This window comes from Bacillus sp. FSL L8-0358 (assembly GCF_038593095.1).
GTDB lineage: Bacteria > Bacillota > Bacilli > Bacillales > Bacillaceae > Bacillus > Bacillus subtilis.
The window spans coordinates 2,872,267-2,928,751 of sequence record NZ_CP151962.1; the positions used below are offsets into that span (position 1 = coordinate 2,872,267).

Below are 56,485 nucleotides of genomic sequence, written 5' to 3' on the forward strand. Positions count from 1 at the left end.
CAGTCGTTACGACTTCCGCTAAATGGACAGAAGCCGAAGCCACAGCAGGTGTGATGCCAAACGCCAATAACAAAGAAGTTGAGGTAACCCCATAAGCCATACCTAAAGAACCGTCTATTAACTGCGACAATAGACCAATAAATGCAAAAACGATTAATTTCTTCATCAGAACACCCCATCTATATCAATCAGATATTTTTGATTCTTCATTCGAATCTAACAATCTCTTGGCGCTTTCATATAAAAAATAAGAGGCTTTGATAATGGCAGTTTCATCAATTGTAAATGCAGGGTGGTGCCAATCATGATCACCGTCTGTTCCAAAAAACGCAAAGGATCCCGGAATATGCTCAAGATAATAAGCAAAATCTTCCCCCGCGGTTGATGGGGCGGGATCAATGACTTGAAGTTTCGCTTTATGCGCAGCGTCTCGCACCAGCCCCGTAATTTCCTCATCATTACAAAGCGGCGGCGGTCCGGAATGCCACTTCACATTTGCCTTTAACGAGAAAGCGGCAGAAATCTGCTCTGTGACTGCCAAAAAACGCTGTTTCACTTGATCACGAACCTCTGAATCAAATGTACGAACAGTGCCCTCAATGACAACTGTATCCGGAATGACATTCCAAGTGCTGCCACCGTTGATTTTCCCTATGGTTAAAATCGCGCTTTGCAGCGGGTTTACATTTCTGCTTACAATCGTTTGCAGGGCGACAATAAGCTGAGAGGCGCCGACAATTGGATCAAAACCATTATGCGGCAATGCTGCATGAGCGCCTTTCCCTTCTATCTCTACTTTAAATCGGTCAACAGCAGCCATAAGCGGGCCTGTTTTTAACCCTACAGTCCCAACCGCGATATCCGGTTTATTGTGAAGTCCAATAACCGCACCAATGCCATCCAGTTGGCCGTCCTCTATCACTTTTGCAGCGCCGGCACCCGCTTCCTCTGCCGGCTGAAATAATAAACGAATCTTCCCTTTCAGACTGTCTTGATTTTCCTTCAATAAAAAGGCCGCACCAAGAAGCGCTGCCGTATGAAAATCATGACCGCACGCATGCATGATTCCTTTATGTTTAGACGCATAAGGCAATCCTGTTTTTTCTTCAATTGGCAAGGCGTCAATATCAGCCCTCAAAGCAATCGCCGGACCTTCTGACTCCCCTGCTATGTCTGCGAACACACCCGTTTTTAGAGCAGTAGGGCGAATCTGTATCCCCTTTTCTTTAAGGCATTTTTTTATAAAAGCAGTTGTTTCAAATTCTTCTTTTGACAGTTCAGGATATTGGTGCAAGTGCCGGCGAATGCCGATGAGCTGCTTTTCTAGCGTTGAGAAATTTACGGGATTATACTCCTCTTTCAACTTCAGGATGTCATTTCCTGTAGTCTGATATGGATAGGAGCCTTCTATATTTCTCCAATAATCCAAAGACATATGTTCCGCTCCTTTCCCTATCCCAATATATTTTCTTCAGACTCTTCAACATAAGATGAAATAAATCGGTTCAATTTATCAGCAAGACCGCCCGCCCCAAATCTTATATACTTGCTGGAAACTTTCGGATTATCTTCTTTCAAAAAGCTTAAAAAAGATAAAATATAAATGCGCCTGTAAGCTACTTGTGTAATTCCGTACTCAAAAAACCAGTTATCAATAACATTGTATACGCCTCGGTTGATGCCATATAGGTTGTTACACTTCTTGTAAAAGCAGAGATCCGGAAGATTTAACTCCTGATGGGAAAGCAGGCTTTCTTTTTTGTTCGGTGCCATAATCCCAATCAGCTCAAAGCGTTTTGCAACGCACGAAATATCCTTTTTAATTTGCTTTGTTAAAGACTCCAAAGAATCAAACCTTCTTTCTTCTCTAATTTTAAAGAGAATGCTGCATTCGATTTTTTCTCCATAGATGTCTCTATGAAAGTCAAACAAAAAAATCTCCAATGTCCTTTTAAGGTTAGAGCCCACCGTCGGTTTCACACCGATATTCATAACCCCTAAATGAAATTGATGATTGACTGTCGCCAGAACTCCATAAACTCCATTACGCAGCCCATGCATTTTTGCATCTACATTTGCCGTGGGGAATCCAAGCGTTCTGCCTAATTGTTTTCCTTTCACAACCGTACCGGCAATGATCGTCAAAAAAGTCAGCCTCCCCTCTCAGCTTCCGCATTCGATCAGACGAAACCTATTGATGTGATGAATGTAAAACGGATTGATGCTGCGGAATGCCAAGACCGAGATTTTCCCGCAATGTCCCGCCGCGATAATCTTGACGATAAAGCCCTCTTTCTTGAAGAATCGGAATCACCTTTTCTACAAAAGCATCAAGTGTTCCCGGTATATCCGACCCAATGATAAACCCATCCGCCGCCTCAGCGTTGAACCAAGTTTCAATTAAGGATGCGACACGCTCTGGTGTGCCGATAAATAGAGGCCGTGGAAAAGCCATTTCCTGTGCTACCTCCCGCAATGACAGATTTCTGGCTTTTGCTTCTCTCTTAATCCGGTCTGTTGTGCTTTGAAACGCATTCTTTCCCACATCGCCAATATCGGGAAATGGCTCATCCAACGGGTAAACACTCAGATCATAATCATCAAAAAAACGAGCCAAATAAGTAACAGCATTTTCAATCGGTATCAATTCTGCAAATTCACGATACTTCTTTTCCGCCTCTTCTTCCGTATCTGCCACAATCGGGCTGATCCCTGGAAAAATCCGCACACTTGAAGGATCACGCCCTTCATCAACAGCTCGGCTTTTCACATCCGCATAAAACGCTTTTGTCTCTTCTAATGAATTGGAATGGGTAAAAATCGCATCCGCATTTTTAGCAGCAAACTGCCGGCCTGTTTCTGATGAACCCGCTTGAAACACTACAGGCTCTCCCTGCTTAGAGCGCCCGATATTCAAGGGCCCCTCTACTTGAAAATACTTTCCTTTATGATTCAGGCGATGAAGCTTCGCCGGATCGAAAAACTGCCCTGTTTTCTTATTGTGTATAAATGCGTCATGCTCCCAGGAATTCCACAGCCCGCGCACAACATCCAAATGCTCCTGTGCGATCGCGTAACGTTCAGTATGTTCTGGCAAATTAGACTTACTATGGTTGCGCGCCGCTCCTTCCTGCGGAGAAGTAACAAGATTCCAGCCTGCCCTGCCCCCGCTGATATGGTCCAGCGACATCAATTGTCTGGAGATAGTGAATGGCTCAGTAAAAGATGTAGAGAACGTCCCTACTAAACCAATATTTTTGGTAACTGATGCCAGCGCAGATAAAATGGTGATCGGTTCAAAACGGTTTAAAAAATGAGGAATCGATTTTTCAGAAATAAATAAGCCGTCTGCAATGAAAATAAAACTAAACAAGCCTTTTTCGGCTGTTTGCGCCTTTTTCATGTAAAATTCAATATTCGTGCTGGCCGAGGGATCAATATCGGGATGACGCCAGCCGTCAGTTGTTCCCCCGACACCGTGAATCATGGCTCCAAACTGAATAAAATCTGAACGTGTCATCTTTTTGCCTCCTTTATCTTTGGATATAATTCGCAAGTGCAAGATCAAGGTGTTCAATGCCGATTTCAGTTATCCCTTGATAGTGATTGCCGCGCCCAATTTCAACCACAGGCACATGGCGTACCCCATATTTCACCTGTAAAATATCTCTAAGCTTTTCTTTTTCTGAAACATCGATATTTTGGAACGGGAACCCTTTTTCATTCAAATAATTCTTGACTTCTTCACAATACGAACAGCCTTTTTTACTCCAAACCACAATGTTCAAAACATCACTCATTCTTCTGTCCCTCCTTAACGTTTTGCAGCTAAAACTGCATCGCTCAGCAGCTGATAAGACAGCTGTTTTTCTTCAGCATTTTTGATCGGTGTAAAAATAACAAAATCATTGATTTTGTATGTGCCTGATAAACGTGTTAATTCTTCTGCCACTTCTTCCTTTGTTCCGGCAATAATCCCGGTTTTTTGCACGATGATGTCATAGGGCTCTGTGACGTTTTCCAGATAGGCCTCAGCCTGTTCGCGGGAACCGACGTTGACCTTACGCCCGTCTTTCAAAACCACTTTTATCGATTCACGCGACACAATATGTTTTTCCGCTTCTTCTTTTGTATGTGCCGCAAAAACAGCGGGGGCAAGATGAAATTCAGCCTCAGATCCTGGCGGGAGATGCGCGTCAAATGCTCGGCGGGCTTCCTTCAGCACTTCCTCTTCACCGTTAATAAAGTAAGCAAAGACAAAAGAGATTCCCAGTTTTGCAGCCGAAATGGCACTCTCTGCGCTTCCTCCCAATAGAAAAATACCCGGCTTCCGATCAACCTGCGGCCTAGGACGCAATGCAGCATAGCGGTGGGTATCAGGAAAATCATCCCGAACGAAATGAGTAAGCTCCTCCAGTTTTTCATCAAACTGACGCACCGGTTTTTTATATTCAGCCTGCAGCGCGTCTGTGGACAGCTGAAACCCGCCGGGCGCTTTGCCCACTCCAAGATCTATACGGTCGGGAGCTAACGCTGATAGAAGATGGAATTGCTCCACTACTTTATAGGAGCTGTAATGCTGCAGCATCACTCCGCCTGATGCTAAACGAATTTTTCTTGTGCTTGCAGCAAGATAGCCTAAAAGAACCTCGGGTGCAGACCCTGCAATCTCATCATTATTGTGATGTTCGGCCACCCAAAATCGGTAATATCCACACTCTTCAGCCATTTGCGCCAATTTCACTGTATGCTGTAATGTATCAGCTGCTGTCTCCCCTTCACCAATCAAGCTTTGGTCTAAAATACTTAAGCGGATCATATCACCGGCTCCTTTATGTGTTCTTTTGGTTCAAATAAATATTCCGGCGAAACACGGCGGAGAAACTGCCTCGTTCTGTCTTTTTTGGTATGGCGGAAGACTTCCTCCGGGGTTCCTTGTTCAACAATGACTCCTTCATCCATAAAAACAACTTGATCAGAGACCCTTCTTGCAAACTCCATTTCATGTGTAACAACAATCATGGTGGCTCCGGTTTTCACGATTTCCAGCATTACCTCAAGCACTTCACCGACCAGCTCCGGGTCAAGCGCTGCCGTCGGCTCATCGAACAGCAGCACATCAGGATGAATGGCAAGCGCCCTTGCTATCCCTACCCTCTGCTTTTGTCCTCCCGATAACTGACTCGGATAAGCGTTCAATTTATCTTGAAGCCCGACCTTTCTCAGTTCATTTTCCGCTACGGCATACGCGTCTTGTTTTCTCATTTTCCGGGCAATCGTCAAGCCCTCCATGACATTTTCAATTACCGTTTTGTGAGCAAACAGGTGGTATTGCTGAAATACCATTGCCGTCTGTTTTCTGAGCCAGTGAACCTCTTTTTTGGACGGAAAGCTGCAATTAATCACTTTGTCATGTATAGAAATGATCCCTTCGTCTGGACGTTCTAATAAATTCAGGCACCGTAAAAAGGTGGTTTTCCCTGATCCGCTCGGCCCGATAATCGTCACAACTTCTCCCTTGCGTACCGTGAGATTTATCCCTTTTAATACATGGTGGATGCCAAACTGTTTATGGATATTCTTAATCTCAATCATAAAGTGCCTCCTTGAAATCTGGCTGCCTTTCTCTCTAATACTCCATTTACGGATTCTAGGATAAGAGTCAGCACCCAATAGATAATCGCTGCTCCGATAAACGCTTCTAAAAATGCATAATTATCAGAAGCAACGATAGTCGCCGTCCCTGTAATCTCTGGGACAGCCACTATAGCCGCGATAGAGGTGGTATGCAAAAAGCCGATACCCAAATTTGTGAAGTTTGGGATGGAAACCATCAGCGCCTGCGGCAATATTACACGCCGAAAGGTTTGGCTGTGTGTCAAGCCGATTGAATAAGCCGCTTCGACCTGTCCGGTATCCATCGCCAGAATGCCCGACCGGATGATTTCTGTCAGATAAGCTCCGGCAGTTAAAGACAAGGCTATGATGACAAACATGGAGACCGGTATCTCATTGGCGGACCAGCCGAGATGAAAAAAACTGCTGACTTGATCTGCAACAGGCGGTATCCCTAAATAAATCAACATAATGTGAAGAATTGCAGGTGTACTTCGAAAGAAAGACACATAAAACCTTGAGCAAGCCACCAAGCCCTTAATTCTAAAAATTCTAACAATTATATTTCCAAGAGCCACGAGAAATCCAAACATAATCGGCAAAACAGCCATCATCAATGTCAGAGGAATGGTCTTTACCATTTCTTTCATGGCGGAAACGATAAACGGAAAGTCAAATTGCAATCTTCTCCCCCCTCATCCGAAGAAATATATCAATGTATGTTCATGTCAAAAACAGTAACAATCCTTGTTTGATTCTTCTTGATTCGTTTTTCTGCCACTCGAAAGAACCATTCGAATAAAATCGCTACAGCATAATAAACAATGGATAGCGCAATGTAAACTTCAAGAGAATGGTTGCTTGAGGTAATCAGTGTTTGGCCCCTTCCGGACATATCCATAACACCTATTGAAAAAGCTAGAGATGTATCTTTTAAAGAACTGATCACCATGTTTCCCATATTCGGAAACGCCTGGACAAGTGCCTGGGGCAGAACGATTCGCCTGAAGGCCTGACTACCGCTTAAGCCAATACTGTACGCCGCTTCCGTTTGGCCTTTATCTACACTGCCCACCCCCGCTCGAATGATTTCTGCGGCTGCCGCTGCATTGCTTAACGCGTAGGTTGCGACAGCAGCATAAAACGGGTCCATTTTTGTTGTATCAATCCCGATAAGCCCCGTAAGCGCCGGGATTCCGTAAAACACGATGAAAAGCTGCACCATGATAGGCGTTCCCCTGAAAAATGAGATATACACTTTTGCCAATTGATTTACAATTGGCATATTGTAGATGCGGGGCAGTGCCAGAAAGAGTCCTAATACAAAACCGAAAAGCAAGGACAGTGTTAAAATGTATAATGTAACCGGTAAATAAGCGGTTAACGTCGGCACAAAATTTCCAATCATGTTCATATCAAACGCTTTTTCCATCACTGCTCCCTCTCTTTTTACCTAATACTGCTCTTTGGAATAGTCGTCACCAAGCCATTTCAAACTGAGCCTTTTCAGCGTTCCGTCATCAATGATTTCCTGTAAGGCTTTATCAATATCGTCACTTAACGTTTGTTCATTTTTGTTAAACATAAAATACACTTTGGCATTTGAAAGCACATGACCGACGGTTTTTTCTTTAATAGCGCTCGTCTTGTTTTGAAAGTCTACTGCAAAAGGCGTTGAGATCGTTGCGTCCGCACGCCCCGATTTCAGCTGATTCGCAGTCTCATTTGCGCCTTGGCCCTCATAGGCAATCTCAAACGGCCGTCCATTATCCTCATTCCATTTTTTCAGTACAAGCGCTCCGTTGGAGGTTGCACTCGTAATCACCCGTTTTCCTTTTAAGTCTTCAATTCCACGGATCGTATCGTTATTTTGAAGCACAGTAATTTTTAAAGGAAAATGGTTGTAAGCAACCTTGTTAAACAGAAATTTTTTCTCACGCTCTTTGCTTTTCTCCATTTGATGTGCCACGATATCGACTTTATGCTGTCCGAGGCTGACAAGCAGGTTGGAAAATTCCATCGTTTTAAATGTGAATTTATAATGTGGCAGGCGCTTATCAAGCTCTTTGATCAGTTCGACATCATAACCGGTTAAATCGCCTTTTTCATCGATAAAGCAAATATTCGGAAATTGGGTTCCAGTTCCGACCGTGATCGTCTGTACCTTCTTTTGCCCGGCTCCCGTCGTTTGACTGCCTGCACCGCAAGCTGACAGAACTGTTATAAGCGAAAATAATATTGCCATGAATGCTGCTTTCGTTTTCATCTCATCGCCCCATTTATTTTTCAAAACTTGATTTTGAATAATCTGCCCCGAGCCATTTTCGGCTTAGTTTTTTTAGCGTTCCGTTTTTCTCCAGCTTTTTAATCGCTTGATCCGTGTCATCCGCCAAGGTTTGGCTGCCTTTATTAAACATAAAGTACACCTCGGTATCTAATAACACGTCACCGACTGTCTTTTGGCGGAAGGCGTGCGTTTTATTCTGAAAATCGACGGCAAACGGTGTAGCTATTGTTGCATCTGCGCGCCCGGTTTCAATTTGATTGGCGGTGTCATTGCTTCCCTGTCCCGCATATCTCAAATGAATCGGGCTGCCGTGCGTTTTGTTGTACTTTGTAATATAATCTGCCGCATTTGACGTGGCGCCAACTATGACTGTTTTTCCGTGTAAGTCTTTTAATGTATGAATCTTGTGATTATCCTCTTTCACCGTGATGTACATCGGCGAGTAGTTATATGGGACTTTATGATACAAAAAACGCTTTTCTCGTTCTTTATTTTTGGCCATATTGTGCGCAATCACATCAATTTTTTTATTTCCGAGACTCGTCAGCAAATTTGAGAAATCCATCGTTTTAAATTCAAATGTATATTGAGGCAACTCCTTATCGATGGCTTTCATCACTTCAATGTCATACCCGGTCAAATCGCCTTTTTCATTTAAAAACGCAATATTCGGAAAATCTGTTCCAGTGCCGACTATGACCGTTTGAGCCTGACGATCTGTTTTGTTATTTGTTTGCGAACATCCCCCGCCAAGTAATGCAAACACTGACAGCAGCAAAACCAATCCTTTACGCTTATTCATAGGCTGCCTCACATCATGCCCAGCTGGGCGCACCTAAAAGCGTTGGGTTAAATCGTTCCGGAATCAAAACCTTGTGCATCATCACACCTATGTCCCCGTCTTTTTCCTGCTCAAAATACACTTCATACCCTCTCCTTCTGTACATGTCAGCAAGCCAAGGATGCTTGCGCGCCGATGTGCCGAGTGTCAGCGCAGGAGCCTTCAGCATATCTCGAAGCACTTTTTCTTCAACATACGTAAGCAGCTTACTTCCGGCGCCTTGCCCTTTATATTCCGGCAGTGTCGCAAACCACCACACAAACGGATATTTTGAAGGAGGCGTCTCACTCTCCCACGGGAACCTGATTGTAATCGTTGAAATCAGCTTCCCATCCCGCTCCAGCACAATCGCTGAATGATGTTCAATATTTTCTGATACCATTTGGATATCAGCTCTCGTGGATGGCCAATCAATATCCAGCTGCCGAATGGGCTGAAATGCGCTGTTAACCAGTTTCAACAGCTCCGATGCATCTTCAACAGTTGCCAGTCGAAAAATATCCTCACTCATTTTTGTCACTCCTCTTCTCAAAATATATAATTCCTATTTGTTTACTAAGCTTTTATTGTTTATACTATAAAGCATACTCTGATCTTTGACTAATCAAAAAAAGTAAACCTTCACTTCAGTATTTTTAATGATGAAAAACAGGAGGGAACACATTGGAGTTACGCTCAATCAAAACGTTTCATACGATTGTAAAATTTGGAAGCTTCTATAAAGCAGCAGAAAAACTCAACTACTCGCAGCCGACGATATCGATGCGTATGAAGCAATTGGAGCAGGATTTAGGCGTACTGCTGTTTGAAAGAGGAAAAAGCCTGCAGTTGACAAAAGCAGGGAAACTTTTTTATGAACGAACAGGAGATCTTTTGATGCAATACGAGGCGCTTAAACACAACCTCTCCGACTTAAAGGAAGAAGAGGCAGGCATTATCAACATCGGGGTTTCAGAGCCGACCGCCAGTCTGATATTCCCCGAGATTTTAAAGGATTTCTTAAAGGATTACCCAAAGATAACGGTTAATATCAAGGTTGATGACGCCAATACCTGCAGTCAAAAGCTTTTAGACGGGACGATTGATTTTGCAGTCTGCGGCGAGCCGGAGCTGATTCTTGAAAATTACTACCATCCATTTTTTTATGACACATTAAATGTGATTGTATCTGATCAACATCCGCTCGCTGAGAAGAAGGCTGTCCATTTGTCTGATTTAGCAGAAGAGCGCTTCATATTTACGCCGGCCAATTGCCCCATTCGCTTACAAATTGAACAGCACTTACATAGAGAACTCGGGAATCGCTACAAAAAAATGGAGCTCACAAGCAGCATGTCACATGAATATTACGTACGTGAAAACATCGGAATTTCAATCTTTACCAGCACCGCACATTCTAAACCGTTCAACGGCACTAAAGTCATTCCAATTCTGAACCTGGATATCACCCCGCCCATAGGGCTGTTGACAAATCAAAAAGAAAATCATTTTGACCGCGCCACGAAGGACTTAATCGCCCGGATAACCAAACGTTTTCAGCAGCACAGCAAAGAATTGGAAGGAACCTCTAATAAGACCATTACAGGATAACTGAAAAAATAAAAACCACCTCCTGATTCATCAGGAGATGGTTTCACGGTTTAAAGCTCGATCGTCTCATCGACCGACATGACTTTGCCGACTCCGCCCGGCAGGCTGTCAGCGAATGCTTCTGGGTCTTGTTCGATGACCGGGAATGTATTGTAATGCACCGGCACGACCTGTTTTGCGCGCAGCCATTCAGCGGCAAGCTTGGCGTCTTCAGGTCCCATCGTAAAGTTATCGCCAATCGGCAGGAAAGCAAGGTCGATATGATTCAATTCGCCAATGAGTTTCATATCAGAGAAAAGAGCCGTATCGCCCGCGTGGAAAATCGTTTTATCTTCTACAGTCAGCAAAATACCGGCAGGCATGCCTGTGTAAGTGATCGTTTTGTTTTCTTCATCTGTGATGGCTGATCCATGAAAGGCCTGTGTGAGCTTCACTTTTCCAAAATCGAACTGGCGGGAGCCGCCAATATGCATTGGATGAACATTCAAGCCTTTCCAGCCTAAGTACACAGCGAGCTCGTTTGGGGCTATAACCAACGCGTTATTTTGCTTGGCGATTTGTTCAGTATCACCGACATGGTCATTGTGGCCGTGCGTTAGTAAGATGACATCCGCTTTTACATCCTCCGGCTTTATATCCGTTAATGAATTCCCTGTTAAAAACGGATCAAAAATAATATGATGGTCCTTCGTTTCCACTGTGATTACAGAATGTCCGTGATATGTCACTTTCATTTCTTTCACCTCGTCACATGATTTTGATTTTTTTATTTTCCCTTTTTAAAAAGCTGAAAAACTTATGTTGTTTGATTCTTGTTAATGACATTGAGGCCTCCTGTGGCTTCAATAACAGTCCCTGTCACAAGGTCTGAGTTCTCCTCACACAAGAAAGCGATAATCCGGGCGATATCCTCGCCTGTACCGGATCTTCCTATCGGCGTTTTTTCTTTGCCGATTCGCATTCTGGCTTCCTCTATCGATGCTTCTTTCATGTCGCCGACAATGTCTCCCGGGCAAACCATGTTGGCGGTTATACCGAATTCGGCTTCTTCAATGGCAATTGTCTTCGTCAAAGAAGCCAAGCCCACTTTCGCAGCGCCAAATGCCGATCGGTGAAGCCAGCCGGGCGCGTGAGCCGCACCTTGGAATCCGTACGTAATGATGCGCCCAAATTGCTGTTTTCTCATAATAGGAATAACCGCTTTGAATAAATGAAAGACGGCGCTTAAATTTCCTTCCAGCATGCCATACCATTCATCATCAGTATAATTGGCTAACTTTTTACGTTCAAATATGTATGGTCCCGCGTTGTTAATCAAAAAGTCGATCCTTCCGAAGCGGTTTAAGGCAGCCTCTGCAATACGCAGCAGATCTTCTTTTTTGGTGACATCACCTTTTACAAATTGCAGCCGGTCAAGACAATCGGGACAGGCTTCCTTCAGGCGGCCGACTGCCTCCTCATCCTGTCTGTAATTGACTGTTACTGAATACCCCTTTGCAAGCAACGTTTCAGTCACTTTGCGGCCTAAACCCTTCGAACCGGCAGTAATTAAAGCATGTCGCACATGAATACCTCCCAAAGCAACGTCGCCGCTTTCAATAAAGTGTTTCTTCTTCTACTTTACTATAAAAGGCTTGCAATATCACTTTTTACACTTTGGCATACAAAAAAAGCTGCCTGTACAGACAGCTTATTCTGCAGGAGATGAAGACTCCTGATCAGGCATATCGACATAACCGCTTTGATATGCTTCTGAAATGAGCCTTGTTGTCTCCTGGCTTTCTTGTTCATCATAAATATAGCGTTCCGGTTCTTTTTTCATCATTCTGCCTCCCATCATTATAGAGGTAGGTTGGCTATAATGACGGGATTTTATGAAGGAAATTTTAACAAACTCCTGCTTCCACGCAAGCTTTCGCTTTTTCAAGCGCCTGCTTTACCTGTTTGAATCCGGTGCCCCCGGCGCTCATTCTTTTTTCAACTGCGTAGTAAGGGTCTAATACAGTGTAAATATCTTCTTCGAATAGTGTGCTCGCCTGCTGAAAATCGCCAAACGGCATATCGCTTAAATAGATCCCTCTTTCGATGCATGTGTACACAAGTTTCCCGACCACTTCATGCGCTTCTCTGAACGGCATTCCTTTTTTAGCTAAATAATCGGCCAGTTCCGTCGCGTTTGAAAAGTCTTGTTTTGTCGCTTGCTTCATGACGTCTTTGTTTACAGTCATTGTTTGGATCATGCCTGTGAAGATTTGCAGGCTGCCCTCCACCGTTTTCACCGTGTCAAACATGCCCTCTTTGTCTTCCTGCAGATCTTTGTTGTAAGCGAGCGGAAGTCCTTTCATGATCGTAAACAGTCCCATCATATCGCCGTATACGCGTCCTGTTTTGCCGCGGATCAGCTCCGCCATATCAGGATTTTTCTTTTGCGGCATCATGCTGCTTCCTGTTGCGTACGTATCGTCAAGCTCGATGAATTTAAACTCCTGCGAGCACCATAAAATGATTTCTTCAGCGAGACGGGATAGGTGCATCATCAGCATACTGCTGTTGCTTAAAAACTCCAAAATGAAGTCTCTGTCACTGACGCCGTCCAAGCTGTTTTCATAAATGGCATCAAAGCCGAGCAGTTCCGCTGAATAATCACGGTCGATTGGGAAGGTTGTTCCCGCGAGCGCCCCGCAGCCGAGCGGAGATTTGTTAATCCGCTTCATTGAATCCTGAAAACGCTCCTTGTCGCGCTCAAGCATCCAGAAATACGCAAGCAGATGGTGAGCGAATGAAATCGGCTGGGCGCGCTGCAGATGTGTGTAGCCCGGCAGAATCGTTTCAACGTTCGCTTCCGCCTTTTCAATCAGCGCACTTTGGAATGCCTCAATCAGCTCGATGATGTGGCCGACATGATTCTTCAAGTATAAATGCATGTCAGTCGCCACCTGGTCATTCCGGCTTCTGCCGGTATGCAGCTTGCCGCCAAGAGGACCAATTTCGTCAATGAGCATTTTCTCAATGTTCAAATGAATATCCTCATAATCGACTGAGAATTCCAATGTTCCCTCCTCTGCTTTTTGCAAAAGGGTATTCAGGCCCTCTCGGATTTTCAGCTCTTCTTCTGCTGTCAGAATACCGCATTTTTTCAGCATGGCAGCATGTGCGAGAGACCCTGTAATGTCTTCAGCAACTAAATTTTGGTCAAATGATATGGACGCGCCGAACTCGTCGACCCATTTTTCCGGTGTTTTTTGAAATCGGCCTCCCCAAAGCTTCTTCATGCTTTAATCTGCTCCTTCTTTTTCACGATGCTGTTCACTTTTGTCGGAAGTCCCCAAAGCTCGATAAATCCGATTGCTGCATGGTGATCAAATGCATCGTCTTTTGTATATGTTGCAAGTTTTTCATCATATAGAGAGTATTCCGATTTACGTCCTTCTACAATTGCATGGCCTTTAAACAGCTTCACGCGGACAATGCCTGTGACATGCTTTTGCGTTTCTTTTAAGAAAGCGTGCAGCGCGTCTTTTAACGGCGAGAACCACAAGCCGTTATAAATGATTTCTGACATTTTTTGCTCGATGATCGGTTTAAAGTGGGCTACCTCTTTCACCAGTGTCAAATCTTCTAATTCTTTATGCGCTTTGATCAGTGTCATCGCACCAGGGCATTCGTATACTTCCCGGGATTTAATGCCGACGAGGCGGTTTTCCACGTGGTCGATACGTCCGACACCATGCGCGCCCGCCATTTCATTCAGCTTCAAGATCAGCTCAGAAAGCGAGTAGGAAACACCGTCAATGGAGACAGGCACGCCCTGTTCAAATGCAATTTCAATCACTTCCGGCGTGTCCGGCGTTTTTTCCAGCGGAGCTGTTAAATCGTATGCACCTTCTGGCGGCGCCGCCCATGGATCTTCTAAAATGCCGCACTCATTGGCGCGTCCCCAGAGGTTTTGGTCGATAGAATACGGGCTGTCAAGATTGATCGGAATCGGAATGCCGCGGCTAGCCGCATATTCAATTTCTTCTTCACGTGACCACTGCCATTCGCGAACCGGCGCGATGACTTCAAGATCAGGGTTTAATGATTTAATGGAGACTTCAAAACGAACCTGGTCATTTCCTTTCCCTGTGCATCCGTGGGCAATCGCCTGTGCATCTTCTTTTTCCGCAATTTCAACCAGTTTTTTCGCGATCAGCGGTCGAGATAATGCCGAAACAAGCGGGTATTTTCCTTCATACATCGTGTGGGCCTGCAAAGAGATAAGCGCGTAATCCTGTGCAAATTCTTCTTTTGCATCGATCACGTAGGAGTTTGTCGCGCCGACTTCAAGCGCTTTCTGCTGAACAAATGCCAAATCTTTGCCCTCACCGACATCCAGGCAGCAGGCGATTACATTATATCCTTGCTCCTGAAGCCATTTTATTGCGACGGAAGTATCAAGACCTCCTGAGTATGCTAATACGACTTTTTTCTGTTCTGACATGATAATAATCCCCTCTCAACCGTGTTTCTATTTTTGTATAAAAATAAATTATATTTAATAAAAATACATTTTGTATGTATACACTTTAACAAGTACGTTTCGTTTTTTCAAGCCTTTTATAAAAAAAACTTCACCTAAATTTCAGGTGAAGTTTCGTAGTATTTATTCATTTACTTGTCTTTTCTGATTTCTCTGACCACATGCGCAAGTTCGGGAATAATCAGCTTATTCATTGCCAGCTTTACCGCGCCGCTTGAGCCTGGCGTTGAGAAAACAGCGGTATGCTGAATGACGCCGGCAGCTGCTCTCGACATGATTGCAGCAGAGCCGATATCCTCTGTATAACTCAGCATCCTGAATATTTCTCCAAAGCCGGGCAGTTCTTTCGAAAACAGCGGCGTAATGGCTTCAATTGTGACATCCCGATCTGCTATGCCTGTCCCTCCGTTTAAGAGTACCGCGTCTGTCTGTTCATCCATGCAGCCCGCAAGCACTGACCGCTGCAAAGCATCCTTTTCGTCTTTTACAATTTCATATGCAGCAATATGATGACCGGCTTCTTCTATAAATGAGATCATCAGCTTGCCGCTTTTATCGGTTTCCTCTGTCCTCGTGTCACTGACAGTAATCACTTTGCACCGAACGATATCGGGAGCTTCTTGTTTATGCTCTTGAACGCTCATTGGCCCACCTCTTTTATGTTTTCTGTCTGTCACTATCATGCATCAACAAAAAAGCACATTCAAGAGAATGTGCTTTCATGCGATTTATTTTGCTAAACGAACAACGTCGCGCGCAATCATGACTTCTTCATCAGTCGGAATGATCATGACTTTTACCGGAGAATGCGGATAGCTGATGAAAGCTTCCTCGCCGCGCACGTTATTAAGCGCAGGATCCCAGTATACGCCCATGAATTCTAAACCGCGAAGAACGCGTTCTCTGACTTCCACACTGTTTTCACCGATACCGGCAGTAAAGATGATCGCATCGACACCGCTCATTCTTGCAGCGTAAGAACCGATGTATTTGTGGATTCTGCTTGCGAATACTTCAAGAGCCGTTTCCGCGCGCTCATTTCCTTCTTTCGTTGCTTCAACGATGTCACGAAGATCGCTTGAGAAACCGGAAATGCCGAGCAGTCCGCTTTTTTTGTTTAATGTATTCAATACTTCGTCAGCCGTTTGGCCTGTTTTCTCCATGATGTATGGTATCAGGGCAGGGTCGATGTTTCCAGAGCGTGTACCCATTGCTACACCGGCCAGCGGCGTAAAGCCCATGGATGTGTCAATTGATTTTCCGCCTTCAACAGCGGCAATACTTGCTCCGTTTCCAAGGTGGCAGGAAATCAGGCGCAAGTCTTTTAACGGACGGCCGAGAAGCTCTGCCGCACGCTCAGTTACATATTTATGTGAAGTGCCGTGGAAGCCGTATTTACGGATGCCGAATTTTTCATAGTATTCATACGGCAAGCTGTACAGGTAAGACTGCTCAGGCATTGTTTGGTGGAATGCCGTATCAAATACAGCTACCGCAGGAACATTTGGAAGCACTTCTTTGAACGCTTTAATTCCAACGATATTTGCCGGATTGTGAAGCGGTGCCAATTCAGAAATATCTTCGATTTCCTTAATGGTTTCATCCGTTAATAAAACAGAATCGCTGAATTTTTCTCCGCCGTGAACGACACGATGGCCAATTCCGTCAATTTCATTCAAGTCTTTAATAATGCCGAATTCCGTCAACTTATTCAGCAGCATTTTAACAGCTACCGCATGATCCGGAATATCAGTTACTTCTGTATTTTTTTCGCCGTTCACAGAAATTGTGAATACGCTGTCGGCGATACCGATTCGTTCAACTAAACCCTTCGTTAAAACGGTTTCTGAAGGCATTTCGAAAAGCTGAAATTTCAAAGACGAGCTTCCTGCGTTAATTGCAATAATTTTGGACATGATTGACGCTCCTTTATACTCTGTATCAACAACTTCGTTTTTCGTACTTTTTTCCCGGTGAATATCAACATCTTCTCCGAAAAATATCTGACTTTTCCATTTAAACATTGTCATGTCGGCTTTTCAAGTCAACTTGCGTATTGATAACGCTTACAATAAGAAGTCGTTATTTTCAGACACATTCCCTATAGGTTTCGTATTGATGAACGCTTACAATTTGCGGTTTTTCCCTCTGTATTTTGTGTTTCAAAGCTGGATTCAATTCGTCAAGTCCGGTCAAATAAAAGCAGCTTAGGCATCGACCTCATAGGGCTGCCTAAGCTGCTTTTAAAACACTTACTTTTCTTTTTTAAACCATTCATCAAATTGAGCCATCATATCAAGCATCGCCTTTTGATTGGAGAAAGACGGAAGATTCGCAAGCAGAATTTGCCCCGGCGATTTCGTATTCTCTCCTTGTTTCTGAAGCACAAGGATGCTTTTGGCATGCGCTTCGTCTTTAAAAATAGATTTTGGCAGCTGCAACAGTGCGTTGATATGAACCTTATCTTTGAAAAACTGTTTCAGCTTGCCGCTTTGGGAGCTCTCAAACAAATGATTCGGAATCATAAAAAATAAGTAGCCGCCTGGTTTGGTATGCTTGACGCTCTGTTCAATAAACAGATGATGAGCGAAGGAATGGCCTTCGTCAGCTTTGAGCTCAAACGCTTCTGCTCCTTCGTCATTCGGATAATAGCCGACTGGCAGATCACAAATGACCGTGTCAACTGGATCGATAAACAACGGCTCAAGGCTGTCCTGGTGAAAAAGCTCAAGCTCTTTTTTCAGAAGGTTCGCTTGGGCATAGGCGATCTTCAAGAGCACATCATCAATTTCAATGCCAAAGCTGTTTGCCGTTTTTTCAGACAGCTGGTTCAGCACGGTAAACAGAAGGTTCCCAGTTCCCAAGGCTGGATCAAGAATGGCCAGTTCCTTTTTGTCCGCCATAAACTTATTCACCAAATAGCTGATGAAAAGCCCAATCGTATCCGGCGTCATTTGTCTGTTTGGATGGGAGATATCTTTCATTCCTTTAAGGACGGCAAGCTGAAAAGCCTTGCGTACCCACTCATGCTCATACGTGCCGAATTCCGCTTTTTCTAGCAGAGCCTTAAGTTGTTTGGTTTTCTGATCAGCAGGCAGTTTCAGCTGATCCGTTTTTTCAAGAAAATACATTTCTCCTGCTTCGGCCAGCGCCTCTATATATGAAATCTGCAATTCATTCTTTATCATAATCGCGGCTTCGTTTAACAGCTCATACACCGCACCTACATGGTCTTTTTCCATATTGTGTTCCTCCTTGCCATAAAAAAAGCTCCGGCGGCAGCCTGGAGCTTTTTTCCCTGCTTACTTCACTAATGCCTTAGCAGCCTCAATTGGCTTTTCATAGTTCGGGTGGTTTGTTGCTTCGCTTACATATTCAGCGTAAACGACTTTTCCGTTCTCATCAAGGACAAATACGGAACGCGCAAGCAGACGAAGTTCTTTAATATACACACCGAACGCTTCGCCAAATGACATATCTCTGTGGTCAGACAGTGTTTCCACTTTGTCAATTCCGTTAGCGCCGCACCAGCGCGCTTGCGCAAATGGAAGGTCTGCACTGATTGTGTAGACGTTGACATCTCCAAGCTTTGCAGCTTCTTCGTTAAAACGGCGTGTTTGTGCATCACAAACACCTGTATCAATTGAAGGGATAACAGAAATAATCGTTACCTTTCCTTTCATGTCAGCTAACGATTTTTCTTCAAGGCTGTTAGTCAGCACTGTGAAATCAGGAGCTTGATCTCCTACCTTCACTTCTTGTCCGACAAGTGTAACCGGACCGCCTTTGAATGTAATTTCAGCCATTATAATTCCTCCCTTTTGTATGTATGTCTCTATCATAGTAAAGTTTCCTGCAAACTGCAAAGTTTATGCCAAAAAAAAAAGTTAACTGCGGCCAGCGCAGTTAACCTTTTTTTAATAATTCATATTGTTCATTTGGTTTTGATTTTGGCCCTGGCCTTGGTTCTTGTTATTTTTCTTGAACATTTGCTGGATGCGTTCGAGTGTTTGAGGGGCTGCGTCTAAAATTTTCTCTATTAAATGGGTATTTTCATCTAAATGAAGCATTCTGATGCCTGTCGATCCGACAATTAAAAACGCGATCGGCGTAATGGACACACCGCCCCCGCTTCCGCCTCCGAAAGGAAGTTTCTGTTCTCTTGTCTCATCGTCTTCCGATTTCTTTTCGGCCGGCTTTCCGCCAAACTCGCTTCCGCCTGCGGCGAATCCGAATCCAACTTTAGAAACAGTTAAAATCACACTTCCATCAGGCGTTTCTACTGGATCTCCGATGATGGTGTTAACATCAATCATTTCCTTCAAGTTTTCCATTGCGGTTTTCATTAAACCTTGGATGGGATGGTCTGCCATATACGCTTCCTCCTTAAACTGATGAATCATTCTTTGAAGTCATTCTAGCCGACGGATTCTTCTTTAATACGGATAGCTCCCGTCCGTATTTGACGAATTTGAAAGCTGCAAGCATAGCATGTCCAAAGCGAAAAAAGAATATACACTGAAAATGGGTCTTGGAAACAGGGACTTGAAACGACGGGATTACCTCATAGACAGGTTTATTCACAAAGTCCAGGTGGTCGTAGAGCATTGCTGCGATACCGCCCTTCACACCCCAAACAGCACCTGTTAACACACCTGTCACTGCCGCGTCCTGAATTCCGATTACTGTAACCCATTCTAGTTTTGTGATATGTAAATGCGCGAGAAAAGACGCGCTGATTTTCCGTAGTCTGGTGACCTGATGCAAAAGCATTTCGATTTTATTAATGCTTTGCTGCACATCGTTTTGTGTAATTTTTTTCTTTCCGCTGCTTTTTTTCATTTTAGATTCAGTTTTTTGTTTGATATCCACTGTTCCGTCTTCTTTGTTCACCTTAATCGCCGGGATTGTTTTTTTGATCCTTATAAGGCCAAACAGCGCCGTAATCTTCAAAGTCAATTTGTCATTATCAGCGGCATGAAGATACTCCAGCGCGACATGGATTTTCATTCTGAGAAGCAGTACGATCCCTATGAGAATAAGAATGGCTGTCAGTACATACACCATATTCTTCACTTCCTCTAGGAGCATTATCGCCAATTCCTAAAAAAATAAACCCGGACAGAGGTCCGGGTTATCGGTTATTTGCGGTATAATTTTTCATGCACCACGGTGGTATCCGCGATGTAATCATGGATCCCCTGTTTTGTAGGTGAAAAAGCAACAACGATATATAAAATCCAAATCTTATCAATATACCGTCCAACCACTTCACGAAAAATCACTGTACTCCATGTCAGCTTGCTATCTTGCTTCACAGAAACCACTTTGAGGCCGAACACCATTTTACCAAGCGTCTGCCTGAAGTATTTAGTCATTAGTGCGAAGTAGGCAAGATACACAATAAGCGTTGTCACACTGTAAGCCGAGAAGGTAAACATGCCGGATGTTTTCGGCAGATCCAATACGGTAAAGAGGGGAGAAACGAGCAAATGGTTTAATCCCCATATCACGAGCCAATCAAGCAGGAAAGCCCAGAAACGAACCCAAAAGCCAGCATAGGCATGTGTCAGCTGCTCCGCTTCTTGCGGGCCTTTGATGTCATTGCGCTCTAACTCTTCATATGTCGCGTCCATTATTGTTCCCTCCTACTTCGCATAGAGATACATCATTCTCGGCGAACCGGATTGCGATAGAATTTCTCTCATATTCAAAAAATCAATTTCACTTTTAAACATTTTGTTCGCGCCCATGGAAAACAGTGAGCCTAATCCGAAGCTTTCCTCATAAGAAATGACAGAGGCGTTTTTCAAATCCTTGTGATCCTTTTTCATCGCCGTAATGGTATCGTCATAAAAACCAAGCTCATCAACGAGGTTCAGTTTTTTTGCCTGCCGTCCGTCATACACGCGGCCGTCCGCAATTTTCTTTACCTCTGCTTTCGGCATGCTGCGCCCTTGTGAAATGACATCAACAAAGCCTTCATACGAATTATCAACCATCGATTGCATGATGTTTTTTTCTTCTTTCGTCATCTCACGGGAAGGAGACATAATGTCCTTATGGGCCCCGCTCTTAATCGTTTCAAAAGAAATGCCAAGCTTATCGGCAAGCTTTGAATAATTGACGCTTTCCATAATGACGCCGAGTGACCCGGTCAGGGTTTCCGGTGTCGCAAAAATCTTATCAGCCGCTGTTGAGATGTAATAGCCTCCTGATGCTGCCATCGAACCCATTGACACGTAAATCGGTTTTTTAGTTTCTTTCTTGATTTCTTCCAGTTTCTTATGTATTTCAGCACTTTCATACACTCCGCCACCCGGAGAATTCACCTTCAGAACGATACCTTTGACCGTCTTGTCATCTTTTGCGCGCTCAAGGTTTTTTAAGAACGTTCTGTGGTTATATCCGTCTGCACCAAGCAGACTGCTTGAGTCCCCATTATCCTGAATGGTGCCGCTGACCTCTAATACGGCAATTTTACTTGAGAGACTGCCGTTTTCCAGCGTCTTTTCCTGCGATTCATCCGTCAGTGATGTGAGATCCGTTTGAGCGCCTTTGACGCTTTCAAAGAAACTCATAGAGATGCTGACGATAATAGACACGCCGAAAATCCCCAGAGCAATCACTAATGCAATCCATCTTTTTGCATTCATTTTTTCTCCTCCTTTTTCCTAAACTCTCTCATTATACGATTCAATATGAAAAATGTTTAACTTCATGAGAAAGCTCCGGCTTAACGGGCTGCCGGCAAACGTGGTACACTTATGGCCAAAGGTATTTTATCACAAATACTGGATGGCAGAAAAACTTAAATATGACAGCAAAGGGGAAATGGGATATGACCGATCAACGCCGTAATGTTTATTTTTTTCACAAACAGGATCAGGAAACAAACGAACAAGCCCGCTCGTTAACACAATTGGCTGAAGAGCATGGATTTACCGTTGTAAACCAGCACTCAGACGCCAATATTATCGCTAGCATTGGCGGGGACGGCACATTTTTGCAGGCAGTCAGAAAGACAAATTTTCGTGACGACTGCTTGTACGTCGGCATTACCAAAAAGGGGAAAGCTCATTTATATTGCGACTTTCATAGTGATGAGCGAGAAAAAATGGTCGATGCAATGACGTTTGAACAAATTGAAGTCAGAAAATATCCGCTGATTGAAGTGACAGTGGATAACGCCAGTCCTTTTCATTGCCTAAACGAGGTTTCCATCCGTTCAAGCATCATTAAAACCTTTGTGATGGACGTGCTGATTGACGATCTGCACTTTGAAACGTTTAGAGGTGACGGAATGATCATCTCAACGCCTACAGGCAGCACCGCCTATAACAAGTCTGTTGCAGGAGCGGTTGTTGATCCGCTGCTCCCATGCATGCAGGTATCTGAGCTTGCTTCTCTTAACAATAACACCTACCGGACACTCGGCTCGCCATTTGTCCTCAGCTCTGACCGAAAGCTGACCCTTCGTGTGGTACAGGACGGCAATGAGCACCCAATCATTGGCTTAGACAATGAAGCACTCAGCACGAGAAATGTGAAAACGATCGAAATCAAACTGTCTAATAAGCAAATCAAAACAGTCAAACTAAAGGACAATTCATTTTGGGAAAAAGTGAAGCGTACTTTTTTATAGAAACTAAAAGGACAGGCAGCTGCCTGTCCTTTTATGATTTCTCATATACAATCCGGCCGTTAATCACGGTTTTTTTAATATCTAAAAGATGAAGCTGTGCGGGGTCAATGGCAAACGGATCACCACTGAGAACTGTAAAATCCGCGTCATAGCCTTCCGCAATTTTTCCGCGTGACTTCTCTTTATAAATGATACCGGCGCTACCTTCTGTATAAAGCTTTATCGCTTCATATACAGGTAAACATTCACTTTCATTATAGCTTGGCCCGTTTTGCTCATGACTGCTTTTCCTGAGAACCGCGGACTGTATCCCTAGAAGCGGGTCAACAGGCTCAATCGGGGCATCTGAACCACCAGCGCATAAAATGCCTTTAGATATAAGAGTTTTCCAGGCAAATGCAGTCTTCATCCGGTCTTTTCCGAGACGGTCAATGACCCACGGAAAGTCGCTTGCAACGAAGTGCGGCTGAAGGTCAAGTGCGATCGGCATGCGTGCTGCTCTCTCGATTAATTCGTTATCAAGCACTTGGGCATGAATAAGCCGATCATGCCGGCCGTTTTTGGGCGGATGCTTTTCAATTGCGTTCAGCACTTTTTCAAAAGCAAGATCGCCGATTGCATGAACAGCAACCTCCATCCCTTTTTCTCTCGCTTTGCGAATGAGCCGGCCAAGGGTTTCGTCATCATGAACCTGAACACCATTTGTTGATGGATCATCCTGATATGGTTCCTTCAATAAAGCCGTTCTCCCGCCAAGCGCCCCGTCCGCAAAGATTTTCATCGCACCAAACTCCACATACGGACCGGACGGTTTCTCCAGCTGCTCCCATCGATCGACCGCTTCATGATGAACGAGCAAATGGCAGCGGAACGGATACTTTCCGCCAGCGGCAGCTTTCTCATAAGCTTTCAACGGCACCGAAACATCACCATAATAGGACAAGTCTTCCGAATGGCCGCCCGTCAGGCCTTTTGTCCAGCAATCCTTTATTGCAGCCGTTAATGCCTCATCAACATAGTGCTGGGAGACTGGCGGGACAGCCTTCAGAATCAAATCCTGCGCCTTATCAAACAGGAGTCCGGTCGGCTCTCCATTTGCATCTTTTACAATGACTCCGCCGTCAGGGTCAGGGGTATTTCTTGAAATTCCCGCTGCTTGAAGAGCCGCAGAATTGACAGCTATTGCATGCCGGCATATACGCTTGAGCAAGACGGGCCTGTCAGGAAACAGGCGATCAAGATCATGCTTAGTCAAGTAGTCAGGTGTCTCAAACTGATTTTCATTCCAGCCCTCTCCAATGAGCCAATCATTTTTAGGAAGCTGCCGCTCTCTTTCCTTCGCAGCCTGTAAAATTGCATCTTTCGACGTCAGTGCGGACAGATCGAGCTGAAGCTGTTTCTCACCGTGGCCGATCAAATGTAGATGGCTGTCAACAAAACCGGGGAACATCACTGCTCCGTTCAGGCTGATTTCTTCTGTTTCCGGCGACCCGTACTTTTCCTTCAAACGTTCATAGCTGCCGGTGCCTTTTATGACACCATCCTCAACATATACTGCCTCAGTCCGATCACCTTCTTTGAGCATCGTATAAATGAAACCGCCGTGCCATATCGCCTTCATTCACGTTCACTCTCTTTCTTTACGCCTTTTTATTGGCTTTGAGCTGTTCTTCACGTCTTCTTAATTCCACTCGTCTGATTTTTGCAGAAGCCGTTTTCGGCAGGCTTTCCACAAATTCAATTTCTCTAGGATATTTGTATGGAGCGGTAATCGTCTTCACATGGTTTTGCAGCATTTTGACAAGCTCATCACTGTGTTTTTCATGATTTTGCAGGACAACATATGCCTTTACGATGGAGCCTCTGATTTCATCAGGGCTCGCGACAACAGCACATTCTTTTACTTCTGGGTGCTTAACAAGCGCGTCTTCCACCTCGAAAGGCCCGATCGTATAGCCGGAGCTGATAATAATATCGTCATTTCGGCTTTCAAACCAGAAGTAACCTTCCTCATCTTTTCTTGCTCTGTCTCCCGTTAGGAAATAATCGCCGCGAATTTGTGTTTTCATTCTTTCCGGATCTTTAAAATACTCTTTAAAGAGCGCAGGCGTACTGAGGTGAACAGCGATATCGCCAACCTCACCAGGTATGCAGATTTCACCGTCTTCATTTATGATCTCCACCTGATTTCCCGGTGTTGGTTTTCCCATGCTTCCCGGTTTAATAGGCGTATCCTTCAAAACACCAACCAAAAGCGTGCTTTCTGTTTGGCCATATCCGTCCCGTACCTTAATGCCAAAGTGCTTTTGGAAAACATCAATGACTTCACGGTTGAGCGGCTCACCTGCGGAAACAGCGCTGTGCAGGGCAGAAAGATCAAAGCGATCCAAGCCCTCGACCTTCGCCATTAAGCGGTATTCTGTCGGCGTGCAGCAGAAAACATTGATTTTGTAGCGATTTAAAAGCTCTAGATATTTTTCTGCTTTGAATCTGCCGTGGTACACAAAACCGGTTGCTCCGCTGCCAAGCACCGCTAAAAATGGACTCCATACCCACTTTTGCCAGCCAGGGGCAGCAGTTGCCCAGACGATATCCTTTTCAGAAATATCAAGCCAAGCGCCGGCAGAAGTTTTTAAATGAGCAAATGCCCATCCATGTGTATGTACAACACCTTTCGGCTGACCTGTTGTCCCGGATGTATAAGATAAGAAAGCCATATCATCTCTTGTTGTGTCAGCTGTTTTAAATTGGCTTCCGTCCGCTTCAATTGATAAGAGGTTTTTCCAGCCGGCATCATTTTCACCAATAGACAGTGTAATCAGTTTGTCAGCCGTACTGACATCCCGGAAAGCGCCAATAAATTCTGAGTAGACGATGGCGCCTTTTACCTCTGCATGTTCAATCCGGTATTCAAGATCTTTCGCGCGAAGCATTTCGGAGCACGGAATGACAACCATTCCTGATTTCAGGATAGCCAAATAAACAGCATAGGCTTCAAGCACCCGCGGAACCATTACAATCAGCTTGTCTCCCTTTTTAAATCCAAGATCAGCTAAGGCCGCTCCGATTTTATTTGTTTCTTCCATCAGCTTTTCATACGACCAAGATTCTTGCTTGCCCGACTCGTCCTCCCACAGAAGAGCGGTTTTTTGTCCAGCGGCACTGAACTTTTCCATTTCATTCACTAAATTATATTGCATAGGGGCAATTAAATCTTCACGTTTTAACACGAACAACTCCTCACTTTCTCCACCCATTATACATAAATACAGGCTCTTTCCGTAAGGATATGCCTAAAAGCAACCTCTGTAAACATAGATTTTATAGGCCGCTGGTCCTTTTTTATATGTAAAAAATGAAAAGGAGTGGGGATCCCCCCACTCCTAAGCCATTATGTGAAATTGTAAATTAGAATTGTCCTCCGCCCATGTTTTGTTGAGCAAAAGATACAAGACGTTTTGTGATCTCTCCTCCAACAGAACCGTTAGCGCGAGAAGTTGTGTCTGCTCCAAGGTTTACACCGAATTCAGAAGCGATTTCTAATTTCATTTGGTCGATCGCTTGAGCAGCTCCTGGTACTAAAAGGTTGTTGCTGTTACCTGAGTTATTGTTAGCCATGTGTCTCACCTCCTTGTGAGTATAGAATGTGTCAAAACACATGGCTTCATTCAGAAAAACTTTGGTAATTGTATACAGGAGCTGAAAATTGATTTAAAAGAGTTCAGCGAATTTATCGTTAGCTTCTTGTTCGCTATACAGGGTCATTGTCTCAATGTTATCTACCGCTTCTTGAATATACGGCTCGAAATCAACAAAGCTTTCAAAGTGTTCAATTTTCTCTTTTTTAGGGCGTGTTTTCGGGCTTGGCGGTGTAAAGATCGTGCAGCAGTCTTCAAACGGCTGAATGCTTGTCTCATATGTGCCAATTTCCCGTGATTTTTCGATGATTTCTGTTTTGTCCATGGCGATTAACGGACGCAAAATCGGTGTTGACGTCACCGCATTAATTGCATACATGCTTTCAAGCGTTTGGCTCGCTACCTGACCGAGGCTTTCTCCCGTAATAATGGCAAGCCCGTTTCTCTTTTCTCTGATTCTGTCGGCGATCTGAAGCATGAGGCGGCGGGTTGCCGTCATTGTGTAATTTTCAGGAATTTGTTTTTGGATGAGCTCTTGCGTTTTTGTAAATGGAACAATATGAAGTGTCATGCTTCCCCCAAAACGGGACAGACATTTCGCCAGATCCATTACCTTTTGCTTTGCGCGCTCACTCGTGTATGGCGGGCTGAAGAAATGAACAGCTTCTACCGACAATCCCCGTTTCATCGCATAAAAACCGGCCACAGGGCTGTCAAAACCGCCAGAAAGCATCAGCATCGCTTTTCCTGCTGAACCAACTGGCAGCCCGCCTGCACCTTTTTCATCACGAATTGTCAAAAATGTTGCTTCTTCCCTGATTTCGATTCTGAGCGGGATGTCTGGGTTGCGAACATCGACCGTCAATCCTTCTGTATTTCGCAAAATATGGCCGCCGATTTCAGCGTTCATCTGGTTTGTATCTAATTCAAATTGCTTATACGCTCTCTTTGTCGCGACTTTAAACGTATCACCTGGTTTATATTGATCTTTGATGGCCTTTAGTGCGGTTGCCTTAATATCATCAAGGCGGCTGTCACATTTAATTGCCAGGCTGAAGCTTTGAATCCCAAACACTTGCTTTAAATGAGGAAAAAGAGCCTCAGGATCCTCTCCATTTAATGTAATCGTCATACGATCCCTGTTGGAAAAGTATTTTAAATTCGGATAGTCTTTCAAAACGAGTCTGATGTTTTGTTTTAAGCGCTCAATAAAGCTTTTTCTGTTTTTGCCTTTGGTCGAAATTTCCCCAAAACGAATTAATATATGATCGTAATTCATGTTTCTACCTCATCATTTTCCTTAATTTTTTGATGCCAGGTCGAAGCGCGTTCATAAACGGATCTGCCACATCGCTTGTCTGGCTGTAATTTAAACTGATTCTGATGCTGCTTCCGGCAATCTGCTCTCCTTTGCCCATCTCTAAGAGAACTTTACTGGGCTTATGTTCTTTTGCCGAGCAAGCCGATGTTGTGGAGACGAAAATATCCTGTTCCTCAAGCATGTGTAAAAGCACTTCCGCTTTAATCCCCGGTACAGAGAAATTAATAATGTGCGGCGCGCTATTCATTTGAGGCGTGTTGATAACGACGCCCTCAATTTCACTCAGCCTTTTCATAAACAATTCCTTTGCGGCAGTCATCGTGTCAAGCCGTGTGTCAAAATCAGCAGAGGCAAGATTAATGGCCTTGGCAAGCGAAACCGCTCCAGCAGTATGTTCTGTTCCGGCCCGTATGCCTTTTTGCTGAGAGCCTCCCGTTATGAGCGGAATAAGGCGTGTTCCTTCTTTTACAATAAGTGCGCCTGTCCCCTTCAGCCCGTGAAATTTATGCCCGGAAATTGAACATAGATCAATGCCGGCCTTTTCAATTGCCAAGGGCACTTTATAGATGCCCTGCACATAATCGACGTGAAACAAAATGTTCGAGTGCTCTTTCAGCACTTCTCCTGCCGCTTCAATCGGCTGCACGGAACCGACTTCATTGTTCACATGCATCATGCTGACAAGCACGGTATCGGGACGGATGGCTGCTTTTAGTTCTTCAATAGAAACAAATCCGTCTTCATTCACAGAAAGATAAGTGATATCAAACCCGAACAACTCTTTCAGCTGTTCTAACGATTCCGCAACAGATGGATGTTCAATAGAAGTGGCAATGATATGTTTGCCTGTTTTTATCTTTGACAAAGCCGCTCCTTTTAAAGCCGCATTATTGGCTTCTGTGGCGCCTGACGTAAATACAATATCATATTTTTTTAGGCCTAAGGACCTTTTGATTTGATTTTTGGCTGCTTGAAGCAGCTGTTCCGTTTCGGCTCCATATCGGTGCAAAGATGAAGGATTGCCAAAGTATCGGCTGCTTGTCTGTTCATATACGTTCAAGACTTCATCGTAAGGCTTCGTCGTAGAACTATTATCTAAATATATCATCTTTTTTACTCCTTTATGAAAGCGGTACAAGGTATGATATTTATGTTACCATAACAAAATTTAATAGAAAATTACGAAAAACTAGTATTGACTTCTAATTTTTTTACCATATAATAAGATTTGTTCGTTTCGTCATATTATCTGACAATTAATTGACAGAATATTTTAACATAATTATTAGGAGGATTTTTTTCATGAAACACTCACTGCCTGTCAAAGATACCATTATTATTGGTTTCATGCTATTTGCGTTATTCTTTGGAGCAGGAAATATGATTTATCCGCCGGAACTTGGACAAGCAGCCGGACACAACGTCTGGAAGGCCATCGGCGGATTTTTACTGACAGGGGTAGGCCTGCCGCTTCTCGGCATTATCGCCATCGCATTAACCGGTAAGGACGCTAAAGGCCTTGCTGACAAAGCGCACCCTGTTTTCGGCACAATCTTTACTGTCGTGCTTTATTTATCAATCGGACCATTATTCGCCATCCCGAGAACAGGAACTGTTTCATATGAAATTGGCGCTGTTCCGTTTTTGACTGGCGTACCAGAAAGACTTTCTTTATTAATATTTACACTTATCTTTTTCGGTGTTACGTACTATTTAGCGTTAAACCCATCCAAGGTTGTCGATCGAGTCGGAAAAATTCTGACTCCCATCAAATTCACAATTATTTTAATCATTGTTCTCAAAGCCATCTTCACGCCGATGGGCGGATTGGGCGCCGTGACAGAAGCATATAAAGGAACACCGGTTTTTAAAGGATTTTTAGAAGGCTATAAAACAATGGACGCACTTGCTTCAATTGTATTTGGCGTTGTCGTTGTAAATGCTGTAAAAAGCAAAGGCGTTACACAGTCTAAAGCTCTTGCTGCAGCCTGCATTAAAGCAGGTGTGATTGCCGCTTTAGGCCTGACTTTCATTTATGTATCCCTTGCTTATTTAGGTGCAACAAGCACAAATGCCATTGGTCCTGTTGGTGAAGGAGCTAAAATTTTATCTGCGTCTTCCCATTATTTATTCGGTTCATTAGGCAACATCGTACTCGGAGCAGCGATTACAGTCGCATGTTTAACAACAAGCATCGGCCTTGTCACATCTTGCGGCCAATATTTTTCAAAACTTATTCCGGCATTATCATATAAAATTGTCGTTACGATTGTCACGTTATTCAGCTTGATCATTGCGAATTTCGGACTCGCGCAAATTATCGCGTTTTCTGTTCCTATTTTATCAGCTATCTATCCGCTTGCCATTGTCATTATCGTTCTTTCCTTCATTGATAAGATCTTTAAAGAAAGACGCGAAGTGTACATCGCATGCTTGATCGGTACAGGACTTTTCAGTATTTTAGACGGCATTAAAGCAGCCGGTTTTTCACTTGGATCTTTAGATGCGTTTCTAAATGCGAATCTTCCTCTTTACAGCCTCGGCATCGGCTGGGTGCTTCCAGGAATCGTCGGAGCGGTTATCGGCTATGTGCTTACCTTATTCATCGGACCATCCAAACAGCTTAATGAAATAAGTTAATGTCACAGAACGCCTGCGTTATTGCGCAGGCGTTCTGTAATGAAAAAAAAGAGCCTGCTCATTACACTGCGGGCTCTTTTTCATGGTCGTGATTATCTAAGCGGATATATCAGCTTTGATTTTTTCTACTGCACCTGGCGCAGCCTTTTCTACAGCGGCAGCTGCAATTTCATAAGAGTCGTCATAATCAAAAGCATAAAAACGTCTTTCCGCTTCTTTCAGCTGTTCAGATAAAATATGATTCTGGCTTCTGAACCGGTTTCCGAACTGAATGATTTTTTCAATTAGGATGACCTGCTCGACAAGTTCCTCTGATTCCCGGCTTGCCCTGTTGACGATATCTTCTGCTTGCTTCAAATGGGCTCCGGCTTCTTCCATATTTAATGGAAGTTCGTTTAGTTGATTGACCGTTTCTTGAATATGATGATGCGCGTTCTCCAGCATCTCTTGAATATGGCTCGGAATGCCTGGAATGTTGCTATTCTTCAGCAGTCTTGCTGTCTCAGAAATTGCTTTTTTCAAATTGCTGAGCGTCTCCCTCGCCTGAAGCTCTTCTTTTCTCAGCGCTTGCAGATTTTCACGATACTCGTCATGCTCTTTTTTCACTTCTTCAATTTGCTTCTCTATTGAAGCAACTTCTTCTACTAAAAGTGAGTAGGCGACATGCTCTGCATCAAGCTTATCTTTAACGGATGATAGCAACTTCCCAATTTCATCAAGGCGCTTTTCAAAAGCCTGCTGTTTGCCGAGCTCACCGGCTGTCAGCCTGTAGCTTTCCTTCACCAGCTCAGTTTCCGCCTTCGTATGCTCTTTCTCTTCTTTAAGCTTGTCGTAAGCAATAATCAATTCAGGCATTTTGCTTAGTACGGATTGACCAGCTTCAACTTCGCCCTCCAGCTGCTGATAAACAGATTGAATATTTTCGTCAATGAGCTGCAGGATTGCGGACGCTTCATCAATATCCAGCTCAGTCATCAGGACATGTTCCGCTCGTTTCAGCTGGTTTGACAGATTTTCTAATTCCTTATCAAGCTGGATATGCTCAAGCTTGTACCCTTTTTCTTTCATCTCGGCATAGCCGTCCTTGAGCTTAGCAATCTGGCCAGGCACCGTTTGCTTACAATCAGCTAACAGCTTCGGCACGTCATCGATGTATGACTGAAGCCGTTCAAGATTGCGGTCCTGCTCAAGCAGTACTTTTCTTGCAGTAATATAGTTTCCGCCTTCTGTTTCTTCTTCAAATTGTTTGATGCCGCTCCAAATTTCGTCCAGATCCTTTTCAAGGCTGTCATAAAGCTCCCCGTAAAGGTGGCTGTAAGCCAGCAGGTTTTTTCGAGATTTCGAATAGCGCTCCCTCACCTGTTCAATCTCTTCACGGCTCTTTTCCTCACTTGTGACAAGATCGCTGATTTCCCGAAGAATCTTTTCAATGCTTGATTCAGCCGCTGTCAGCAGGTCGTCGATATGAACGAGCACTTGATTGGCCTTTTTAAACCGGTATTTGTCTGCATTTTCCTCGGCATCATAAAGGAGCTCTTCAACTTTCGGCATGTGGGCTGTGACAATCTCATCCCATTCTTCACGCCACTTCTCAAAGAACTCTTCTGTCTGACCCGTCATTTTTAAATGTTTTATTTTAGACATTTCTTCCACGATCGACCGATTCAGAATTTCAATCTTCCACGATTCCAGCCGGTCGATTTCGGCGTAGATTTTTTTCCTGAAAAAGTAGCCTGCCGCAAACAGCGCAAGCAGTACAATTAATAATCCAATGACAAACTCCATAATGAGCCCCCTTGCTGTTTACCTTAATCTGTCAGGGTGTTTTATTTATTCAGAAAGATTTCAGGATATGTATTGAGAAAAACTGTCGTTTTCATTGTTATTATGATACCATGTAACAAACATTTTTTGACCAGAAATCAAAAACTTTTTGTGCAAAATCGGCAGGATTTGACTATTTTTTCATGGGGTGACATCAATGCAAAAGCGAGACGGACATATTCACACACCATTTTGCCCTCACGGCTCCAATGACACACTCAGACAATATGCAGAAGAAGCCTTAAAAAAAGGGTTCGAATCGATTACTTTTACCGAACACGCCCCATTGCCGCCCTCTTTTACCGATCCCACGCCGCTGAAAGACAGCGCGATGGCGCAAGCTTCTTTGGAACGCTATATCAATGAAATTTCCGGATTAAAAAAAGAATATCGCGGACAGCTTAGCATACGGACAGGGCTTGAAGTCGATTATATCGCTGAATTTGAAGACGAAATTACATTATTCCTGGACACATACGGGCCATATTTAGATGACAGCATCTTATCCGTTCATTTTTTGCGCACAGACTCCTCCTATCTATGCCTTGATTATGACGAGCATACCTTCAAAGAGCTAATTTCAGCCTGCGGAAGCATTGAAGCTGTATACGAACAATATTACCGGAGTATCTATTCTTCCATTGTAGCATCTCTCGGCGTTTATAAGCCAAAAAGAGTCGGTCACATCACACTCGTCCAAAAATTCATCAAGCTGTTTCCATACAGCATGTCTGAGCATATTCGCGGCCTCGTTTCCCTGTGCCTGAATGCCATTGAAGAAAACGGAATGGAGCTCGACTTCAATACTTCCGGCTTAAGAAAAACTTACGCTGGCGGTATTTATATCGAGGATTGGATGCTGAATAAAGCGAAGCAAAAGAAGATCCCGCTTGTGTTTGGGTCAGATGCCCATCAAGCGGGAGATGTCGGATATGCGTATGAGGCGTTTTTGGAACGGTGCTAATTGGTGAGCGCCACGTCTCCTGTCCGGAAGACGCTTCTGATCCAAATCTTGATTTCTTCAAAATACATTTTATAAAAATACGGCTCGTGCGGCTGCATGTAGAGTACTTCTGAAATATATTGAGGCTGGAGATAGGGCATCATCAAGAGAGATTTTAATTGGAGAATAAAATGAGGCAGCGGCAGCGTTAAATATTCACGCTGTTTTTCTCCTTCCTCAATGATCAGCTGAAAGATATACTTTTCCTTCATTAGATATGTCGACATAATTTCCCTGATTAATGTGGAGTCAATTGTAACTTCCCGGTAGACAAAACGAGTTAATTGACGATGATTATGCTGATAGGATAAAATATCGAAAACCAATTGAAGAAGATGTTCCTGCGTGCTTTGAGAAGAGATATTGCTTGCCGCTGTTTCAAGCGTTTTGCTGTAGCCTTCGTAAAACTCTGAAACTAAGTGTTCCATCAAGCCTCCTTTGCCTTTAAAATAGTAGGAGATGTGCGCAACATTTACATCAGCTGACTTTGCGATTTCACGGACAGACGTGCCAGAAAATCCTTTTTGGTTAAAAAGCATGACAGCAGATTCAATAATTTTGTCTTTGGTGCTTACTTTCATACGGCTCACTCCTTCCTCTTGATACTATTCAAGCAGAAAGCCGCTGTTCCTGTAAGAACTTATCGACAAATGCCGGCAGAAAAGCCGGAACTTTGTTTTATATTATAGAAAAAGTGAGGGTTTTCCATGTTCCATGTCGAAAAACAATCTGGAGATAAAGAAAAAGACTATCAGCTTCTGCTAAAACAGCTCGAAGCCATGACCGAAGACGAAACAGACCAAATAGCTAACTATGCAAATGCCTCAGCGCTGCTGTATCATTCGCTGCCTGAAGTCAACTGGGCGGGTTTCTATTTTGCCAAAGAAGAGGATGGACAGCTTGTGTTAGGTCCGTTCCAAGGCCTGCCGGCATGTGTTCGGATTCCTTTCGGCAGAGGGGTTTGCGGCACAGCGTACGCAAACGGAAAAGTGGAACGTGTTGAGGATGTAAATGCGTTTCCGGGACATATCGCCTGCGATGCAGCGTCTCAATCAGAAATTGTGCTTCCGATTCGTGTAGACGGAAAAATTGTCGGCGTCTTGGACATCGACAGCCCAGTGAAAAACCGTTTCGACGAAATTGATGAAAAATACTTAACTCAATTTGCCGAAACGCTAGAAAAAGCGTTAGCTCAGTAATATAAAAGCCCAAAACTGATATCGTTTTGGGCTTTTTTTATTTTATTGAGTCATGAATCATCAAACGGTTTTTCCCGCTCCGTTTCGCGCTGTAGAGCGCTTCATCTGCCTCATGCACAAGCTCTTTCAGCGACTTTTTTGTTTCTGTCGTCCAGCAGGATATACCGCAGGAAATGGTTACCTCGGGTTTCGTATTTTTTCTGACCGCATAAACCAGTCGCTCGGTAATCCGTTTCCCCACTGCAACCGGCACATTTGGCAAATAAATCGCCAGCTCCTCGCCTCCCCAGCGGGCACCGACATCATGCTTTCGGATGTTGCTTTTAATCACTGAAGCGACTTGAATTAAAATCTCGTCCCCAGTCTGATGGCCGTACGTATCATTTACATTCTTAAAATTATCAATATCAACAAGAATAAAAACACCCTTTTGGTGGATTTTCATGCTGTATTGAATTTTTTCATCTAAATACGCTCGTGAATACAGTTCAGTCAGCTGATCTGTTTTCACGAGATGCTCAAGGCGGTCGCGAAGCATTGAATTGGTTACAGCCAGTGTCGCGTGATGAATCAGCGCCTGAAACAGCTTGTACATTTCAAATGTAAAAGCGTACAGCTCCTGTTTCAATAAAACCGCAAAGCCTAAAAGCCGGTCGTTTTGAATCATCGGAGCAGCCATCAGCGAGCCGTACCCCGCCTTCCCAAAAACAGACTGGCCATTCCCGATGAAAACCCCTTTTTCACCTTCATACAGCTTTTCTTTCAGCTCATTATAAAAATCTGACTGCTTCGCTTCTTTAAAAAATGCTGTGCTGCCTGGGAGCAATGTTAGGTTTTCAAAATGGTCTATATGAAAAAATCCCACTTCTTCTGCCTGAAACGATTCTGCCATTCTCACAGCCAGATCATTCATTGTATCAGTCAATGTCAGCCGCTGATTCAGGCGTCGTGATGTTTCATTAATCAATTCCAAATTTGCGATGCTTGCTTTGGATTGTTCGTAGAGCTGGGCATTTTCAAACGCTTTTCCCGCGGCGTTTGCTAACAGCGACATATCATCAAGGCAGGCATCAGTAAGAAAGCTGTCACCCGTTCCTTCAGCCTTCAACACCCCGTATGTGCCCTGCTGTCCTTTGATCGGAATATAGGCGGCAGATTCATTTTTCCGCAAAAGGTCTCCGGACAAATACACTTTGAGCGCAAAGGAATCGGATTTTTCCCCTTCCATATACAGCTCTTTTGCAGGAATCCCTAAACATTGGTCTTGATCGTGCGATATAAATAAAGAAAACTCAAAAAGAGAAAATGTGCTGGTCAAGCTCTCTAAAAGCTGCTTCAGCACATCTGTCTGATCAAGCAGTGAATGGAACAGCTCTGTCATTTTGTATATCTTTTTTTGGTAGATCGTTTTGTTATAGAGTCTTTCCTGTTTCATCGACTGGTTTAAAAATGAAGCAACCACGTCCGGAAGCCCTTCAGGAATCTCTTCATCCTGCCTGCACGCAAGATGAAAACGCCTGCCGGAGCCGTCCTCAATCAGATAACATGAAGCGTTTATTTTTGAAGCGGAAAAACGCGCTTCACCATCTGCCAGTTTTGTCACAAAGTCTGATGGTGACGGTGTAAGCGAAACACAAAGGGTTGAAAAATAGGTTTGAATAGCCGAAGTCAGCCATATGAAAGAGTCGGTGAATGTGACTTTTTCAGATTTGGTTAATAAAAAATCGAGCATATGATAATGAAAGGCGGATAATTGATCTTTAGTTTGTTCTACCATGTTTTTATCACCTAAAAGTTTACCACTAATTTTTGTTTATTATATCATAAACGGTGAAGCAATAATGGAGGAATGGTTGACTTCAAAACAAATAAATTATATAATGACCTTTGTGTGAAATATTGCAGCCTTTTTGTTCAGCTTCTATGTTTTCATTTTGTTCCTTATCAATAAGGTGTATCGTGTAACTCTCTGCTGCTGGAGCGAGGATACATGAAAACAAAATGTGCATGGTCGAATAGAGCAGACGGTTTTTATTTTCCACAAAAATAAAACCAAAGGAGGAGTCACATTATGGCTCGCTATACAGGTCCATCTTGGAAACTGTCCCGCCGTCTAGGAATCTCTCTTAGCGGTACAGGAAAAGAATTAGAAAAACGCCCTTACGCTCCAGGTCCACACGGTCCAGGACAACGTAAAAAATTATCAGAATACGGTTTGCAATTGCAAGAAAAGCAAAAGCTTCGTCACATGTACGGTGTAAACGAACGTCAATTCCGCACTTTGTTTGACAAAGCTGGCAAACTAGCTGGTAAACACGGTGAAAACTTCATGATTCTTTTAGATTCTCGTCTTGATAACGTTGTGTACAAGCTAGGTTTAGCACGTACTCGCCGTCAAGCTCGCCAATTGGTTAACCACGGTCACATTCTTGTAGACGGAAGCCGCGTTGATATCCCGTCTTACCTAGTGAAACCTGGTCAAACAATCGGTGTTCGCGAAAAATCAAGAAACCTTTCTATCATCAAAGAATCTGTTGAAGTGAACAACTTCGTTCCTGAATACCTTACTTTCGACGCTGAAAAGCTTGAAGGTACTTTCACTCGTCTTCCTGAGCGTTCTGAACTTGCTCCGGAAATTAACGAAGCGCTTATCGTTGAGTTCTACTCTCGTTAATCGTTTTAAAAACCCCTGCCGCTATGCGGTCGGGGTTTTTTTATCGTCTATTTTGTCTTTTGCCTCTTGCTGGCCAACACTATCCTGCGCCTGCTGCTCCCAATAATCCCGCTGCAGCCGTTCTTTTGCAATCGTACACATGAGATTCACGCTTTGACGCTCCTTTCATTTAAAAGGTGGTGATTGGTCGTGTTTGCCCTATCTAATATACTCTTTCCTTTCATTCCTATGCGGTAAACAAAAAGATCCTTTGCCTTCAGTGACAAAGGATCTTTTTCTTATTTATACGTCACAAGGAAGTATTTTTTCTTCCCGCGGCGCAGAACAGTAAATTGATTTTCGATACGGTCTTCAGCTGATAGGGTATAATTTATTTCCGTCTGGCGTTCACCGTTAATGTAAACAGCTCCGTTTTGAATGTCTTCACGCGCTTGGCGTTTAGAAGGAGATAATGTAGATTGCACCAACACATCTACAAGTGAAAGCTCTTGGGTGCTGTCAGCTTCCATAGAAGGAACATCTTTAAAGCCTACTTTTACGTCTTGAGCAGAAAGCTCTTTAATATTGCCGCTGAACAGCGCTTGGGAGATGTTGATGGCTTGCTCCAGCGCCTCGCGTCCGTGAACTAGTGATGTCACTTCTTCTGCCAGGCGTTTTTGTGCTTCACGTTTTTCTGGCGCCGTTTCTGTTTTTTCAGCGTACGCTTCAATTTCCTCTTTTGAAAGGAACGTAAAGTATTTCAAGTATTTGACAACGTCACGGTCGTCTGTGTTGATCCAGAATTGATAGAATTCATATGGCGATGTTTTTTCTTTATCAAGCCAGATCGCGCCGCCTTCCGTTTTTCCGAACTTCGTGCCGTCTGCTTTTGTGACAAGCGGAATCGTTAGGCCGAACGCTTTTGCTCCTTCTTCTTCTGATTTTCTGATCAGTTCAAGACCCGCTGTGATGTTGCCCCACTGATCGCTTCCGCCGATTTGCAGTTTACAGTTTTTATCTCTGTAAAGATTTAAGAAATCATAAGATTGAAGAATCATGTAGCTGAATTCCGTGTACGAGATGCCGGATTCAATTCTTGAGCTGACCGTATCTTTTGCCAGCATGTAATTGATGCCGAAATTTTTACCAACGTCACGAAGGAAATCGATCACATTCATTTTGCCGATCCAGTCAAAGTTGTTCGCGATGACAGCTGGGTTTTCTGCTGCTTCAAAATCTAGAAATCTGGACAGCTGGTTTTTGATTTTTTGGGACCATTCGGATACGATGTCAGCAGTGTTTAATGTACGCTCTGCTTTTTTTCCGCTTGGATCACCGATGAGGCCCGTCGCGCCCCCCACAAGCGCAATCGGATGATGCCCTGCAAGCTGAAAACGGCGAAGTGTTAAAATAGGCAGCAGGTGTCCGATATGCAAGCTGTCTGCTGTCGGGTCAAAGCCTGAGTACAAGCGGATTTTTTCTTCATTCAGCTGTTTATTTAACCCTTCTTCATCTGTCATTTGCTGAATCAATCCGCGGAAGGATAAGTCTTCAAGTAAGTTAGTCATAAGATAAAGCTCCTTTTTTAATTAAAATAAAAAACGCCCCTTCGTTTACACGAAGGGACGATTGATTATCGCGGTACCACCCTACTAATAAGAGAATGCAAACATTCGTCTTATCACTTTGCCTGATAACGGATCAGGTCCGTTCTTTCACTACTGAAAGCCTGGCCGGCTTTGTTTGCAAAAGCGGTTCATGAGTGTATTCGATATATCCGTCTGTGCTGATTTTCACCGGCCATCAGCTCTCTGGAACGTAAGGATATTCTACTTGTCTCAATCTTTACCTTTTCATATGAAGCTATATCATTTTTAACATAAATAAAATCCTGTGTCAACGCCGCCTTTTAATCCTCCATTGTTGACAGATCTCCAGCCGGCAGATTAAGCTCCCATGCCTTCAGCACGCGCCTCATGATCTTTCCGCTTCGGGTTTTCGGAAGCTTATCTTTAAATTCGATCTCACGCGGAGCCGCATGGGCTGCAAGACCCTGCTTTACAAATAGGCGGATCTCTTCTTTCAGTTTATCAGACGGCTCAAATCCTTCCCTGAGTGCAATAAAGGCTTTAATGATTTCTCCACGCACCGGGTCAGGCTTTCCGATTACGCCTGCTTCTGCAATAGCCGGATGTTCGACAAGCTTGCTTTCCACTTCAAATGGGCCGACGCGCTCACCGGAGGTCATGATGACGTCATCAACTCTGCCTTGGAACCAAAAGTATCCCTCTTCATCCATGTAAGCAGAATCCCCAGACACATACCAGCCGCCCGGCATGAAATACGATTCATACTTCTCAGCGTTATTCCAAATGGTATGCATCATGGAAGGCCAGCCCTTTTTGATGGCGAGATTGCCCATTCGGTATGGCGGTAGCTCGTTGCCTTGATTGTCAACGATCGCTGCCTCCACTCCTGGAATCGGCTTACCCATTGAACCCGGTTTAATATCCATGCAAGGATAGTTGCAGATGAGCTGACTGCCCGTTTCTGTCATCCACCATGTATCATGAATTCGTTTGTTAAAAACTTTATGTCCCCATCTGATAACTTCCGGATTTAGCGGCTCACCGACACTGAGCACATGCCGGAGTGAAGTTAGGTCATATTTCGCAGCCATTTCATCTCCCGCTCCCATCAGCATCCGAAAAGCGGTCGGCGCGCTGTACCAGACATTGACGCCAAGCTGTTCAATCGTTCCATACCAGCTTTCCGGGCTGAAACGTCCGCCGACGATGACATTTGTCGCTCCGTTCAACCACGGTGCAAAAATGCCATATACCGTACCTGTCACCCAGCCTGGATCAGCCGTGCACCAATAAATGTCTTCTTCCTTTAAATCAAGGACCCACTTTCCTGTTTGATATTGCTGAATCATCGCTTCATGGACATGCAGCACGCCCTTTGGCGTACCAGTGGAACCTGATGTATAGTGAAGCAGAAAGCCGTCTTTTTTATCCATCCATTCGATATCCAGTCTTGTGCTTTCCTGTTTCGCTGCTTCATCATAATTGATGATATTCGTGCCGCTCTCAGCCTCTCCCCCGACTACGAAGACATGCTGCAAGTGAGGCAGTTTGTCTACCGGTATTCTCTCCAGCAGCTCAGGTGTTGTGACAACAACCTTTGCCTCACTGTTTTCAAGCCGGTCTTTCACCGCTCCCTCCATAAATGCTTCGAACAGCGGCCCGGCGATGGCGCCAATTTTGATTGCGCCTAGCATAATAAAATAAAGCTCGGGTGATCTCGGCATAAAAATAAAAACGCGGTCCCCTTTTTCCACATTTCCATACCGTCTCAGCACATTCCCGGCTCTGTTTGATTCTTCCTTCATTTCTTTAAATGTGTATTTTTCATCCCTTTTTGCGTCTTTATAATAAAGCGCTACTTTGTTTTTTCGAAACGATTCGGCATGGCGGTCAATCGCTTCATACGCCGCATTCAGTTTCCCTGTCTCATGCCAAGAGAAATGTTTCTCTGCCTCGGCCCAATCAAAATGCCGGTACGTTTCTTCATAGTTTTTTAAGTTATGATCCCCCTCTATTGCTGGTAACGCTTTCAAATTCATGCCCAAACATCCCCCTTTGCTGAAGTTGTCACAATTATTATAGTATATATTCATATTCTTCTCAATTTTTAAAATATAAACCATGTTGAAAACGCTTTATAATTTGGTATTCTTAAAGAAGACATGTATTTTTATAAGAATTGATGGGACGGTGAATTAGTGGAACATCATAAAACATACCATTCAGCAAACATCAAAACAGCAACCGGCTCTTTACTGATAGAAGGGCCTGTCTCTCCAGAGGATTTGGCAGGTTATGAGTTTCATAAAGATTTAACCGCATTTCGTCCGCCTCGCGAGCAGCATGAAGCGCTAGTCGACATTGCAGGCCTTCCCGAAGGGCGCATTATTATTGCCAGAGACGGCCGAACCATTGTCGGCTATGTCACGTATTTATATCCTGACCCGCTCGAAAGATGGTCTGAAGGAAATATGGAGGATTTGATTGAGCTCGGAGCCATCGAAGTAGCGCCGGACTATCGGGGATGCGCTGTCGGAAAGACGCTCCTGACCGTCAGCATGATGGATGAACAAATGGAAAACTACATTGTGATGACGACAGAATATTACTGGCATTGGGATTTAAAAGGGATGAAAAAAGATGTGTGGGAATACAGAAAGATCATGGAAAAGATGATGAATGCAGGCGGATTGGTCTGGTTTGCAACGGATGAGCCGGAGATCAGCTCCCACCCTGCAAACTGTCTGATGGCCCGCATCGGAAAAAACGTCAGCCAAGAATCAATTGAGCAATTTGACAGGCTCCGTTTTTATCATCGTTATATGTATTAACTGACACTGGCAAAGGGGAAAAAATAATGATTGTTGAGCAAATCATGAAAAGAGATGTCATTACATTAACGAAGACGGATACGCTTGAAACAGCAATATGCAAACTGAAGGAATTCCATATCAGGCATCTGCCTGTTGTAGATGAAGAACGACACGTGATCGGCATGATTACAGACAGAGACATGAAACAGGCCAGCCCGAGTATTTTTGAAGAAAACAAACGAAGCCTATTTCTCACACGAAGCGTAGATTCAATTATGAAAAAAGATGTTGTCTGCGCCCATCCGTTAGATTTTGTCGAAGAAATATCAGCCGTGTTCTACGAGCATGGCATCGGCTGCCTTCCAGTGGTACACCATCAAAAATTAATAGGCATTTTAACAAAAACCGATTTGCTGCGGACGTTTGTCAAATTGACAGGCGCTGACCAGCCGGGATCGCAAATTGAGATAAAAGTAAACGACATCACCAAAAGCCTCGCTGAGATCAGCAGTCTTTGCCAAGACCTTCAAGTGAAAATATTAAGCGTGCTTGTTTATCCGCATGACGATCCCGGTGTAAAAGTGCTTGTCTTCCGTGTAAAAACGATGAATCCGCTGCCGTTTTTGCAGGCATTACAAAGAAATGGACACCACGTCGTATGGCCGTCAGAGCAAAGGGATCTGCTATGAGAGACAGTGTATTTATCTATTCTCCATCCTACCAAACCTATATGTTTCATCAGGAGCATCCCTTTAATCAGCAGCGGGTTCTGTTAACATATGATTTGCTTAAGACGATCAATGCCTTTGATGATGGAGACATTATCACCCCCAGACTCGCTTCGGAAGAGGAGCTTTCCCTTGTCCACACGGACGATTACATTCAGGCCGTAAAGCTTGCGGGCGCCGGAAAGCTTCCCGCTGAAGAAGGAGAAAGCTACGGGCTCGGCACTGAAGACACACCCGTCTTTGCCGGCATGCACGAAGCGGCATCCCTCTTGGTCGGCGGCACTTTAACGGCCGCAGACTGGGTCATGTCAGGACAAGCCCTGCATGCGGCAAACCTTGGTGGAGGGCTTCATCATGGCTTTCGCGGGAGAGCATCAGGATTCTGCATATACAACGACAGCGCTGTGGCGATTCAATATATCCAGAAAAAATATAGCGCCAGAGTGCTTTATATTGATACGGACGCCCACCACGGGGACGGTGTGCAATTTACATTTTACGATAATCCTGACGTATGCACGCTGTCCATTCATGAAACAGGAAGGTATTTATTCCCTGGAACCGGCCAGATCCAAGAAAAAGGCAGCGGAAAAGGATATGGCTATTCCTTTAATATCCCGCTTGACGCTTTTACAGAGGATGATTCTTTTCTTGAGGCTTACCGGACAGCAGCTTCAGAAGTCGCCGCGTATTTCGAGCCTGATGTCATTATCAGCCAAAACGGCGCCGATGCCCATTACTACGATCCGCTGACGCATTTATCAGCAACAATCAATATATACGAAGAAATCCCCCGTCTTGCACACACTTTGGCTCATCAATATTGCGGAGGGAAATGGATTGCAGTCGGAGGCGGCGGATATGATATTTGGCGTGTCGTGCCCCGCGCCTGGGCCAGAATATGGCTTGAAATGAAGGGAATTGATCCGGGACACGAGGTCCCGCCGGAATGGATTGCTAAATGGCAAAAACAATGCCCCGTGGCCCTTCCGTCGAGCTGGAGCGATCCGGCTGATTTATATCCTCCGATTCCCCGCAAGCCTGAAATTACAGAAAAAAATGCCCAAACTGTCAGCAAAGCATTATATGCGATACGTTCTGAACAGCAAAGAACAAAGTAAAAAACGACCTTTACGAAGAGGTCGTTTTTGATTTTTTGATCACTATTTCCACACGCCGATTTTCCTTCATGTGTTCATTTGTCTTGTTATCCTTCACCGGCTTTGTATCCGCATAACCGACAGCAATAAAGCGCTTGGAGGGAAGCTTCTCTTTAGACGTGAAGTATTGAATAACTCCACTTGCCCGTGCTGCTGATAGCTCCCAGTTCGACGGGTATCGGTATGTCGAAATGTTTCGGCTGTCTGTATGCCCCTCCACCTGAATGTCATTTGGAATTGTTTGAAGAAGAACGGCAATTTGGTGAAGAAGTGTTTCGGCATTTTTCAGCACCTTTGCCTCACCTGTATCAAACAGCACAGCCTCCTGAAGAACGAGCACGACACCGCGTTCATCCCGTTTGGCTGTCATTTGGGCCTTCAAATGATTGTCTTTTATATATGTATTTACTTTCTTGAGAAGCTGATCCTGCTGATCCTCTTGCTTCTTCGTATCAGATGGGGATGTATTCTTTTTTTCTATGGATGTTTGGTCCGGCTGAAGCCCGTTGCCTTCCTTCTGGATCGAGTCCACTGCCGCTTTGAATTTTTGCAGATCAATTTGGGACATCGAAAAGAGTAAAATAAAGAACACAAGGATCAAAGTGATCAGATCTGTAAAGGTTACCATCCAGCTGGACGAAGATTGACTGTTTTTTCCGCTTCCATTCCTTCTTTCAAAACGTTCTCTTCTAAGCTTCATGTACAGATCCCTTTTTTGTTTTTACTTGTTTTGGCTGCTTCTGCCATTCTTCCCGTGAGCTGAAAACGACCAGCTGGCTTTCAAGGTTGCGCGGGTTTTTTCCGGATTGAACACCGATAATCCCTTCCACCATTACCTGCTTGATGAAAATTTCACTTTCTGTTTTCTCTTCAAGCTTAGCCGCGATCGGGTTGAAGACCATATTTGCCAGTAATGAACCATATAAAGTCGTCAGAAGCGCAATGGCCATGTTTGGTCCGAGCATATGCGGGTCGTTTAAGTTTTTGAGCATCAGCACAAGCCCGACGAGTGTTCCGATCATTCCCCACGCCGGAGCGAATTCTCCCGCTTTTTCAAAAACTCGCCGCCCTTTTCGGTGCCGTTCCTCCATTGCTGCGATTTCTGAATCCATGACGAGCCGAATCGTTTCTTCATCCCAGCCGTCAATCGCTAAAAGCAGCCCTTTTTTCAAGAATGGATCTTTGATTTCCCGAGCTTGATCATCCAATGATAAAAGCCCGTGTTTTCGCGCGTGATCGGAAAGGGAGACAAAGGTTTTCACAAGATCTTTCACATTGTCTTCCTGGCGGATGAATGCCTGCTTTAACACAGAGGGCGCTTTTTTCAGCTCTCTTGGCGGAAAACTGATAAAAACAGCGGCGCAAAGTCCCCCTGTTACGATGAAGAAAGAGGTCAGATCAAGAAAAGAGCGGAAACCGCTTACTCCCGATCCCGAAATAATCCCAATAACAATAATAATCGTTCCTAACACAAATCCAACAGGTGTAAGATAATCAAAACGTTTCATCATTTCTCCCCATGAAAAAAGCAAGAATTCACCTTAAAGGTGAAGCTTGCTCTTTGTTTTTCTTATGACTTGGTTGACTTTCTTAGCTCTATACGGTGCGGCAGTTCGACGATATGCTCTTCAACCGGCTCTTTATTCATGAGCTTCGTCAGCAGTCTCATCGCAACGGCGCCAATATCATATGTCGGCTGAACAACTGTTGAAAGCTGCGGGCGAACCATAAGGCTTAATCTTGTATTATCAAAACCGATAATGTCGAGATCCTCCGGAATGGATAAGCCCTGATCCTGAGCAGCATGGATAATGCCCAGTGCCATTTCATCAGTTGCAGAAAGAATGGCTGTCGGTTTTTTATCCAGGCTCATCAGATGCTGCAGTGCTTCGAGTCCGGAATCATATGTGTAATCCCCTTCAGCTACAAATTGTTCATTAAACGGAAGGTTCGCTTCTTCAAGCGCACGTTTGTAGCCTTGGAGTTTTTTCGAACGGTTGATCGGTTCGGCCATTGGTCCGGAAACGAACGCGATGTCTGTATGTCCTTTATCAACCAAAAGCTTCACGGCATCATAAATCGCCTGTTCGTAATCGATAGCGACTGACGGTGTTTCCTCCTGCTCTTCTACAGAAGCAGCAAGTACGATCGGCACTGGGGAACGCTTAAATTCCGCCACATGCTCGTCCGTAATGTTTCCGCCCATAAACACGATGCCGTCCACTTGTTTGCCGAGCATTGTGTTTAACAAGTGCAGCTCTTTCTCCATGTTTTGGTCAGAGTTGCTCAAAATAATATTGTATTTATACATTGTCGCGATATCTTCAATTCCGCGTGCAAGCTCTGAATAGAAAATGCTTGAGATATCGGGAATGATGACACCTACAGTTGTTGTTTTTTTACTTGCCAGCCCTCTTGCCACCGCGTTTGGACGGTAACCGAGACGTTCAATGGCTTCCAAGACTTTTTTCCGCGTTGTCGGTTTTACATTCGGGTTGCCGTTCACGACACGGGAAACGGTTGCCATGCTTACATTAGCTTCTCTCGCTACATCGTAGATCGTAATATTGCTCATCCTAAAACCACTCCTTTTACTGGATACACTTATCCTTATCTATAGCATAAACACTTTATGTAGAGAAATGTCATAATGTCCGAATTTATGTCGTTTATGATTTGTAAGCGTAAGTCAGTAGTGTACATTATTTTTCATTATTCATCAAATTTAATTACTTCTCATGAAATTATACACGTTTTTATAGATGATGAAAACGTATACTTGGTTTTTATAACTAAATAAACGAGAAAGCATAAAAAAAGGCCGCAGGCGCGGCCTTTTGGATTGTTCAATTAAGCGTTGACTTTCACCATTGGCTTCAGTTCATTCAGCCATTTTTCGAATTCAGGAATCGCCATTTGCTGAGCAGAGTCAGAAAGTGCGACTGACGGATCAGGGTGAACCTCAGCCATTACGCCATCTGCACCGATCGCTAAAGCGGCTTTAGCTGTCGGAAGCAAGAGGTCACGGCGGCCTGTTGAATGCGTAACATCAACAAAGACTGGCAAATGCGTTTCTTGTTTCAAAATCGGCACAGCTGAAATATCCAGCGTGTTTCTCGTTGCTGTTTCATATGTTCTGATTCCGCGCTCACAAAGGATAATTTGGTCATTTCCTTGTGACATGATGTATTCAGCAGCATTGATGAATTCAGAGATCGTTGCAGCAAGACCACGTTTCAGAAGCACTGGCTTTTTCACTGCGCCGGCCGCCTTCAGCAATTCGAAGTTTTGCATGTTGCGCGCTCCGATTTGAATGACATCAATGTAGTCCAGCGCTTCTTCGATATGAGCCGGAGTTACGATTTCACTGATAACCGCCAGATCAAATTCATCCGCTACACGTTTTAAAATTTGAAGGCCTTCAACACCAAGCCCTTGGAAATCGTATGGGCTCGTACGAGGCTTAAAGGCTCCACCGCGCAAAATTTTAATCCCTTGTTTTTTCGCAGCTGCAGCGACTTCAGCTACCTGCTCATAGCTCTCTACCGCACATGGGCCGACAATGAATCTTTGCTGGCCGTCTCCGATTTTTTCGCCTTTGATATCAACAATTGTATCTTCAGGTTTTTTCTTGCGGGAGACAAGCAGCGCTTTGCTGTGATCTTCTTCCTGAAGCTCTAAACCGGCTTTGAATATCTCTTTAAAAATGTGCTGGATGGTTGAATTTTCGAACGGCCCGTCATTGTTTTCAATGATATTGTTCAACATTGTGCGTTCTCTGACAGGGTCAAATCGGTTGACACCCTGTGCTTCCTTCGCTTTACCGATCTCTTTTACAACATTTCCGCGTTCGTTGATTAGTTTTAAAATTTGTAGGTTTAATTCGTCTGCTTTCTGCCTTAAAAGCTCTAACTCTGTGTTGCTCATTTTTTTCATCCTTTCCCTGCACATTCATTTTTTATTTTGTAGTTATCATGCATCTTACTATAAGTAATTCCAAATGGAAATACTGAAATACAAAAAATTTTATAAAAACTCTACTTTATTACCCAAACGCTTTTAAGTGATAAAGTAATCTATGAAGCTATCCTACATGATGTGAGGGCAATGTTCAAGGGTTTTTTACAAAAAAAAAGCGCCAGATGATATCTGGACGCTTTTTTCTATGACAAATGCTGCTCAATAGCGGCTTCTGTAATTTGTGAATGTGAGGTATGCCATTTCACTTCACCGTTCTGGATGATGAATATCTGAGGGCTTTCATGCTTGACCCCATATGTTTCTGCAATGAAATTGGACAGCGGCCGGGCTTCTTGTACTTGAAGATAGTAAGCCGGCACATCCTCATGCTGATTTGCAAAGGCATCAAACTCATGAAATGCTGCCTGGCTGATCGGGCATGTGGTGCTGTGTTTAAAGAAGACGAAAACGCCTTCCTGTTCTGCAATCCGTTTAAATTCTTCCTCAGATTGAATAAGCTGTTTAGCCATGACTCAAGCTCTTCCTTCCCTGCTCAGCGATTCAACTGCTCAGCCTGTTTTTGTGCATCTTTCAGTTCGTCTTTTACATCTTCTTTCGTCTGGAGGACTTGATCTTTTGTTTCATCAGCCGCCTGCATCGCTTCTTCCCTCATATCTTGCATTGCAGTCGATGAATCCGTTTTGTCAGATTTGGAACGGTCTCTTAAATCCTTTACCTTGTTCATGATCTGCCCAGACTGATCCGCTACAAGCTGTGTGATGTTGGAAGTTTTATCTTTTGCGATGCTGACATATTGCGTGCCTTTTTCCTTCGCATCTGCCGTCATTTTATCAGTTTTGTCCCGTAAAGCAACAGCTTGGCTGCCGAGATCGTCGCGAAGTTCTTTGCCTGATTTAGGCGCTAGAAAAAGAGCTGTAGTGGCACCGATGATTCCCCCGATTAAAGTTCCGATTAAAAAATCTTTACTATTAATTCCATCTTTGCTCATCATTATTCCTCCTCTTAGTATTTTTTTCTCTTACAGGGCTGATTTTTTCTTTTGCTTCCATTTCTCCCAAATTTCCATTGCTGCTTGACTCCATGTGACAACTTGATTGATCTTATCTTGATTTTCTCTAACTGATGCCGATACAGACCCTGCCGCTTGTTTCATGGATGTATTGAACTGCTGTACAGAAGCTCCCACTCCTTGAACAGCATGAACGACCGTGTTCAGCTTTTCTGATTTTTCCTGAATATCTTCAGCCAGGCGGTTGGTCTTATGTAAAAGCTCGGCTGTTTCAGTTGTGATGCCCTTCATTTGTCCCTCCAGCCCTTCAAGAGTGGATGCGACGTTTTTTAGTGTCAGCTGCAGTGACTTCAATGTTTTAGACAAGTAGATCACTAATACGAGAAATGCAACTGCGATGAGTGCAACGCTCAAATAAAGAATAATAATCATCTCAAACCTCCTTGCTGCAGGATATACTGCTGTTTACCCGTTTTCTTCAATCATAAACATGTGTACTGGGCTGTATACATACTATTCTCCGTTATGTAAGAAAATCCTTTAATAAGCTTTCCCATCAGATAAATAAAAAGCAGTGAGATCACTGCTTTTTATTATGCCATGACGTTTTCGTAGGCTCTCATATATTTTTGGATATCTCCTGCTCCCATAAAGATGAGAACGGCTTTATCATGAGCTTTTAAAACAGATGTGTCATCTTCTTCAATCAGCTTGGCATTATGAATTTTTCCCTGGAGATCACCGATCGTCAGCTTTCCGGCATTCTCACGGGCTGAGCCGAAAATATCGCATAAATACACACAGTCAGCGCCGCTCAGGCTTTCTGCAAATTCGTCAAGAAACTGCTGCGTCCGTGTAAATGTATGAGGCTGAAATACCGCGACAATTTCCCGATCAGGATATTTCTGTCTTGCCGCCTCAATTGTCACTTTTATTTCTGTCGGATGATGAGCATAGTCATCGATCAGCACTTGATCCCCAAGCTGCTTCTCATTGAATCTGCGTTTGACGCCCCCAAAGGATTTGAGAGCATGCTTAATGATGCTGGAATCAATTTCTTCATAATGGCATAACGCAATGACCGCCAATGAGTTTAATACATTGTGGTGGCCGTACGCAGGAATATAAAACGTATCATAGAACGTATTGCGGACAAAGACATCAAAAGTTGTCCCTTCCGTGCTTTTTACGATGTTTCTGGCTTGAAAATCATTTTCTTCCCCCGTGCCGTAATACACAACCGGGACGTTCGCATGGATTTTCGGCAGATGCTCATCGTCTCCGCAGGCAATAATGCCTTTGTTGACTTGAAGAGCCATCTCTTGGAAAGCGTCAAATACATCGTCAATGCTTGAGAAGTAATCAGGGTGATCAAAATCAATATTCGTCATAATCGCGTAATCCGGCTGATAGCTTAAGAAATGGCGGCGGTATTCGCACGCTTCAAACACAAAATATTCGCTGTTTTCATTTCCCTGGCCTGTTCCGTCTCCGATTAAGAAAGACGTCGGTTTTGCGTTTTGGATCACGTGAGCCAGCAGACCCGTAGTCGACGTTTTGCCGTGTGCGCCCGTAACGGCAACACTCGTGAATTTTTTCATGTAGTCGCCTAAGAACTTATGATAACGTATCACCGGAATTCCCTCAGACATCGCTTTTTCTATTTCAGGATGCGTGTCTGGGAATGCGTTTCCGGCGATGACTGTCATGCCGGGTTTAATATTTTCCGCGCTAAAAGGAAGAATCGTAATATTTCTTTTTTCAAGCGCTGATTGCGTAAAAATAAATTTTTCGATATCCGATCCTTGGACAGTATATCCATTATCATGAAGTATTTGGGCAAGCGGACTCATACCGGTCCCTTTTATTCCAACAAAATGATAAACAGTCATAATTGTACCTCCAACAAACGTCTATCTGTTCCCCAGTATATGACGCTCATTTCAATTTGCGACCGCGGCGGCTGAAAAGCCTCCCTTAGCGGCGTATTTTATATGTTTTGTTATGTTTAGTATCAGGTTATTTCTTTCCGATTAAACCCAGATATCAAGATTTGTCTATGCACAGCTGCTGTAAAGCGGCATAGCTGTTAAATGCTCTAAACACTATCATACCATGTTTGGTGTGAAAATGAACCCATATTATTCGTTTATTAAATCACTTGCTGTGATCAGCACCTCTCGAGGCTTGCTTCCTTTTGCCTCAGAGATCATGCCTTCCGCTTCCATCATGTCGATCAGCCTTGCCGCACGATTGTAACCGATTCTGAATCTTCTTTGCAGGCTTGAAGTGCTCGCACTGTTTTGCTCTACAACAAACTCACACGCTTCGTAAAACAGTTCGTCCTCTTCTTTCAGGGCTGATCCTTGTCTTACGAGCTCTTCTTGTTCAAATAAATAGGTCGGCGGCATTTGGCTTCTGACGTGGGAAACAACGCGGTCGATTTCCCGGTCTGACACAAAGTTACCTTGCAGACGGACCGGTTTTCCCGAGCCGTTTTCCAAAAAGAGCATATCTCCTTTTCCGAGAAGCTTTTCTGCACCGGCTATGTCAATAATTGTTCGGGAATCAACCTGGCTTGAGACAGAAAAGGCGATTCTCGTTGGGATATTCGCCTTAATCAGACCTGTAATGACATCGACTGACGGACGCTGAGTTGCGACGAGAAGATGGATACCGCACGCTCTGGCTTTTTGGGCGATCCGCGCAATGCTTTCTTCCACATCGTTTGGAGCCACCATCATCAAATCTGCAAGCTCATCAATAATGACAACTAAATATGGCAGCTTTTCACCCATTTGGTGTTCAGCGGTTAATTGATTAAAGCGGTCAATGTCGCGGACACCTGAATGGGCAAAAAGCTCATAGCGGCGCTCCATTTCCTCAACGACCCATTTTAAAGCAGCGGTAGCCGCTTTGGCGTCAGTAATGACCGGGCTGACGAGGTGAGGAATTTTATTGTAAGGGGCCAGCTCTACCATTTTCGGATCAATCAGCAGCACCTTTACCTCACTCGGGTCAGCTTTATAAAGCAGGCTGACTAATATTGTATTGATGCATACGCTTTTTCCGGAGCCTGTAGCGCCGGCAATCAAGCCATGCGGCATTTTCTTCAAGTCGATAACGACAGGATTTCCCGAAATATCTAATCCCAGCGCAGCTGTGAGCGGTGACTTGCTTGTCCTGAAAGCTGAGCTGCGAATCATCTGGCGCAAATCAACCACCTTGCTCGTGCGGTTCGGCACTTCTATTCCGATCGTGTTTTTCCCCGGAATCGGCGCTTCAATCCGAATATCTCTCGCTGAGAGACTGAGTTTAATATCATCGGACAAGTTGGTGATTTTATTCACCTTTACACCTGGTTCAGGATGCACTTCAAATCTCGTGACAGACGGACCCTGGGTTACATGGACCACATTGGCGCGGACATTGAAATTTTTCAAGGTCAAATCAAGAAGCTGACGCTGTTCTTCGATCCACGCAGTATCATCTTGAACCTGCGCTGGCGGGACATCAAGCAGTGCAACATTCGGAAATACATAGCTGCCGCGGCGCTCCTCTGCTTTTTGCTGTTTATGCGTATCTCTTTTCAGCATCATCACATTAAAAGGAACGGATGGCCCTTTTTGAGAAGATGCGCTTTGTTCGGTCCTTTTCTCCTGTACACCAGACCTTTTTTTCGGCTCTTCTGAAGCTTCGCGAGGTTTGTCTGCGCGAATTTCCTGCCGGTTTTCAAGGGTTGCAGAAAACGATTTGGAACCCTGCTCCAAGCGTTCAGTTTTCTCAGGCTCTGTATGGCTGTCTGGCTGAACATCTATCTTCGTTTCCTGAGCCTCTCCCAGGATGTCATAATGATTATTTATTATGCTGTCTGACGGCTCTTCTGATTCTTTTGCCACAGTTTCTGCTTGAGCCAGAGCCTCTGATGAATACTCATGATCAGTAAATAAAGGCTCTTCCTGACGAATGTCCATTTGTTCTTCTTGAACGAACGGGGACTCAGCACCTTCTTCCGCGTTTTCATGATGATTGTATACTGGGCTGTCTGACGGCTCTTTTGCTTTTTCATCCTCCGATACTGACTCAGTCTGAGATTCAGGAGCTGTTTGCTCTTCATCAAGTTCAGCGGAGAAAACAGGCTCTTCATATTTCTCTGACCGCTGCTCCCTTTGTTCTTCCTCAGCCGCTGCAGGCTCTTCGCGGCCTACTTCACTGTCTGAAAGCCCTTCAGCCGCCGTATCTGTGAGCATCTCAGGCGGTGTTTGCTCTTCGGCATGTTCAGCTGGGAATAAAGGCTCCTCTTTTTCCGGCTGTTGAACGCCTGACTCAATTGGCACTTTGTTACCTGACGGCTCGGCTGGCCGTTTCGCCAGCGCCTCATCATACTCCGTATCCTTTCTGTTTAAACCGCCAGAAGGCTGTTTTTCAAATTGGGTATCCGTGAAGAAAGGACTTTCTTTTTTGGAATGCGCCTGTGTGTCTGAAGCAGGATAGCCGCGTTCACGTTCGATCTCTTCTGACAGCAGTGTTACCTTCTCTTTTACCGATTTATCCGGTTCGTTCAATGTTTCAGAAGGCTTTTTCGGCACATCCTTTTTAACAGATGGTTTTTGATTGAATCCATAGACAGGCGAAGGGATATTTGTCGGTTTAAACGGTTTCTTCGCCGGCTCTGATGCTTGATATGTATGCTGCTCTTCTTCATTTCTGGGACGCTCTCTGTAAGGTGCAGCACTTGGACGAGGCGCGGATTTCGGTTCGTCCGATGGTGTGTGGCGCCTTCTCAGGTCATGATTTTTGTATCCGTCAGGCACGACTGGAAAACGGAATTTGCCTTTTGGATATTCATAATATATTTTAGGATCTTCCAATCTTTTTAATTGTCCTTCAGGATGATGTACTTCTTGTTGCTGCGGAATTTGAGCGGGTTTTGTCTCCCGTTCAGCATCCTCTTCGCTTTCGCCTAAAAACAAATCAAAAAATTTATGAAGCCAACTCATAATTTATCTCTAACTCCCTTATAGTTTTCTGGGACGGTTTTTAGTATACCACTGCTGGTCGGCCCAGAAAAGATTAAGCTATCAGCAGAAACAAAGCCGCTAAACAAGGGCTTAGCGGCTTTTCACATGATTCGTTTTTTTTGGCGGATTTATGGGAGTCTAAAACTGAAATGCGTCTCCCGCCTCATAGTCTCCTTCTAACACAAGGATGCCTTTTTCAGCAGGGGCATCCGGCAAATCAAGCTCTTTCGCTGAGCAGATCATTCCGCTTGACGGAACGCCGCGAAGCTCTGCATCCTTAATGACAAGTCCGCTAGGCATCACAGCACCGACTTTGGCAACGACAACTTTTTGGCCTTGGTCAACGTTAGGCGCGCCGCAGACGATCTGAAGCGTTTCTTCTCCTACGTTGACTTTACATACGCTTAATTTATCCGCATTCGGATGTTTTTCTTTTGATTCTACATACCCCACAACAAACTTCGGAGATAAATCAACGACTAATGTTTCTTCAACGCCGTTTCTGTTTAAAATCTCATTCACGTCTTGCACGAATGTTTCTGAGAGCGCAACAGGGCCGTTTTCATCAATGGTCAAGTAAGAAGACGCGTTGAAAATGTTGAAGCCCGTTGTTTCTTTTGTTTCGTTATTGAAAATTTTGACGACGTCGCCGTGTTTTTCATAGCCTAATTGTTCGCGTGTCACATCTTGAAGAGAGATCAGGAGCGTGTCTCCCACACCTTCTTTATTATAAAAAGCGTTCATAAGTAAAAATCCTTTCTAATCCTTTTTCGGACGGCTTTTCGCCAGGATAAACACCGGTTCCAGCTTTCCTTCATTGTACAAAAATGAAAGGGCGGTAATCGGGACGGTGCCGCCTGCAAAGAAGCTCATCGACATTTGTCCTAGAATATCATACCCCGATTCATTCCGGATGTCAGCAAGAATCAAAACGTCCTGATGAGGAACAGAGATCGCCAGCTCACCTTCTGCATGCTGCTTATACTCATTTAAGATCGCTTCGTTCAAAATCCGGCTTGCGTCGTATCCGTCGTTTGCCCTGAAGAAATAAAAGTAATTGCCGGCAACCGTATCCTCTTTGACAACCGTCGGCAGGGAACGGAGATTAAATGCGGCCGTCTCTCTGATCCGCTCTTTTGTCCAGTTTTCTTTCTCAAGCATGCGCTGGTCAATTAAACGGTAGGTTTTCCCGAGATCTAGCGCGTAATAAATTCTTGTCTCTGCGGTATGATCGTCATAAATGAGCGGAATATCTTCGCTGGACTTGTCCGGGAAGGAAGTCGAGCGGATGACCGGATAAATGCGAGTTTCTTTCCCGGTCATTTCCTGAGCCTTCCCTTCCATTGCCGTCATCGCTTCGGAGACATAGTACACGATCTCATCAATGGCTTCGTCTTTTTTCAGTTCCCATTTTGCAATAATCGGCGGCAAATCGAGCGTAATCCCTTTTTTAGTCGTTTGATCCTCAACACGGAGGGTGTCTTTTTCTCTGTCAAACAGAAAGGAGCGATTCTCGTGCTGAAGGCGCTGTTTCAGTATATCTGACAGCTTCCTTGAGGTCATTTTCAAACCGATGTCCTCCTTTACGCTTTAGCGAGAGAGTCTGTTAAAAACTGTTCAATTTCTTCTTTTGTTTTGCGGTCTTTGCTCACAAAACGATTTACTTCTTTTCCTTCATTAAACACCACAAAGCTTGGGATTCCGTAAATTTCCCACTCTGCACATGTATCAATGAATTTGTCACGGTCTACGTAGTAGTAGGTGAATTCAGGGAAATTCGCTTCCAGTTCAGGCAGGAAAGGCTCTACAAAACGGCAATCCGGGCACCAATCGGCTGAAAACATAAATACAGACCAATCATCCTTTATCGCTTTTTCCAGCTCTTGAGTTGATTCAATTTTTTTCATTTCATATCCCTCCAGTTGTTTATGTTCTTACATGTTTTTTATCGATACTCGTCCATTTGGATCATACCAAACTGCTTGAGGCAAAACCACTTATATGCAACGAATGAATATGTAAGATTGGCTTTCCCATTATCATTATCATATTTTATTTGCATTATCAAGCTCGTTTCGTTTAACATCGTGTACATGAGGGTAAAAATTACAGATGGACATACATAAGGAGGGATTTTATATGGAGTTTATCGTCTATTTAGCAGGAGAAATCCACAGCAATTGGCGCGAGGAAATTAAAGAGAAAACAAAATCACTGAAGCTCCCGATTACGTTTGTTGGCCCGATGGAGAATCATGACCGCTCAGACAATATTGGTGAAGAAATTATGGGCGTACAGCCAAATGCCGTTTTAAAGGATGACAAAGCCTCTGACATCAACAACTTCAGAACCGCCGTCCTGATGAATAAAGCAGACTTTGTGATCACCCTGTTTGGCGAAAAGTACAAACAGTGGAACACGGCCATGGATGCCTCATATGCGATCGCAAAAGGAAAACCCCTGATTATCATCCGGCCAGAATCGCTCCACCATCCTTTAAAAGAGCTTTCCAATAAAGCGAATATTACGGTTGAAACCGTTAACCAAGCCATTAAGGCTCTTTCCTATCTATTTGAAACAGAATAAGAAAAAAGCTTGTCGATCCGGGCTTACTGCTCGTTCAACAAGCTTTTATGAAACCTACATATTTTCTTTAATCGCATCCACCGTCTGCTTATCGCAGGCTGTTACAAGTTTGATGAGCATTTCTTTAGCAGCAGCATAATCATCAATATGAATGATAGAAGCGTTTGTATGAATATAGCGGGAACATATTCCGATAACCGCTGACGGCACACCGCTGTTCGAAATATGAACCTTGCCTGCGTCTGTTCCCCCGCCGGATACAAAATATTGATATGGAATATCATGCGTTTCAGCCATATCAAGAACGAATTCCCTCATTCCGCGATGCATGACTGTCGTTCTGTCAAGAATGCGAAGCAAAAAGCCTTTTCCAAGCTGGCCGAATTCATTTTTGTCTCCGCTCATATCGTTTGCCGGGCTGGCGTCAAGGGCGAAAAACAAGTCCGGTTTAATCATATGAGAAGCTGTCTGCGCGCCCCTTAGCCCTACTTCTTCCTGAACCGTTGCACCCGCATAGAGTGTATTCGGAAGCTCTTTACCGTGTAATTCCTTCAGAAGTTCAATGCTTAAGCCGCATCCATATCTGTTATCCCATGCTTTTGATAAAATTTTCTTTTCATTCGCCATCGTCGTAAACGGACAAACAGGCACAATCTGCTGTCCCGGTTTAATGCCGATTTTGATGGCGTCTTCCTTATCATCCGCTCCAATATCGATCATCATGTTTTTGATATCCATCGGACGGTTTCGCTGCGCATCTGTCAATAAATGCGGCGGTATGCTTGAAATCACACCCGGAACCGGCCCGTTATCTGTTTGAAT

59 protein-coding genes, 2 pseudogenes and 1 other annotated feature (2 of these 62 running past the window's edge) are annotated in these 56,485 nt (G+C 44.1%); of the genes and pseudogenes, 10 read left to right on the forward strand and 51 right to left on the reverse strand.

The genetic code is table 11. The annotated features are described in order from the left end of the window. The 12 genes and pseudogenes from NYE49_RS14805 to snaA form a co-directional block, all read right to left on the reverse strand. Positions 1-166, reverse strand: partial view of a sulfite exporter TauE/SafE family protein gene (locus NYE49_RS14805; RefSeq protein ID WP_015384356.1) — the 5' portion only. Its footprint begins 737 nt before the window's first position; 166 of the gene's 903 nt are visible here — the first part of the coding sequence; it begins with the start codon at positions 164-166; its stop codon lies beyond the left edge, outside the window. An 18-nt stretch (positions 167-184) separates the two neighbouring features. Then, positions 185-1,435, reverse strand: coding sequence for an S-alkyl-N-acetyl-metabolite deacetylase SndA (sndA, locus tag NYE49_RS14810; protein WP_047183015.1), 1,251 nt, complete (start codon positions 1,433-1,435; stop codon positions 185-187). A 17-nt stretch (positions 1,436-1,452) separates the two neighbouring features. Beyond that, positions 1,453-2,145, reverse strand: coding sequence for an RNA-binding riboflavin kinase RibR (gene ribR, locus NYE49_RS14815; protein WP_047183016.1), 693 nt, complete (start codon positions 2,143-2,145; stop codon positions 1,453-1,455). A 46-nt stretch (positions 2,146-2,191) separates the two neighbouring features. After that, complete coding sequence (locus NYE49_RS14820) at positions 2,192-3,520, reverse strand: LLM class flavin-dependent oxidoreductase (RefSeq protein WP_015384359.1); 1,329 nt, start codon at positions 3,518-3,520, stop codon at positions 2,192-2,194. After that, positions 3,517-3,800, reverse strand: a pseudogene (locus NYE49_RS14825) (glutaredoxin family protein). The gene NYE49_RS14820 and the pseudogene NYE49_RS14825 overlap by 4 nt, the downstream one beginning before the upstream one ends. 14 nt (positions 3,801-3,814) lie before the next feature. After that, a complete protein-coding gene (locus NYE49_RS14830; RefSeq protein WP_047183017.1) occupies positions 3,815-4,819 on the reverse strand; it encodes an LLM class flavin-dependent oxidoreductase in 1,005 nt (334 codons plus the stop codon). Next, the gene (tcyN, locus tag NYE49_RS14835; protein ID WP_003229383.1) at positions 4,816-5,595 is read right to left on the reverse strand and encodes a sulfur-containing amino-acid ABC transporter ATP-binding protein TcyN; all 780 of its coding nucleotides are present in this window, start codon (positions 5,593-5,595) and stop codon (positions 4,816-4,818) included. The genes NYE49_RS14830 and tcyN overlap by 4 nt, the downstream gene beginning before the upstream one ends. After that, positions 5,592-6,299 carry a sulfur-containing amino acid ABC transporter permease TcyM gene (gene tcyM, locus NYE49_RS14840; RefSeq protein ID WP_174616776.1) on the reverse strand — a complete coding sequence of 236 codons (708 nt, stop codon included), beginning with the start codon at positions 6,297-6,299 and terminating at the stop codon, positions 5,592-5,594. The genes tcyN and tcyM overlap by 4 nt, the downstream gene beginning before the upstream one ends. Positions 6,300-6,328: 29 nt before the next feature. Then, positions 6,329-7,048: a sulfur-containing amino acid ABC transporter permease TcyL gene (gene tcyL, locus NYE49_RS14845; protein WP_047183019.1), complete on the reverse strand. Its 720-nt coding sequence runs from the start codon at positions 7,046-7,048 to the stop codon at positions 6,329-6,331. A gap of 21 nt (positions 7,049-7,069) precedes the next feature. Then, complete coding sequence (gene tcyK / locus NYE49_RS14850; RefSeq protein WP_024572165.1) at positions 7,070-7,882, reverse strand: sulfur-containing amino acid ABC transporter substrate-binding protein TcyK; 813 nt, start codon at positions 7,880-7,882, stop codon at positions 7,070-7,072. 13 nt (positions 7,883-7,895) lie between these two features. Further along, positions 7,896-8,705, reverse strand: coding sequence for a sulfur-containing amino acid ABC transporter substrate-binding protein TcyJ (gene tcyJ / locus NYE49_RS14855; RefSeq protein ID WP_015384366.1), 810 nt, complete (start codon positions 8,703-8,705; stop codon positions 7,896-7,898). Between the two features lie 13 nt (positions 8,706-8,718). After that, complete coding sequence (gene snaA, locus NYE49_RS14860; protein ID WP_015251464.1) at positions 8,719-9,255, reverse strand: N-acetyltransferase SnaA; 537 nt, start codon at positions 9,253-9,255, stop codon at positions 8,719-8,721. 152 nt (positions 9,256-9,407) lie between these two features. On the opposite strand from snaA, the gene ytlI reads away from it, so the two are divergent. After that, positions 9,408-10,334: a LysR family transcriptional regulator YtlI gene (gene ytlI / locus NYE49_RS14865; protein ID WP_047183020.1), complete on the forward strand. Its 927-nt coding sequence runs from the start codon at positions 9,408-9,410 to the stop codon at positions 10,332-10,334. A 50-nt stretch (positions 10,335-10,384) separates the two neighbouring features. Here the strand turns inward: ytlI and NYE49_RS14870 are convergent, their stop codons facing one another. The 14 genes and pseudogenes from NYE49_RS14870 to sppA form a co-directional block, all read right to left on the reverse strand. Beyond that, positions 10,385-11,068: a metal-dependent hydrolase gene (locus NYE49_RS14870; RefSeq protein ID WP_047183021.1), complete on the reverse strand. Its 684-nt coding sequence runs from the start codon at positions 11,066-11,068 to the stop codon at positions 10,385-10,387. A 62-nt stretch (positions 11,069-11,130) separates the two neighbouring features. Beyond that, positions 11,131-11,898: an SDR family oxidoreductase gene (locus tag NYE49_RS14875; protein WP_342410382.1), complete on the reverse strand. Its 768-nt coding sequence runs from the start codon at positions 11,896-11,898 to the stop codon at positions 11,131-11,133. 126 nt (positions 11,899-12,024) lie between these two features. After that, a complete protein-coding gene (locus NYE49_RS14880) occupies positions 12,025-12,159 on the reverse strand; it encodes a hypothetical protein (protein WP_004399018.1) in 135 nt (44 codons plus the stop codon). Between the two features lie 61 nt (positions 12,160-12,220). Next, the gene (argH, locus tag NYE49_RS14885) at positions 12,221-13,606 is read right to left on the reverse strand and encodes an argininosuccinate lyase (RefSeq protein WP_174616777.1); all 1,386 of its coding nucleotides are present in this window, start codon (positions 13,604-13,606) and stop codon (positions 12,221-12,223) included. After that, positions 13,603-14,814, reverse strand: coding sequence for an argininosuccinate synthase (locus NYE49_RS14890; protein ID WP_003229357.1), 1,212 nt, complete (start codon positions 14,812-14,814; stop codon positions 13,603-13,605). Before NYE49_RS14890 ends, argH begins: the two co-directional genes overlap by 4 nt. A gap of 170 nt (positions 14,815-14,984) precedes the next feature. Beyond that, a complete protein-coding gene (locus NYE49_RS14895; RefSeq protein WP_047183023.1) occupies positions 14,985-15,497 on the reverse strand; it encodes a molybdenum cofactor biosynthesis protein B in 513 nt (170 codons plus the stop codon). 84 nt (positions 15,498-15,581) lie between these two features. Further along, a complete protein-coding gene (locus NYE49_RS14900) occupies positions 15,582-16,769 on the reverse strand; it encodes an acetate kinase (protein ID WP_003223511.1) in 1,188 nt (395 codons plus the stop codon). 172 nt (positions 16,770-16,941) lie between these two features. Further along, positions 16,942-17,134, reverse strand: a pseudogene (locus tag NYE49_RS14905) (hypothetical protein). Further along, entirely contained in the window at positions 17,106-18,095 is a 990-nt protein-coding gene (locus NYE49_RS14910) for a class I SAM-dependent methyltransferase (protein ID WP_047183024.1), read from the reverse strand. Before NYE49_RS14910 ends, NYE49_RS14905 begins: the two are co-directional and overlap by 29 nt. Before the next feature lie 60 nt (positions 18,096-18,155). Beyond that, positions 18,156-18,659, reverse strand: coding sequence for a thiol peroxidase (gene tpx, locus NYE49_RS14915; protein WP_003223506.1), 504 nt, complete (start codon positions 18,657-18,659; stop codon positions 18,156-18,158). Between the two features lie 111 nt (positions 18,660-18,770). Further along, complete coding sequence (ytfJ, locus tag NYE49_RS14920; RefSeq protein ID WP_003223504.1) at positions 18,771-19,226, reverse strand: GerW family sporulation protein; 456 nt, start codon at positions 19,224-19,226, stop codon at positions 18,771-18,773. A 13-nt stretch (positions 19,227-19,239) separates the two neighbouring features. Beyond that, positions 19,240-19,920, reverse strand: coding sequence for a DUF2953 domain-containing protein (locus NYE49_RS14925; RefSeq protein ID WP_015483561.1), 681 nt, complete (start codon positions 19,918-19,920; stop codon positions 19,240-19,242). Between the two features lie 74 nt (positions 19,921-19,994). Then, positions 19,995-20,489, reverse strand: coding sequence for an RDD family protein (locus tag NYE49_RS14930; protein WP_014477652.1), 495 nt, complete (start codon positions 20,487-20,489; stop codon positions 19,995-19,997). 12 nt (positions 20,490-20,501) lie between these two features. Next, entirely contained in the window at positions 20,502-21,509 is a 1,008-nt protein-coding gene (gene sppA, locus NYE49_RS14935; RefSeq protein ID WP_047183026.1) for a signal peptide peptidase SppA, read from the reverse strand. Between the two features lie 185 nt (positions 21,510-21,694). Here sppA and NYE49_RS14940 point away from each other — a divergent pair, with 185 nt between their 5' ends. Then, on the forward strand, positions 21,695-22,498 hold the full coding sequence (locus tag NYE49_RS14940; RefSeq protein WP_015384374.1) for an NAD kinase: 804 nt from the start codon (positions 21,695-21,697) through the stop codon (positions 22,496-22,498). A gap of 31 nt (positions 22,499-22,529) precedes the next feature. Here NYE49_RS14940 and NYE49_RS14945 read toward each other — a convergent pair whose 3' ends face one another. The 5 genes from NYE49_RS14945 to NYE49_RS14965 all read right to left on the reverse strand — a co-directional run bounded on the left by NYE49_RS14945 (position 22,530) and on the right by NYE49_RS14965 (position 28,565). Beyond that, positions 22,530-24,119, reverse strand: a complete 1,590-nt coding sequence (locus NYE49_RS14945; protein ID WP_047183027.1) for an amidohydrolase — start codon at positions 24,117-24,119, stop codon at positions 22,530-22,532. Between the two features lie 19 nt (positions 24,120-24,138). Continuing rightward, the gene (locus NYE49_RS14950; protein ID WP_047183028.1) at positions 24,139-25,728 is read right to left on the reverse strand and encodes an acyl--CoA ligase; all 1,590 of its coding nucleotides are present in this window, start codon (positions 25,726-25,728) and stop codon (positions 24,139-24,141) included. A 178-nt stretch (positions 25,729-25,906) separates the two neighbouring features. Then, positions 25,907-26,116, reverse strand: coding sequence for an alpha type acid-soluble spore protein SspA (gene sspA / locus NYE49_RS14955; protein WP_003223491.1), 210 nt, complete (start codon positions 26,114-26,116; stop codon positions 25,907-25,909). Between the two features lie 93 nt (positions 26,117-26,209). Further along, a complete protein-coding gene (thiI, locus tag NYE49_RS14960) occupies positions 26,210-27,415 on the reverse strand; it encodes a tRNA uracil 4-sulfurtransferase ThiI (RefSeq protein ID WP_003229326.1) in 1,206 nt (401 codons plus the stop codon). Between the two features lie 4 nt (positions 27,416-27,419). Further along, entirely contained in the window at positions 27,420-28,565 is a 1,146-nt protein-coding gene (locus tag NYE49_RS14965; protein ID WP_174616778.1) for a cysteine desulfurase family protein, read from the reverse strand. A 194-nt stretch (positions 28,566-28,759) separates the two neighbouring features. On the opposite strand from NYE49_RS14965, the gene brnQ reads away from it, so the two are divergent. Beyond that, positions 28,760-30,097, forward strand: coding sequence for a branched-chain amino acid transport system II carrier protein (gene brnQ / locus NYE49_RS14970; RefSeq protein ID WP_017695726.1), 1,338 nt, complete (start codon positions 28,760-28,762; stop codon positions 30,095-30,097). Positions 30,098-30,193: 96 nt separating this feature from the next. Here the strand turns inward: brnQ and ezrA are convergent, their stop codons facing one another. Further along, positions 30,194-31,882 (reverse strand): septation ring formation regulator EzrA, encoded by a 1,689-nt coding sequence (gene ezrA / locus NYE49_RS14975; RefSeq protein ID WP_047183030.1) that lies wholly within the window; start codon positions 31,880-31,882, stop codon positions 30,194-30,196. A gap of 196 nt (positions 31,883-32,078) precedes the next feature. On the opposite strand from ezrA, the gene hisJ reads away from it, so the two are divergent. Continuing rightward, a complete protein-coding gene (gene hisJ / locus NYE49_RS14980) occupies positions 32,079-32,885 on the forward strand; it encodes a histidinol-phosphatase HisJ (RefSeq protein ID WP_015384380.1) in 807 nt (268 codons plus the stop codon). On the opposite strand, the gene refZ is transcribed toward hisJ, so the two are convergent. Continuing rightward, positions 32,882-33,505, reverse strand: coding sequence for a transcriptional regulator RefZ (gene refZ / locus NYE49_RS14985; protein ID WP_015384381.1), 624 nt, complete (start codon positions 33,503-33,505; stop codon positions 32,882-32,884). The two genes, hisJ and refZ, sit on opposite strands and share 4 nt — an antisense overlap. A 126-nt stretch (positions 33,506-33,631) precedes the next feature. Between refZ and NYE49_RS14990 the strand changes: the two genes are divergently transcribed. Beyond that, positions 33,632-34,123 (forward strand): GAF domain-containing protein, encoded by a 492-nt coding sequence (locus tag NYE49_RS14990; RefSeq protein ID WP_014477664.1) that lies wholly within the window; start codon positions 33,632-33,634, stop codon positions 34,121-34,123. A gap of 37 nt (positions 34,124-34,160) precedes the next feature. On the opposite strand, the gene NYE49_RS14995 is transcribed toward NYE49_RS14990, so the two are convergent. Then, on the reverse strand, positions 34,161-35,900 hold the full coding sequence (locus NYE49_RS14995) for a diguanylate cyclase (RefSeq protein ID WP_047183031.1): 1,740 nt from the start codon (positions 35,898-35,900) through the stop codon (positions 34,161-34,163). 294 nt (positions 35,901-36,194) lie between these two features. Between NYE49_RS14995 and rpsD the strand changes: the two genes are divergently transcribed. Continuing rightward, the gene (gene rpsD, locus NYE49_RS15000) at positions 36,195-36,797 is read left to right on the forward strand and encodes a 30S ribosomal protein S4 (RefSeq protein WP_003229304.1); all 603 of its coding nucleotides are present in this window, start codon (positions 36,195-36,197) and stop codon (positions 36,795-36,797) included. Between the two features lie 21 nt (positions 36,798-36,818). Here the strand turns inward: rpsD and NYE49_RS15005 are convergent, their stop codons facing one another. The 3 genes from NYE49_RS15005 to acsA form a co-directional block, all read right to left on the reverse strand. Beyond that, on the reverse strand, positions 36,819-36,947 hold the full coding sequence (locus NYE49_RS15005; protein WP_015483566.1) for a hypothetical protein: 129 nt from the start codon (positions 36,945-36,947) through the stop codon (positions 36,819-36,821). 128 nt (positions 36,948-37,075) lie between these two features. Next, positions 37,076-38,344: a tyrosine--tRNA ligase gene (gene tyrS / locus NYE49_RS15010; protein ID WP_047183032.1), complete on the reverse strand. Its 1,269-nt coding sequence runs from the start codon at positions 38,342-38,344 to the stop codon at positions 37,076-37,078. A gap of 50 nt (positions 38,345-38,394) precedes the next feature. Then, positions 38,395-38,631, reverse strand: a binding site (T-box leader). Positions 38,632-38,685: 54 nt separating this feature from the next. Further along, positions 38,686-40,404: an acetate--CoA ligase gene (acsA, locus tag NYE49_RS15015; RefSeq protein WP_047183033.1), complete on the reverse strand. Its 1,719-nt coding sequence runs from the start codon at positions 40,402-40,404 to the stop codon at positions 38,686-38,688. Positions 40,405-40,563: 159 nt separating this feature from the next. On the opposite strand from acsA, the gene acuA reads away from it, so the two are divergent. From acuA to NYE49_RS15030, 3 genes are read left to right on the forward strand one after another with little or no spacing between them, the layout of a single operon-like run. Beyond that, a complete protein-coding gene (gene acuA / locus NYE49_RS15020; protein ID WP_003229296.1) occupies positions 40,564-41,196 on the forward strand; it encodes an acetoin utilization protein acetyltransferase AcuA in 633 nt (210 codons plus the stop codon). A 26-nt stretch (positions 41,197-41,222) separates the two neighbouring features. Then, positions 41,223-41,867, forward strand: coding sequence for an acetoin utilization AcuB family protein (locus NYE49_RS15025; RefSeq protein ID WP_003229294.1), 645 nt, complete (start codon positions 41,223-41,225; stop codon positions 41,865-41,867). Continuing rightward, positions 41,864-43,027: an acetoin utilization protein AcuC gene (locus NYE49_RS15030; protein ID WP_047183034.1), complete on the forward strand. Its 1,164-nt coding sequence runs from the start codon at positions 41,864-41,866 to the stop codon at positions 43,025-43,027. Before NYE49_RS15025 ends, NYE49_RS15030 begins: the two co-directional genes overlap by 4 nt. A gap of 10 nt (positions 43,028-43,037) precedes the next feature. Here the strand turns inward: NYE49_RS15030 and motS are convergent, their stop codons facing one another. The 13 genes from motS to NYE49_RS15095 all read right to left on the reverse strand — a co-directional run bounded on the left by motS (position 43,038) and on the right by NYE49_RS15095 (position 55,139). Continuing rightward, positions 43,038-43,766 carry a flagellar motor protein MotS gene (gene motS / locus NYE49_RS15035; protein ID WP_003229290.1) on the reverse strand — a complete coding sequence of 243 codons (729 nt, stop codon included), beginning with the start codon at positions 43,764-43,766 and terminating at the stop codon, positions 43,038-43,040. Beyond that, positions 43,756-44,574, reverse strand: coding sequence for a flagellar motor protein MotP (gene motP / locus NYE49_RS15040; protein ID WP_014477672.1), 819 nt, complete (start codon positions 44,572-44,574; stop codon positions 43,756-43,758). The genes motS and motP overlap by 11 nt, the downstream gene beginning before the upstream one ends. A gap of 62 nt (positions 44,575-44,636) precedes the next feature. Continuing rightward, complete coding sequence (gene ccpA, locus NYE49_RS15045; RefSeq protein WP_003229285.1) at positions 44,637-45,641, reverse strand: catabolite control protein A; 1,005 nt, start codon at positions 45,639-45,641, stop codon at positions 44,637-44,639. Positions 45,642-45,916: 275 nt separating this feature from the next. Continuing rightward, positions 45,917-46,993, reverse strand: a complete 1,077-nt coding sequence (locus NYE49_RS15050) for a bifunctional 3-deoxy-7-phosphoheptulonate synthase/chorismate mutase (RefSeq protein ID WP_003223454.1) — start codon at positions 46,991-46,993, stop codon at positions 45,917-45,919. Positions 46,994-47,229: 236 nt separating this feature from the next. Then, positions 47,230-47,556, reverse strand: a complete 327-nt coding sequence (gene ytxJ / locus NYE49_RS15055; protein WP_015251445.1) for a bacillithiol system redox-active protein YtxJ — start codon at positions 47,554-47,556, stop codon at positions 47,230-47,232. A gap of 23 nt (positions 47,557-47,579) precedes the next feature. Further along, on the reverse strand, positions 47,580-48,035 hold the full coding sequence (locus NYE49_RS15060) for a YtxH domain-containing protein (RefSeq protein WP_004398549.1): 456 nt from the start codon (positions 48,033-48,035) through the stop codon (positions 47,580-47,582). A 30-nt stretch (positions 48,036-48,065) separates the two neighbouring features. Beyond that, positions 48,066-48,488: a DUF948 domain-containing protein gene (locus tag NYE49_RS15065; RefSeq protein WP_003229276.1), complete on the reverse strand. Its 423-nt coding sequence runs from the start codon at positions 48,486-48,488 to the stop codon at positions 48,066-48,068. Between the two features lie 161 nt (positions 48,489-48,649). Beyond that, positions 48,650-49,948, reverse strand: a complete 1,299-nt coding sequence (murC, locus tag NYE49_RS15070) for a UDP-N-acetylmuramate--L-alanine ligase (RefSeq protein ID WP_047183035.1) — start codon at positions 49,946-49,948, stop codon at positions 48,650-48,652. A 249-nt stretch (positions 49,949-50,197) separates the two neighbouring features. Next, a complete protein-coding gene (gene sftA / locus NYE49_RS15075) occupies positions 50,198-53,056 on the reverse strand; it encodes a DNA translocase SftA (RefSeq protein ID WP_047183036.1) in 2,859 nt (952 codons plus the stop codon). Positions 53,057-53,215: 159 nt separating this feature from the next. Beyond that, positions 53,216-53,821, reverse strand: a complete 606-nt coding sequence (ytpR, locus tag NYE49_RS15080) for a YtpR family tRNA-binding protein (RefSeq protein WP_003229269.1) — start codon at positions 53,819-53,821, stop codon at positions 53,216-53,218. 15 nt (positions 53,822-53,836) lie between these two features. Further along, positions 53,837-54,646, reverse strand: a complete 810-nt coding sequence (locus NYE49_RS15085; protein WP_009967991.1) for a DUF1444 domain-containing protein — start codon at positions 54,644-54,646, stop codon at positions 53,837-53,839. Between the two features lie 14 nt (positions 54,647-54,660). Continuing rightward, a complete protein-coding gene (locus NYE49_RS15090; RefSeq protein ID WP_015384390.1) occupies positions 54,661-54,984 on the reverse strand; it encodes a thioredoxin family protein in 324 nt (107 codons plus the stop codon). 38 nt (positions 54,985-55,022) lie between these two features. Continuing rightward, positions 55,023-55,139, reverse strand: a complete 117-nt coding sequence (locus NYE49_RS15095) for a hypothetical protein (protein ID WP_004399150.1) — start codon at positions 55,137-55,139, stop codon at positions 55,023-55,025. A gap of 77 nt (positions 55,140-55,216) precedes the next feature. Between NYE49_RS15095 and NYE49_RS15100 the strand changes: the two genes are divergently transcribed. Further along, entirely contained in the window at positions 55,217-55,663 is a 447-nt protein-coding gene (locus tag NYE49_RS15100) for a YtoQ family protein (RefSeq protein ID WP_047183037.1), read from the forward strand. A 54-nt stretch (positions 55,664-55,717) separates the two neighbouring features. On the opposite strand, the gene NYE49_RS15105 is transcribed toward NYE49_RS15100, so the two are convergent. Further along, positions 55,718-56,485 carry the 3' portion of a M42 family metallopeptidase gene (locus NYE49_RS15105; RefSeq protein ID WP_015384391.1) on the reverse strand. It continues 306 nt past the right edge of the window, so the window shows 768 of its 1,074 coding nt (coding positions 307-1,074); its start codon lies beyond the right edge, outside the window; its stop codon occupies positions 55,718-55,720.

What these genes read in the sequence shown, in the direction of transcription:
- sndA (WP_047183015.1), bottom strand. Translation starts at nt 1,435, where the DNA reads ATGTCTTTGGATTATTGGAGAAATATAGAAGGCTCCTATCCATATCAG.
- NYE49_RS14820 (WP_015384359.1), bottom strand. Translation starts at nt 3,520, where the DNA reads ATGACACGTTCAGATTTTATTCAGTTTGGAGCCATGATTCACGGTGTC.
- NYE49_RS14830 (WP_047183017.1), bottom strand. Translation starts at nt 4,819, where the DNA reads ATGATCCGCTTAAGTATTTTAGACCAAAGCTTGATTGGTGAAGGGGAG.
- tcyN (WP_003229383.1), bottom strand. Translation starts at nt 5,595, where the DNA reads ATGATTGAGATTAAGAATATCCATAAACAGTTTGGCATCCACCATGTA.
- tcyL (WP_047183019.1), bottom strand. Translation starts at nt 7,048, where the DNA reads ATGGAAAAAGCGTTTGATATGAACATGATTGGAAATTTTGTGCCGACG.
- tcyK (WP_024572165.1), bottom strand. Translation starts at nt 7,882, where the DNA reads ATGAAAACGAAAGCAGCATTCATGGCAATATTATTTTCGCTTATAACA.
- tcyJ (WP_015384366.1), bottom strand. Translation starts at nt 8,705, where the DNA reads ATGAATAAGCGTAAAGGATTGGTTTTGCTGCTGTCAGTGTTTGCATTA.
- snaA (WP_015251464.1), bottom strand. Translation starts at nt 9,255, where the DNA reads ATGAGTGAGGATATTTTTCGACTGGCAACTGTTGAAGATGCATCGGAG.
- NYE49_RS14870 (WP_047183021.1), bottom strand. Translation starts at nt 11,068, where the DNA reads ATGAAAGTGACATATCACGGACATTCTGTAATCACAGTGGAAACGAAG.
- NYE49_RS14880 (WP_004399018.1), bottom strand. Translation starts at nt 12,159, where the DNA reads ATGATGAAAAAAGAACCGGAACGCTATATTTATGATGAACAAGAAAGC.
- argH (WP_174616777.1), bottom strand. Translation starts at nt 13,606, where the DNA reads ATGAAGAAGCTTTGGGGAGGCCGATTTCAAAAAACACCGGAAAAATGG.
- NYE49_RS14890 (WP_003229357.1), bottom strand. Translation starts at nt 14,814, where the DNA reads ATGTCAGAACAGAAAAAAGTCGTATTAGCATACTCAGGAGGTCTTGAT.
- NYE49_RS14895 (WP_047183023.1), bottom strand. Translation starts at nt 15,497, where the DNA reads ATGAGCGTTCAAGAGCATAAACAAGAAGCTCCCGATATCGTTCGGTGC.
- NYE49_RS14900 (WP_003223511.1), bottom strand. Translation starts at nt 16,769, where the DNA reads ATGTCCAAAATTATTGCAATTAACGCAGGAAGCTCGTCTTTGAAATTT.
- NYE49_RS14910 (WP_047183024.1), bottom strand. Translation starts at nt 18,095, where the DNA reads ATGGAAAAAGACCATGTAGGTGCGGTGTATGAGCTGTTAAACGAAGCC.
- tpx (WP_003223506.1), bottom strand. Translation starts at nt 18,659, where the DNA reads ATGGCTGAAATTACATTCAAAGGCGGTCCGGTTACACTTGTCGGACAA.
- ytfJ (WP_003223504.1), bottom strand. Translation starts at nt 19,226, where the DNA reads ATGGCAGACCATCCCATCCAAGGTTTAATGAAAACCGCAATGGAAAAC.
- NYE49_RS14925 (WP_015483561.1), bottom strand. Translation starts at nt 19,920, where the DNA reads ATGGTGTATGTACTGACAGCCATTCTTATTCTCATAGGGATCGTACTG.
- NYE49_RS14930 (WP_014477652.1), bottom strand. Translation starts at nt 20,489, where the DNA reads ATGGACGCGACATATGAAGAGTTAGAGCGCAATGACATCAAAGGCCCG.
- sppA (WP_047183026.1), bottom strand. Translation starts at nt 21,509, where the DNA reads ATGAATGCAAAAAGATGGATTGCATTAGTGATTGCTCTGGGGATTTTC.
- NYE49_RS14940 (WP_015384374.1), top strand. Translation starts at nt 21,695, where the DNA reads ATGACCGATCAACGCCGTAATGTTTATTTTTTTCACAAACAGGATCAG.
- NYE49_RS14945 (WP_047183027.1), bottom strand. Translation starts at nt 24,119, where the DNA reads ATGAAGGCGATATGGCACGGCGGTTTCATTTATACGATGCTCAAAGAA.
- sspA (WP_003223491.1), bottom strand. Translation starts at nt 26,116, where the DNA reads ATGGCTAACAATAACTCAGGTAACAGCAACAACCTTTTAGTACCAGGA.
- thiI (WP_003229326.1), bottom strand. Translation starts at nt 27,415, where the DNA reads ATGAATTACGATCATATATTAATTCGTTTTGGGGAAATTTCGACCAAA.
- NYE49_RS14965 (WP_174616778.1), bottom strand. Translation starts at nt 28,565, where the DNA reads ATGATATATTTAGATAATAGTTCTACGACGAAGCCTTACGATGAAGTC.
- brnQ (WP_017695726.1), top strand. Translation starts at nt 28,760, where the DNA reads ATGAAACACTCACTGCCTGTCAAAGATACCATTATTATTGGTTTCATG.
- ezrA (WP_047183030.1), bottom strand. Translation starts at nt 31,882, where the DNA reads ATGGAGTTTGTCATTGGATTATTAATTGTACTGCTTGCGCTGTTTGCG.
- hisJ (WP_015384380.1), top strand. Translation starts at nt 32,079, where the DNA reads ATGCAAAAGCGAGACGGACATATTCACACACCATTTTGCCCTCACGGC.
- refZ (WP_015384381.1), bottom strand. Translation starts at nt 33,505, where the DNA reads ATGAAAGTAAGCACCAAAGACAAAATTATTGAATCTGCTGTCATGCTT.
- NYE49_RS14990 (WP_014477664.1), top strand. Translation starts at nt 33,632, where the DNA reads ATGTTCCATGTCGAAAAACAATCTGGAGATAAAGAAAAAGACTATCAG.
- NYE49_RS14995 (WP_047183031.1), bottom strand. Translation starts at nt 35,900, where the DNA reads ATGGTAGAACAAACTAAAGATCAATTATCCGCCTTTCATTATCATATG.
- rpsD (WP_003229304.1), top strand. Translation starts at nt 36,195, where the DNA reads ATGGCTCGCTATACAGGTCCATCTTGGAAACTGTCCCGCCGTCTAGGA.
- tyrS (WP_047183032.1), bottom strand. Translation starts at nt 38,344, where the DNA reads ATGACTAACTTACTTGAAGACTTATCCTTCCGCGGATTGATTCAGCAA.
- acsA (WP_047183033.1), bottom strand. Translation starts at nt 40,404, where the DNA reads ATGAATTTGAAAGCGTTACCAGCAATAGAGGGGGATCATAACTTAAAA.
- NYE49_RS15025 (WP_003229294.1), top strand. Translation starts at nt 41,223, where the DNA reads ATGATTGTTGAGCAAATCATGAAAAGAGATGTCATTACATTAACGAAG.
- NYE49_RS15030 (WP_047183034.1), top strand. Translation starts at nt 41,864, where the DNA reads ATGAGAGACAGTGTATTTATCTATTCTCCATCCTACCAAACCTATATG.
- motS (WP_003229290.1), bottom strand. Translation starts at nt 43,766, where the DNA reads ATGAAGCTTAGAAGAGAACGTTTTGAAAGAAGGAATGGAAGCGGAAAA.
- motP (WP_014477672.1), bottom strand. Translation starts at nt 44,574, where the DNA reads ATGAAACGTTTTGATTATCTTACACCTGTTGGATTTGTGTTAGGAACG.
- ccpA (WP_003229285.1), bottom strand. Translation starts at nt 45,641, where the DNA reads ATGAGCAATATTACGATCTACGATGTAGCGAGAGAAGCTAATGTAAGC.
- NYE49_RS15050 (WP_003223454.1), bottom strand. Translation starts at nt 46,993, where the DNA reads ATGAGCAACACAGAGTTAGAGCTTTTAAGGCAGAAAGCAGACGAATTA.
- ytxJ (WP_015251445.1), bottom strand. Translation starts at nt 47,556, where the DNA reads ATGGCTAAACAGCTTATTCAATCTGAGGAAGAATTTAAACGGATTGCA.
- NYE49_RS15060 (WP_004398549.1), bottom strand. Translation starts at nt 48,035, where the DNA reads ATGAGCAAAGATGGAATTAATAGTAAAGATTTTTTAATCGGAACTTTA.
- NYE49_RS15065 (WP_003229276.1), bottom strand. Translation starts at nt 48,488, where the DNA reads ATGATTATTATTCTTTATTTGAGCGTTGCACTCATCGCAGTTGCATTT.
- murC (WP_047183035.1), bottom strand. Translation starts at nt 49,948, where the DNA reads ATGACTGTTTATCATTTTGTTGGAATAAAAGGGACCGGTATGAGTCCG.
- sftA (WP_047183036.1), bottom strand. Translation starts at nt 53,056, where the DNA reads ATGAGTTGGCTTCATAAATTTTTTGATTTGTTTTTAGGCGAAAGCGAA.
- ytpR (WP_003229269.1), bottom strand. Translation starts at nt 53,821, where the DNA reads ATGAACGCTTTTTATAATAAAGAAGGTGTGGGAGACACGCTCCTGATC.
- NYE49_RS15090 (WP_015384390.1), bottom strand. Translation starts at nt 54,984, where the DNA reads ATGAAAAAAATTGAATCAACTCAAGAGCTGGAAAAAGCGATAAAGGAT.
- NYE49_RS15095 (WP_004399150.1), bottom strand. Translation starts at nt 55,139, where the DNA reads ATGCAAATAAAATATGATAATGATAATGGGAAAGCCAATCTTACATAT.
- NYE49_RS15100 (WP_047183037.1), top strand. Translation starts at nt 55,217, where the DNA reads ATGGAGTTTATCGTCTATTTAGCAGGAGAAATCCACAGCAATTGGCGC.